Raw genomic sequence first — 42162 nt, forward strand, 5'->3', positions numbered from 1 at the left:
GAAAGGCCAACGCACGAAGGCGACCACCAAACCAAGCCCTGCGCTCAAATAACGGCTTCAATAACCATCGGCCCACGCCGCTTCATAGCGTCAGCAAACACCGCATCAAACGCAGCACCGGACTCCACGCGCACGCCTTCGACCCCCATCCCCCTCGCAAGCGCGACCCAATCCATCGACGGATTCCCCAAATCAAACATGGAAGCAGCATGCACGCCATCCGTCCTCGCGCCTACGCGCTTAAGCTCATTCGCAAGAATCCGATACCCACGATTAGCGTAAATAACGGTCACCACATCGATATTCTCCCGAGCCTGCGTCCAGAGAGCCTGAACCGTATACATGGCGCTGCCATCCCCCTGAAGATTAACGACTTTACGCTCAGGGCAAGCAATGCCCGCACCAATCGAGACGGGCATCAAGCACCCGATAGCACCGCCCGTGAGGGTCAGCAGATCGTGCGGCGCGGCCGACTCGCTCAGTCCGGAATACGCCATCGCGAGCGACGCCTCTTCGGTAATGATCGCATTCTCAGGCAAATGCCTGGCCACGCTTCGCATGATCGACTCGCCATCGAGCGCCCCATTCGGAGCAAGATCATCAACCACACGCGAGTTCAACGGCGCGACACACTGCTGCGCGCCAAGCGCATCAACTAGCGCACCGAGCGCCGCGGCACCGTCTTCATGCGGATGCGCAAGCACAGCAATACGGCATCCTCCCGGCGTGAGCCAGCTAGGCTTGTCCGGGTAGCCGAAGAAGCTGACCGGCGCTTGCGCGCCCACCAGCACGAGCAGCTCAGTACCGGCGAGAAACTCTACAACCTGTTCCGCGAAATACGGCAAGCGCTCAACCCGCACGCGCCCGGCGCCACGTTCGATGCGCGGTGCGAACGTGTCGCAAAGCAGCCGCGCGCCCGTCTTCGCGGCAATGCGTCCGGCCGCGCGCAGCCCCGCGCCTTGCAGCGCCTTGCCCCTCAGCAAAAACGCCGTCTTCACGCCGCTTTGCGCGAGCGCGGCGATATGTTCGATCGTCGCGTCGCTCACGCGTGCGGGCGCCGGAGCCGGCAGCGCTGATGCGACCGCATCGGCTTGCGACCAGGCCGTGTCGGCCGGCAGAATCAAGGTCGCGATCTGCCCGGCGCCCGTCATCGAGGCCTGCACCGCGCGGGCGGCGTCGGCGCCCACGGTCAGCGCGCTGCTCGACGAGTGAATCCAGTGCGACACGGGGCGCGCAAAGCCCTGAATATCGGAGGTGAGCGGCGCTTCATAGCGCGCGTGGCTCGACGAATGATCGCCAACGATATTGACGACCGGACTCGACGCCCGCCGCGCATTGTGCAAATTGGCAAGCCCGTTGGCGAGGCCCGGCCCGAGGTGCAGCAGCGTGGCCGCCGGCTTGCCCGCCATGCGCGCGTAGCCGTCGGCCGCGCCCGTCACCACGCCTTCGAACAGGCCAAGGATCGGCCGCATGCCCTCGACCGAATCGAGCGCCGCCACGAAATGCATCTCGGACGTGCCCGGGTTGCCAAAGCACACTTCCACACCGTTCGCGACCAGCGAACGCAACAGACTTTCAGCGCCGTTCATTGTTTGCTTACCTCGATATCGAACCCATCAATCAGCTGTGGCACCCAGGGTTTTTCGGGAGCCCGGACGTCGCGTATCGACATCTGCGACGATCCTAACTAGTCGGCTCCCGTGCAAAAATACAGTGGGATCCGAAAATTTATTACGTCATGCGCAAGAATCTCGATTACGGCTTGCTGCACGCGATGACCGCGTTCGTGCGGGTCGTCGACGCGGGAAGCTTCACGGCGGCATCGGTGCATATGGAGCTGACGACAGCGCAGGTTTCAAGGCTCGTTTCCGAGCTGGAGAACCGCCTGCAAACAAAGCTGCTGCAGCGCACGACGCGGCGTCTCGCGCTCACGAGCGCCGGCGAGCGCTATGCCAACCAGTGCCGGACCATCCTCGAGCTGGTCACGGAAGCGGAAAGCGAGGCGAGCGGCGCGCGCATTCAGCCCGCCGGGCGGCTGCGGCTGCTTTGCATGGCGAGCTTTGGCGATCGCTATGTGGTGCCGCTCGTGGCGAAGTTCTGCTCGCTGTATCCCGCCGTGACGGTGGAGTACAGCGCCTCGCAATATGTGCCGGATCTGCTGGCCGAGGGCGTGGATGTGAGCGTCTATCTCACGCCGCGCCTGCCGGATTCCAGTCTCGTCGCGCAGCGGCTTGGCGCGGTTCATGGCGTGCTGTGCGCGGCGCCCGCGTATCTCGCGCAGCATGGCGCGCCAAAGACCGCGCGGGATCTGGCCGGCCATGCGTGCCTGCGCCTCGTCAATCCCTCCACTACGCCGCATTGGGCACTCACCGATGGCAAAGCCACCCATTCGTTCGAGCCCGCGGGCCCGCTGATCGGCGATCATCCCGAGGCTGTCGTGCACGCGGCCTGCACCGGGCTCGGTATCGCCTTGCTGCCGGGCTTCGCCGTGCTGGACCAAATGGAGCGCGGCGAGCTCGTGCATGTCTTGCCGAGCTGGCGCTCGCTCGACGTGGGCGTCTACGTGCTGATGCCATCGAGAAAATTTCTCGAAGCCAAGACCCGCGCGTGGGTCGAGCTGTTGAAGGCGGAGTTGCCGGCCGCGCTCGAGCGCGACGACAACCGGCTCCATGCGCAGGCCACGTCCAAGCGGCGACGCTCGCGCGCGGCAACTTCGCCGCGCTAGTTTGTTCATGCTTCAAACGGCGCCCTAAAGTTCGTCCGATCCGTGCCGACAACCGCTGCATGGAAAATAGAAATCGCAATCCGCGCAAGGCGAAAGTGAATCTCGCATTCGATCGCGCCATGGTTCTGACCGTGTCGATCATCCGGCGCGCTCAGGGGAAAACGAATCCCGATGACTTCGCGTACGGATCGCCGGAGTTCGAGCGGGCCACGGACGACTATCTGGAGGATCTGACGCGCGCGTTCGATCGGCACAGCGCGGGCGTGGCGCGCGGCGAGGACGATCTGCGGTATACCCACTCTTGAGGCCAGTGCCGCCAATATCGCGTTGTGGTGCGCGCTGAAACCATGCCGAAGCAGACCGCTTCGGCATGGCGCGAGCGTTTAAAAGAAGTGTTGAATGCCGATTGCCACGCCCACTTGCGAGCTACCGGACGCCGGACCCGCGCCAAGCAGGGAAGCCACGGCATTCGCGCCCGATGCGTGCTGATACATCGCTTGCTGGTACAGCACGGTGCGCTTCGATAGCGAATAAAGATTCGACAAACTCAGCGTCACCCAATGGCCGCCGTCGAGATTCTCGATCGAGCCGCCAAACCCGATGGTATCGACTTTTCCGAGTGTGTAGCTCACGCCGGCGTCGACGGTGTTGGCATTGGCGCTTTCGCCTGGCATGTCGATGCGCGTTTGCGTGAACATCGCGTGCAGCAGCCAGTCGCCCAGCGCGTACGTGCCGCCTGCGCCCCAGTTCTGCACGCGATCGGCGACGATGCCTTGCGCGGGCAGCGGCGTGCCAAGAAATGATCTGAGCCCCACGAAGTCGACCAGTTCGAGAAAGCGGTCGCTTTCATTCGTGTACACCGCGCCCAGCTTCAACGGTCCATTTTTGTATTGAACGGTGAAGCCGTAATTGCGGCCTTCCGCGAAATTGCCGGGTTGATTGCCAAAGCCGAATTGGGCGCCAAACGAAAGGCCGTAATACGTCGGACTGACGTATTTGGCCGAATTGTCGAATTCGAACGTGTTGGCCAGCTCATCCAGATTGCCCTGGTGAAACGTGTTGAATCCGCCGCCAATCCATCCGGTGCTCATGGGTGACAGCACGTCGAACATGAAGCTCGGCTGATGACCGAGCTTCAAGGTGCCGAATTGATCAGACGAAAGTCCCACCGTGGCTTCGCGCTGAAAGATCTGGTTGGGCACCGTCAATTTGCCGCTGCTGGGCAGCCAGCCCGATTCGAGCCTGAAAATGGCCGAGAGTCCGCCGCCCAGATCTTCGGCGCCGGTGAGGCCGAAGAAGTCGGGAATGAAGTTGCCGTCTTCGGTCGTATAAAGCTGTTTGCCCCCGACGTTGTTGAAGAAGGCAACGCTGGTGTCCAGGTTGCCGTACAGCGTCACGCTGCTTTGCGCGTCGGCGAGCGTGGCCGAACAGAGTGCAATTGCGCCAACCGCCATCAAGCTCTTTTTCACGTGTGCTCCAGATTTGGGTTTTATTCGAATGGCGTCTACAGGAAGCTGCCTGGGGTCGTTGCCGCGCGCACGATGCCGACGATCGAATCGAGCCACGCATTGCCCGGCTCGCGAAAGATTTCGAGGATGTCGTAGTGATGGCGGCGCGGCACAGGCGGCAAAGCGTGCACGCCTTGCCACTGGCTGCTCAACAGCGTTCGTTGCTCGTGAAAGCCGCGCGTTTCGCCTTCTCCCACGAGCATGTGGATGGGCGCATCGCTGTGGCGCGCGATACGCGCGGGGCTCAGGCGCTTCGCGTTGGCCTCGTTCAGACCGAGCGCGCGGTTGATGCTCGTGTCGACGAGCGGCACGAGATCGAACAGGCCGGAGAGCGCGATCGCGCCTCGCACCGGCGCGGCCATGCCGTTTGCCGCGCCATGTGTCGTCAGCATCATTGCAGCGAGGTGGCCACCCGCCGAATGGCCCATGACGTAGATGCGGTTCGCGTCGATGCCGAAGCGCCCCGCGTGGCGATGCAGCCAATGGAGCGCGTTGAGCGTTTGCGCGACCATCGTGTCGAGCGATGCGCCCGGTGCGAGCGCGTAGTTGTTGATGGCCACGCAAATGCCGCTACGCACCAGCAAGGGCGCAACGAACGATACGTCGTGCTTGTCGCCCGCCTGCCAGTAGCCGCCGTGAATGAACATCACGGCGGGGGCATCGCGGCGCGCGGCGGGGAAAACGTCGATCAGCTCGTGGGCGCTCTCCCCGAAGCGCTCGTCCGCGTAGTGCTCGAGCGTCGCGCGTGCGCTCGCGGCGTGGCGCTGCCAGCCGGCCATCAGTTCGAGCGCATTGGGGTGGCGCGCGCGCAGGTTGTAGTTTGCTTCGCATTGCGCCGGTGAATAGCGCTCGGGCAGTGTCGGGCCTGGCATGCGCGTCTCCATGTCGATCCGCGTGAACGTGGGGGGCGGCGGGTCAGTGGGCGATGGCCGCGGCCGGCACGGCGGCGCGCTTTGCGGCGATCACGAGCAGCGCGACCAGGATCACGGCCTCGACCGCGACGAACGCCATGAACGCCGCCGTGAACGAATGCGCGATATCGATCACCCAGCCCATGAGCGTGGGGGCGATGAAGGTCGAGACGATGCCGCCCAGCTCCGCGTAGCCAATGGCGGTCGCGGCGAGCTTTTCGCCATAGTTCTCGCTCACGAGGCTGAAGATCGCGCCGCCCGAGAGCACGGCCACGCCGCTTGCGCCGGCAATGGCGAGCAACATGCCCCACGACATCGCATAGTGCGTGGCCGCAGCGAAGCTCAATGCCGAGAGGACCGAGAGCGCGGCGCCGAGCCGGATCATCGTGATGCGCGACATGCGGTCGGACAGCCAGCCGCCCACGAGCAGGAACGCCACCTGAGAGAGCCCCATCAACGTGCCGATCAGCGCGGCGCTCTGCACGGGCATGCCCTGTTGCTGGATGAACGCGGGCACGACCCACGTGGCGGTGGCGGCGAGCGCGAACGTATCGCCGAAGATGGCGAGCCAGCCGATATAGATCCAGCGCGCACGGAAGATCTGCGAGAGCGCCAGATTGCCGCCGTGGTGGGACGGCTCAGCGCCGGCCTGCCAGCGAAAGCCCGCGATGCCGATCTCTTGAGGCCCGCCCTTGATGGTCAAGAGGCCAAGCACGCCGACGAGCAGCGTGAGGCAGCCGAGCGAGACGAGGAATGCGCGCCAGCCGAGCGAGACGGCCATGGGAATACCCACCGCGAAGTCGAGCGTGATGGCGAGGCTGAACGCGGCGAGCAGCGTGCCCATGGTGGCGCCGTGGCGCTCGGTGGGAAACCATCCAACGATGAGCTTCATGGTGCCGACCCACACGGCCGCGTCGAAGAAGCCGATGAGCAGACGCGCGCCGACGAGTTGCGCGAAATCGCCCGCCGCGGCCTGTGCGAGCATGAACACGCCCGTGCCTAGCAGTCCGATCGCGAACAGCTTGCGCGCGGACCATTTGCGGGCGAACGGCGACCAGAACAGCATGCCGATGCAGTAGGTGATGGCGAAGGCGCCTTGCACAAAGCCGGCTTCGGTCGGGCTCAGATGCAGCGTTTGCGAAACGAAGGTCATCACGGCGGCAAAGCCGTACCAGTCGCCGGCGAGGAAAAGCTCGCCCAGAATGCCGATGGCGAGCGCATAGCATTGCCACTGGCGAATCGCGCGGCGCTGGGCCGGGCTGGTTTGCGTCCAAAGCATGTCGGGTCTCCTGGTCGTAGTAGTGGGGCGGGCGAATCGGTGTGGCGCACGGCATGCGCAGCGCCGTGCGGTGAACGCATTGTTGGGCAACGAAAGTGATGCCGCAGTCCGGAAAATGACGCGGACATCCGATTCCCGCATCGAATTGCAGCCACATGGTCACGGCGGTTTCGCGCGTCGATAAGATCGGCTTACGCCTGGCCGTTGCCCGCCTTGAGCTGGCCTTCGGCAGGCGCAGCACCCGACATTGCCGGTTCGCGCGCTTGTGGCTGCTTGTGGCCACTTGTGGCTGCCTGTGCCTGCTTGTGCCCGCATTCGCGCGCCCGGACCGACCATTTCCGCAGAAGGAGCGCAATTCATGACCTCAACGTTGTCCCCAGCTGTGTCGCCGGTCTCGCCTGTGGCGCCCGCTGCCGCGAACGGCCCTTACTTCGCGCCGCGGCGCCTGGGCCATGTCAACCTGTGGGTGGACGACCTCGGCCGATCCGAGGCCTTCTATCGCGACGTGTGCGGCCTGAACGTCGAGTTCTGGGAGCCGGATCTGCAGGCGACGTTTCTGGGCACCGGCCACACGCCGCACGATCTCGGCATGATGAAGACCACCGGCGGGGTGGACCGCTATGGGCGCAATGGATTGCTGCAACTGCCCGGCACGATCGGCCTCGCGCCCGGCCTCAATCATCTTGCGTGGGAGCTGGCGAACGAAGCGGAGCTGGTGGCAGCCTGGCGGCGGCTGAAGGCGGCAGGCGTGCCGCTCGACCTGACCGTCGATCATCAGGTCGCACACAGCGTCTACGTATTCGACCCCGACCGTAACTACAACGAGTTCTATTGCGACACCGTGAAGGATTGGCGCTCGGTGTTGAGCGGCGAGATGGAGTTGCTCACGAGCGTCTGGGACCCGGCCGCACAGGAGCCGTCGACAACCGGGCTTTACGACGATGCGCCCTTGCTGCGCCACGTCGAAGGCGCGGCCGTGCATCCGCGCCGGATCACGCATGCGGTGCTCGTCACCGCGAAGTTCGATGCGATGCTCGACTTCTACACGCGTATTGGCGGCCTGCAGGTGGTGCGCCGCGAGCCAGGCGCCGCGTGGCTTGGCGCGCGCCACGCGGACTATCCGTACAACCTCGTGTTGGTCGAAGGCGCGGTGGCCAGCTACCATCACGCGTCCTTCGAGCTTGCTGACGAGGCGAGCCTCGATGCTGCGCTCGACACGCTGCGCGCACGCGGCATCGCCCCGTTACGCGTCGTCGACCTGCCATGGAAGCGCGCGTTGTTCCTCGCGGACCCCGACGGCCAGCGCAGCGAATGGTACGTGCGCCGCGATGGCGTCGCCAGCGTGCCGCGCGCTGGGGCGGACACGCCCTGGCTGGTGTGAGCATCGACCTCGCAAGCGTGAATTCGAGCGCTCACGCATTCACGGTGATACGGAGCGCAAGCAGCACCAGAGACACAAGACACATACGGAGATCACAATCATGAGCAAGACACTGTCGGCCATTATCGCGGGCGGAGGTCTCGGCGGCCTCGCCACCGCGGCTGCGCTGGCGCAGCGCGGCTGCGACGTGACTGTCTACGAACGGCAGTCGGCGCTGCGCGCCTCGGGCTCGGGCATCTATATCTGGGAGAACGGCCTGCGCGTGCTCGACGCGCTCGGCGCTTACGACGACGCCGTGCGCGGCGCCTTCGAGGGCCGCGCGTTCGAGCAGCGCGACAAGCACGGTGGGGTGATCGATTCGGCGCCGGTCGGTGCCGGCAAGCGGCTCATCACGGTCAAGCGCAGTCAGTTGCTCGACGCCCTGCGCGATGCGGCGCTGCGCGCGGGCGTGAAGGTGGTCACGTCTTCGGAAGTGATTGGCGCCACGCCGCGCGGCGAATTGCGTTTCGCCAACGGGGACGTGGCGCGCGCGGATCTCGCGGTGGGCGTCGACGGTATCTGGTCGCGCGTGCGCGAGGCGCTCGGCCTCGAAACGTTTCACCAGCAGACCGCCGAGGGCGCGCTGCGCACCGTGATCGAGCGGCGGCCCGGCGACATTCCCGCCGGGGATGCGGGCAAGTACATCGAGAACTGGAATGCGGAGCGGCGTTTTCTCATCACGCCCATCAACGAGACGCAGATCTATCTCGCGCTGACCTGTCCCGAGCGCGATCGCGCGGCGCGCGACACGCACCTCGACAAGGCGCTATGGAGCGAGGCGTTCCCTCGCTGGGCGCACCTGATCGAGCGCATTGGCGCGGACGTGAGCTGGGGCGTGTACAGCATCATCCAGTGCAGCGCGTGGTCGGCGGGACGCACGGCGATTCTCGGCGATGCCGCGCATGCGCAGCCGCCCAATCTCGGCCAGGGCGGCGGCATGGCGATGCAGAACGGCCTCGCGCTCGCGTGCGCGCTCGAAGGCATCGAGTGCGCCGAGGCCATTCCCGCCGCGCTCGAAGCGTGGGAAGCGCGCGAGCGCCCGCTCGTCGATCATTGCCAGAAGTGGTCGACGCTCTATGGCGAAGTCGCGTGCCTGCCCGACGAAGTGCGGACCTCGACGATCCGCGCGGCCATGGCCCACCCGTGGGTGATCGAGCAAATCAATCGCGCGGCACACCACGTGCCCACCGGCACGGGCGAACGCGCGCGCAGCGTCAGTTTGCTTTGACGGCTCGACCGGGCGGCGCGCCGGTGTCGGCGCGGCCGCGTCGCAGCGTGTCCTGCGGGCGTTCGCCGAAGCGTTCGGTGTAATACCGCGCGAAGCGGCCGTAGTGGAAGAAGCCCCATTGCATGGCGAGCTGCGTGAGGTTCTCGGCGTGCGGTGCGCCTTCGAGCAGAGCTTCGCGCACACGCCGCAGGCGCAGCTCGCGCAGATAGCCCATCGGCGTTTGATCGTAAGTGCTCCGAAACGCATTGAAGAGCGCGCGTGCGCTCACCCCCACGGCTTCGGAGAGCGACTCGACAGTGACGGGTTCCGCCGCATGCGCCTCGAGGTAGTCCACGGCGCGCCGCACGTAAGCCGGCGCGATGGCGGGCAGCGCCTGCGTGAGCGCAAAACGGTGCGAAAGGTTGTGCGGATGTGCGTAGAGCAGCGCATCGATCAACATCTGCTCGATGTGCGCGCAGTAACCGGCATTCTCGAGCAGCTCGGGAAAGGTCTCGCTGCCTTCGATCACGTGGCGCAGCGTGCTCATCCACGCGCGGCCCGCGCGGCCGTTCAGATCGAGGCCCAGATCGAAGCTGACTGGCTCGCGCGCCTGGCAGCCGAGATGCGCCGCGCAGGTGCGGTCGATGAGCTGCTGATCCACTTTCACGATCAACTGCGAGAGCGATGGCGCGAGGTCCAGATGCACGGGCTTGCCAGGGGACATGACGACGGCGTGCGCAGTGTCGCCGTCGAGCGATTCGCGCCCGCATCGGTAGCGGCCGCCGCCACGCAATGGAATTTCCACGAGCACGAAGCCTTCGAAGCAGTCCGGCTCGACCTTCACCTCGGCACCATATTCGAGCATGTGCAGCGAGATTCGCCCGATTTGCTTCGAATAGAGGTGCGTATTGAGTGCGCGATCGGGATCGCGCAAGGTCATCGCGTGCGGCTTGAACGCACGTCCGACGACTTCGGTCACCTGGTCGAAATCCTGCGCGCCGCTCAATTCGCGGTGCCAGTTGCTCAGGTTGGGCCGCTCGGCACTCGATGCGAAATGAGGGGGAGAGCTGAGCATTGCAATGTCGGGAGGAGCGAAAATGCGAAGCCCGGGCCGGGCGGGTGCAGCGGGTGCTGTGCGAGGCGCCGCAAGAAATAGGCCAGTCTCTGAACTGGCCCGCATGTCTGCAATTATTGACAGTCTCGCTGTGCGAGATATTGGGGGAAGTCCTTAGCGGCGCTTGATATTCGGGCGCCAGCAATATCGCCCCTGCGTGACATATCTTGACATCCATTTCTAACGATTCAGTAAACCGCTCACGGGTGGCGGCCTTTACACTTGCACGCCATGCGAGTCTTGAATCGCTGCTTCGTTATTCATGGAGAGAAAATGAAACGCATTAGTCTGATGTTGGCCGCGGCGCTGATGGCTACTTCGATGGCGACTTCGGCTTTCGCGCAAGATGCCAGGATGCAACAACTGCAGTCGCGCTTCGAAGCGGCCGATACCAATCACGACGGCAAGCTCACCAAAGCCGAGGCGCAGGCCGGCATGCCGCTCGTCGCCAAGAATTTCGATCAGATCGACGCGGCCCACAAGGGTTATGTGACGCTCGACGACATCGCACAATACGCGGCAAAGCGGCATCAATAACTCCGCCTCGAATAACGTTCGTTCCAGGCCGGCTTTGCAGGGGCGCGCCGCTCGCCACACCGGTTGACATGCAAGCAACCGGCGAGGCGCAGCCCGCGCGCCGCCCACACGACGACGCATGCCGGCAGTGCTTGTCCTCGCCTGCCCGATCTCGATGTTCCTCCCCGTGTACACCCCCATTCGGCAATCCGCTTCCGCCATGGCGGATGGGCTTTTTTGCGCCCAGGGCCGCGTCGACACACGTCGACATAACTTTTGAATAGCCTGGAATATGCCGCCTCTCTAAGGTGTGACCACCGTCGCGCCCAAGGCTTGCGACCGTTGTCCATCCATTCAGGAGCTGCCATGAAGATCCGTTCTCTCGTCTCATTCGCCATTGGTCTCGTCGGTGCGTGCGTTGCTCGCTATGCGTCGGCAACCAGCGTTGCGGTGGGCATCAGTATTCCGATCGCGCCCGCGCCGGTCGTTGCCGTTCCCGCGCCGGCTTACGTGGCTGCTCCCGTGGCTGCGCCCGTTGTCGCCGTGCCCGCCACCATCGTTCCCGCGCCGGTCGTCGTCGCGGCGCCTGCGTTTGTGCCCGCGCCCGTCTACGTTGCGCGTCCGCCCGCCGTCGTGGTTCGCGGCGGATACGGCTACTGGGGACGTGGCGTCGTGGTCGTGCGATAGCGCGGCAGCATCGCAGATCAGCGCAAGGGTCAGGCTGTGTGCTTGCGCGTTGCGCCCATGAAGCCTGATCGAATCGATATTGCATTGGCGTGCACACACCTATGCGGTTTTGCCGGCCATGCACTGAAACGGAAATTGTCGTGCCATGAAATCATTCAAGCATCAGTCCGCGCTTGCCGCCGCTTTGGCGTTGGCATGTCTTGCCGGGTGCGCAGTCGTGCCGCCCAGCTATCCAACCGTGATGGCGCTGCCCGCGCAGGGCAAGACCATCGCCGCGTTCCAGCAAGACGATTACGCGTGCCGCACGTACGCGGCGCAGATCGTCAATCCGGTTGCCGCGTCGCCCGCTGTGGCGAATTCCGCGCTGGCCGCTCCAGCGCTAGGCGCCGCGGGCGGCGCGGCGGCCGGGGCGCTGATCGGCGCGGGGGCGGGCAATGCCGGCGCCGGCGCGGCAATCGGGGCGGGTGCCGGCCTGCTGCTCGGCAGCGCGGCGGGCCGCAACCAGTATGCCGGCAGCGAGGCGGCGCTGCAGCGTCAATACGACAACGCGTACGCGCAGTGCATTACCGCAAAGGGCAACACGATCGCGGCGCCCCAGGTGCCGCGTGCGGTCGTCGTGGCGCCCGCGCCGGCCGTGGTTTACGCGCCGGCCCAGTATTATTACGCTCCATATTGACCCGCCGACCGCGATGCTCACGGCACGCGCGCGCTTGCGGAGCGCTTGCGCGCCGTGCACCGGTTGGCATCGGGCTCTACACTCGTATCCACTCTTCTTGCCGCTAGCGCTCCGAACCGCCATGCCGCCACCCAAACCGGCCGACGAACAGACGATGAACCCGGCCCCCCAAGGCCGCATTCTCGTGCTCGACGACGACCTCGAGATTCGCAATATGCTGCAACGCTTTCTGAGCGCACAGGGTTTCGAGGTGCGCGCGGCGCGAGACAGCAACCAGCTCGATACGTTTCTCGAGCGGCATCCGTTCGACCTCCTGATTCTCGACATCATGATGCCTGGCGAAGACGGCCTGTCGATCTGCAGACGCCTGCGCAGCCAGGGGCAGATGATCCCCATCCTGATGCTGACCGCACGCGGCGATCCGATCGACCGCGTCGTTGGCCTCGAAATGGGCGCCGACGATTATCTCGGCAAGCCGTTCTTGCCGAGCGAACTGGTCGCACGCGTGCGCGCGATGCTGCGCCGCCAGCAACTCTTCGCGCGGCAGCACGGCGCGATGCCCAGCACGATGGGCGACGACGACGCGCTCACGCTGCGCATTGGCGAATATCTGCTCAAGCCGCATGCTCAGGAGCTGACGCTCGAAGGCGAGCCGATCGAAGTCGGCGCGGCGGAGATGCGGCTGCTGTGCGCGCTGGCCGAGACGCCGAACCGGCCGGTCAGCCGCGAGAACCTGATCGAGCGCGCGCATGGGCGCCTCTACGAAGCGAACACGCGCAGCATCGACGTCCAGGTGCTGCGCCTGCGCAAGATCATCGAGGCGGATGCCTCTTCGCCTCGCCATATCCGCACGGTTTGGGGCGTGGGCTATATGCTCGTCGCGAAGCTCGATGGCTGATTGTCCGAAGCGGAGCGAGGCGCGCTGTAACCGGATGACATGACTCGTTGCACGTTGTATTGGCGCTAGCGCTTATATTGCGTGCCTGTCCTGATCGAAGAGAAAGTGACCTCGTATGAAAAAACGCAATCTTGTTCGCGCGGGCGCGGCGGTTCTGGCGGCACTCGGCGCATCGGCGGTATTTGCACAGGCGGTGGTGGTGGCGCCCGTGCCGCCTCCGCCGGTTCGTTTCGAGCCGGTGCCGGTGGCGCGGCCCGGTTATGTCTGGGATGCCGGTCACTGGCTATGGCGCGCGGGCGCGTATGCCTGGGTGCCGGGCCACTGGCAAGTCGTGCGGCCCGGCTATCGCTGGATGCCGGGGCACTGGGTTGCGCGCGGCGCGACCTGGTGCTGGATGCCCGGACACTGGGCCTGAGCGGCATGCAATATTGCCTTGCCGCGTTCGTCGTATAAGCTCGGATGATTACGCGGCGCGATTGGCAACACAGTATCGGGCCACCGTTGACTAGCTGGCGTTAATCGGGGAGGGCCATGTTCGGCTGGTATCGCTCGTTACTGGTGCGCAACGCGCTGGCGCTGATCGTGCTGGTGCTGACCAGTCAGCTCTTTGCGGGCGCCGTTTATCTGTTCTTCGTCCAGCGCCCGCGAGCGGACGAGGCGGCGGCGCTCACCGCTTCGCAAATCCGCACGGCGAGCCGGCTGCTCGCCGCGCTGCCGCCGGCGGCGCGCGAGCAGCAGCTGCTGGCGATCAACGGCGTATCGCAAGGCGAGGTGCCGCCGGCGAGTGCCGCGCAGCCGCTGCCGATGGGCTTCGTCGCCCGCTATTTCGTCTCGCGGCTATCGAGCGAACTCGGCCCCGGCGGCCAGATTCGCTTCGAGCAAGGCAACGCGCATCGTGTCTGGGTCCGCCTGCGTGTGGACGACGCGTATTACTGGATGCTGCTCGCGGGCGCGCCGAATGCGATTCCGAGCCTGCCGTGGACGTTGATCAGCCTGCTGCTGTGCATCGCCACGGTTCCGGCGCTGGTGGCCTTCCTGATCCATAGGCCGGTCGAGCGGCTGCTGATGCGTCTTGCGCGCGCGGCGGACACGATCGAGCACGGGGCGTGGCCCGAGGCCGTGCCCGTGGAAGGCGCGCACGAGCTGGCGATGGTTGCGGACGCATTCAACCGGATGGCGGCGTCGCTCGAGGAACTGGATACGACCCGCGCGCAGATGCTGGCGGGTATCTCGCACGACATCCGCACGCCGCTCACCAAGCTGCGCATGGTGCTCGAGGCGCCGGAGTCCGTCGAAGCGCCGGTGGAGAGCGCGGAGCGCTTCGTCGAGGAAATCGACCTGATCGTGCAGCAGTTCATCGACTTCGCGCGCGGCTGGGGCAGCGAGCCCGCGAAGCGCGGCGACCTCAATGCACTGATCGAGCGTCTCGCGGCCGACTACGTCGGGCTCGAATATGTCTTCGACTTGTCGCTGGATGCGCTGCCCGAATTCGCTTTTCGGCCAACGGGGATGCAGCGGCTGTTGATGAACCTGATGCAGAACGCGGTCGTGTACGGCCGTGGCGGGCTGGCGGTCAGGACCCGGATGGCGGATGGCTACGTGACGATCGACGTCGAAGACCAGGGCCCAGGCGTGCCGGCTGAGCTGTTGCCGCTCATGAAGCAGCCGTTCAGGCGTGGCCCGCAGAGCGAGCAGCGCAGCGGCTCGGGGCTCGGCCTTGCCATTGCGGAGCGGATCGCGAAGCAGCATGACGGTACGCTCGATTTGCTCGCGAACCGGCCGTGCGGCCTCGTGGCCCGGGTGCGGCTGCCCGTTCGCTGAGCGCGCGATGCCGTGCCAACCTGCGGCGCAGCATCCGGATCGCCAGGGAGTGCATAGTATCAAGGTAAGCCTGCGAGCCGTCACTTCCTTAATTTGCTCGCCAGTCATGTCGTTTGGCCTGGCGCGAGCGTTACCTCTTGATCGTTGAAAGCAAAATTGAAGATGTCGTTTAAAACTGTACGCATGGCCGCAGTGCTTGCGGGCCTGCTCGTTGGTGGGTGTTCGAGTCTTGGGGCGGGGGCGGCACCGTCCGCTTCAACCAGTCAATCGTCTCACGCGCAACTCGAGCAGAATGCACGTGTAGCGCTGGCGCAGCTCTATTCGAGTGTGCCTCGCGCCAAGGAGTTGAGAAGCCATGCCGTTGCCATACTGGTCTTTCCGGACATCCTCAAAGCGGGACTGATGTTCGGCGGCTCGGGCGGCAACGGCGTGTTGTTCTCGCGTGATGGAAAGGTTCTGGGCTACTACAACGCGAGTGCCGTTTCGTACGGGCTCCAGGCCGGCGCACAGAGCTTTTCCGAGGCGATGTTCCTCACGAAGCCCGCCGCGGAGCGTTACCTCGATAGTAGCGATGGCTGGTCGATTGGCGCGGGTCCGAGCGTGGTCCTGGCGGACTCGGGCATGGGGCGGGACATGTCCAGCACGACCCTGCGCCCGGACGTCTATGCGTTTATATTCGGACAGGTTGGGCTGATGGCGGGCATGGGCGTGCAAGGCCAGAAGATCACCAGGCTCGGCGCGTGACACAGAACGAAGCATCACAGGAGCACGACCGGTGTCGATCTTCGGAACTCGATTGAGCCTTCTACCGGAAGCGCTGCCGCGGCAGCCCATTCCGGTTTCCCGCGGGACTGGCGACATCATGCATGCGCGCGCAGAAGCGGGTGCACAAGCGGGTGCCGATCGGCTCACGCATGAAGAATACAGGCTGGCCACCGCGTGGCTCGACCATCTCTGGAATCAGGCGCCGGGCGAGCAGAAGTCCCGGCTCATGGTGCGCCTGCTGGTTCTCGTCGACGAATTCGAAATGCGGCGTGGCGGTACGTGAAGCGGCGATGTCGCCGGGAGCGGCTCACACCGCCTCTTCTCTGCCTCGCGCGAGCGCTTCGGACTCCATGCGCTCCAGATAGCGCAGCAATTTCGTCACCATCACGACGACCGTGAGCGCGAGGATCACGAAGAACACCGCAAGCGGCGTGAGCACATGCACCGAGACGAACCCCGCGAGCCCCATCATCGCGGAAGACACGAGCAAGAGCGCACACCCGAGTATGGCGCTCGTCAGGCCCGCGATGTGCGGGAACAGCGAGTTGCCCTTGGCCATCAGCGTCGGATACATCGCGCCTGCGCACAGCCCCATTACGAGCACCGGCGTCGCCAGCGTCCAGACCTCGAGGCCCACGGTCAGCGCGAGCGCGAGCATCGCGATCGCGGCGCCCGCCATCACGCGCGCGCCGATCTGCAGCCGCCGCTCGGCGCTCGGCAGGCCCGGGCCATGCACCCGGTTCGACAGGCCGCCAAGGAAGTACATCATGCCGATGCCGAGCGCGAGATAGCCGAAATAGGTCGGCGGCTTGTGCAGCGTGTTCAGCACCATGAACGGCCCGACGATATTGAACACGAGCAGGATGCTGTAGCACAGCCCCTGGGCGAGAAAGCAGCTCTGGAACACCGGGCTCGCCAGCACCTTGCCCGCGTTCGTCATGAGTGTGCGCAGCTCCAGGTGCACGGGCTGCGGCAGCGTCTCGCGATAGCGCCAAAGCAGCGCCCACATCGCGAGCGAATAGAGCAGCAGGAACACGAGGCACGCCTGCCAGCCGAACCACGTCTGCAGGTGTGCGCCGATCACGGGCGCGACGATCGGCGCGAGCCCCCACGTGATCGACATATAGGTGAACGCATGCATGAGCGCCTTGCCGCGGAACGTATCGGTGATGATCGCCTTGGCGAGCAGGTTCGTCGTGGCGATGCCGATGCCCTGCAGGCAGCGCGCCAGCACGAACGTCTCCAGATTGGGCGCGCCAAGCGAGAGCACGCAGCCGATCGTGTAGACCACCAGCCCGAACGCGAGCACGCGCTTGCGCCCGTAAGCATCCGCGATCGGGCCGAAGATGAGCTGGCCGAGCGCGTACGCGGCCATATAGCCGGACACGCTCGACTGGATCGCCTGCGGCGAGGTCCCGAAGTAGCGAGCCATCGCGGGCAGCGCGGGGACGTAGATGTCGATCGCGAGCTGTCCCGCCGATGCGTACAGGCAAATCAGGGCCAGCAGGAAGCGCGGTGAATTGCTTGCACGCGCAGGCGTGGCCGCGCGAGGGGAGAACGGGTCGGTCATGACTGAAATAAAGGTCTACGCATAGAATCCGGTGTGCGGGCAGGCCCCGCATCTGGATTCCGGCACACCGCACGGTTCGCGCGTTGTTCGTAGCGTCTGGAAGATACCGCCATTTCCGGCGGTCGGGCGCGCAACGGGGCAAATGGGCCCTATACAGCGGGTCATATACTAACACTGCCTCTCGTGCGCGTTCGTCGAGCGCTCCGGCAGCGGCGCTGTCCGCAAGGAATTGCAGCGCAAGGTGCGGAGTTTCATGCGGCCATGGCGGCGCTAGACTGGACGGGTTCAAGCTCTCACCGGAAACAATTCATGGCCGATGTAAAGCAGGCTGCACACTGGGACGCGATCTGGGCGAACGCGGCCGCGTCGCTCGATCGCCATGGCAATGCGGTGCTGCCGTCCGTGCTCCATGCGGGGCAGTGCGAGCAGCTGGCCGCGCTTTATTCGCGCGACGACTGCTTTCGTTCGCGCATCGTGATGGCGCGCCACAACTTCGGGCGTGGCGAGTACAAGTATTTCGCCTATCCGCTGCCGCCGTTGCTCGAACGCTTGCGCCATGCGCTTTACCGCCGCCTCGCGCCCCTCGCCAACCGCTGGAACCGGCAAATGGGCCTCGACGTGCAGTACCCCGCCGAGCTCGATGCGTTTCTCGCGCGCTGCCACGCGGCAGGGCAGACGCGGCCCACGCCGCTCATGCTCCGCTACCGCGCGGGCGACTACAACTGCCTGCATCAGGACCTTTACGGCGACCATGTGTTTCCGCTTCAGGTGGCGATTCTGCTTTCGGCGCCGGGCGAGGATTTCACGGGCGGCGAATTCGTGATGACCGAAACGGCAAGCCGCGGCCAGCATGCCGATGTCGTTCCGTTGGAGCAGGGCGACGCGGTGGTGTTCGCCGTCAATCAGCGGCCGGGCATGGCGGGGCACGCGCGCGCGCGTGCGAGCGTATCCAGGGTGGCCATGCGTCATGGCGTGAGCGTGGTGCGCAGCGGCACGCGGCACACGCTTGGGCTGATCTTTCACGACGCGCGCGAGCCGTCGGCATCGGCATCGGCTGGGGAGGCGGCATGAATGCACACGCCATGATCGAGCGTTTCGATGCGAACGTCATCGGCGCGCAACTCGATGCCGAAGGCTACGCGGTGCTGCCCAATTGCTTCGATCCCCATGAGGCACGCGCGCTCGCACAGGGGCTCGATGAATGGCTCGGTGAAACGTGCGATGAGACGCGCGATGCCGGGCTCATGGCGGCTTCGTTCGCGCAGGTGGAACCGGGCGGCGGGGAGCTGCGCTATTTCGGCGAACGCCTGCCGCCGCTTTTGCACGCGTGGCGCGCAGCGCTCTATCGCTGGCTCGTGCCTGTGGCGAACCGCTGGCAAGCGCTTGCGGGCCTCGAAGCGCGCTTTCCCGCCGAGCTCGAGGCCTTTCTCGAAGCGAACCGTCGCGCCGGGCAGCATCGGCCGCAATCGCATCTGAGCCGGCTGCGCGAGGGCGATCGTCTCGCGCTGCATCGTCACGACGAGGGCGAGCAGGTGTTTCCGCTTCAGGTGGTCGCGCTGCTGAGCGCGCCGCAGCGGGACTTCTCTGGCGGCGAATTCGTCATGACCGAGCAGCGTCCGCGCATGCAGTCGCGGCCGATGGTCGTGCCGCTCGCGCTCGGCGACGCCGCCATCATCGCGAGCGCGCAGCGTCCCGTTGAAGGCGCGCACGGTCATTACCGCGTCAAGCTCAAGCACGCAGTCAGCCGCGTGCGCAGTGGCGAGCGCATCGGCCTGGAATTGATCTTTCACGACGCTCCCTGAAAAGGCCGCCGCTCGCGGCGGCACGCATGCCCGCTGTCTTTTGCCGAAAGCCCTCGAATAACGGATACTGTGGCCCAGCCGGTCAAATGCGATTCAAAAAGCCTTCATGGTGGTGCGCTTTCGAGCGTACGGCCATTTTGAATCCCATTGCTTCACACACCGATATTCGGAATTCGCCCAGAAGCCGCAAGCGGCGCCAGGCAAAGGAGAAGACAGGGTATGCAAGGCATTGACAAGCAAGGGATGTCGAGTGAGCGCCTCAAACGCATCGAGCGTTTCGTCGACGATACCTATATCGCCACCGGCAAGCTGGCCGGCGCCGTCACCCAGGTGTGGCGGCGCGGCGGGCTCGCGCTGAATTCGGTGCTCGGTTTCGCCGACCGCGAGCGCCAGGTGCCGATCGCCGAGGATTCGATCTTCCGGATCTACTCGATGACCAAGCCCATCACGTCGGTGGCGGTCATGATGCTGGTCGAGCAATGCAAGATCGCGCTGGACGACCCGGTCAGCAAATACATTCCGGCATGGGAGAAGCTCGGCGTTCACGCGGGCGGCTTCATGGACAGCTTCCAGACACGTCCGCCCGCACGTCCCATGCTCGTGGTCGACCTGCTGCGCCATACCTCCGGCCTGACCTACGGTTTTCAGCAGAACACCAATGTGGACGCGGCCTATCGCCGGCTGAAGGTGGGTGAGCTCGCAACCGATGGCACGCTCGACTCGATGATCGAGAAGCTTGCCACGTTGCCGCTGGAATTCTCGCCGGGCGAGGCGTGGAACTATTCCGTTGCCACCGACGTGCTCGGCTATATCGTCGGCAAGGTCAGCGGCATGCCGTTCGATGTCTTCCTGAAAGAGCGGATCTTCGATCCCCTGGGCATGGTCGACACCGCGTTTTACGTACCCGAGGAAAAGGTATCGCGCTTTTGCGCATGCTACGCCGTGGGGGCGCTCGGCTCGAAGGTGGTCTCCGCGCAAGGGCCGGAGCTGCAGGACGATCCGCGCACGAGCCCCTATCTCAAGCCGCCCACGTTCATCTCCGGTGGCGGCGGTCTCGTGTCCACCGCGGCCGACTATATGCGCTTCGCGCGCATGCTGCTCCAGGGCGGCGAGCTCGATGGCGTGCGGCTGCTAGGGCCGAAGACCCTCGCGCTGATGACGGCCAACCATCTGCCGGGCGGCCTCGACCTGCCGCGCCTGTCGCGCTCGATGTTCAGCGAGGCGACTTACGAAGGGGTTGGCTTCGGGCTCGGCTTCGCCACCACCATTACGCCTTCGGCCACGCTGATTCCTGGCAGCGCGGGTGACTTCTTCTGGGGCGGCGCGGCCAGCACCTTCTTCTGGGTCGATCCGCGCGAGGACCTGATCGTGGTGTTTCTCACCCAGCTCCTGCCGTCGAGCGCGTACCCGGCGCGCCGTCAACTGCGTACGCTGGTGTACAGCGCGATCACCGAAACCGGCGCTTGAGGCGCGCATCCGCCCCATTTTGTAGCGATTACGCGTAATCCTTGAAAAGTAACTTTCGAAGCCGCAAGGCGAGGCGGTGCTTCGTGCGCGAGCGCAACGGTCTGGTCTTGCGCGGGCGCGCCCGCGCCGGCGCAAGGCACGCAGGTTGCGTGTGCGTTGGCGTGACGACACGAAGCAGGGGCTCGCGTGCCCAGGCGCCCGATCTGGCCTGACCGACGCGCTGCGCCCCACGCTATCAAGGAGCCAGAAAATGCTTTATTACGCGGTCGTGTTTTTCGTGATAGCCATCGTTGCGGCTGTCCTGGGGTTTGGCGGCATTGCCGCTGGAGCGGCGAGCATCGCCAAGATTCTCTTCTTTATTTTCGTTATCCTGTTCGTTGTCAGTCTGCTGTTCGGCGCATTACGGCGCTGAGGGCACGCGTCGAGGCGGCAGGCCGGCCTGGCCACGGAGAATCGCATGAGTCAAATACGGCCCGCTTGGGAAAGCAACCGGGAAAACTGCTGGGAGCGGACCCTGATCGCGGGCGTTCGCGAGTATGCGATTTTCCGTTTGACGAAGACCGGCGAAGTGGCGAGCTGGAACGCGGGCGCCGAGCGTATCAAGGGATACCGTGCTGCCGAGATCATCGGGCAGCACTTTTCGGTTTTCTATCCGCCCGAGGACAGGGAGGCGGGCGCTCCCGCGGCAGCGCTGCACAAAGCCCTCGAGGACGGTCAGTTCGCGGTGGAGGCGTGGCGCGTGCGCAAGGACGGCACGCGCTTCTGGGCCAGCATTCTCATTACGCCGCTTCGCGCGCCGGACGGCGCGCTGGCGGGATTCGCCAAGATCGTTCGGGACGTGACCGACAAGCGGCGAGCCTACGACGCGCTGAGGGAAAGCGAGCGCAAGTTCCGGCTGCTCGTGCAGGGCGTCACGGATTACTCGATCTTCATGCTCTCGCCCGATGGCAAGGTGACGAACTGGAATATGGGCGCGGCACGCATCAAGGGCTATGAGGCGAGCGAAGTCATCGGCACGCATTTTCGGCGCTTCTACACGCCTGAAGACGTCGCGCGGGGCCTGCCCGAACGTGGCCTGCAGATCGCCGCGCAGGAGGGCCGCTTCGAGACCGAGGGCTGGCGCATTCGCAAGGACGCAAGCCGCTTCTGGGCGAACGTGGTGATCGACGCGATCCGCGACGAGGACGGCAAGCTCATTGGCTTCGCGAAGATCACGCGCGACGTCACCGAGCGCAAGGCCGCTCAGGAGCAGCTCGAAAGTGCGCGTGCCGCGTTGCTGCAGGCGCAGAAGATGGAAGCGATCGGCAAGCTGACCGGGGGCGTGGCCCACAATTTCAACAACGTCCTTCAGGTGCTGCGCGGCAATCTCGAACTGCTCGAACGGCGTCACGGGCACGATCCCGTGTCGCGCGAACGTCTGGACAAAGCCATTGGCGCCGTGGAGCATGGCGCGAAACTCGCCTCGCAACTGCTCGCGTTTGGCCGCCGCCAGGCGCTTCAGCCACGTGTGGTGAACCTCGCGGCCATGTTGGAGAATATGGACGACATGCTGCGGCGCGCGCTGGGGGAGTTGATCGAAGTGGAAACCGCCGTCGCCGACGGCCTCTGGAATACGCTCGTCGATCCCAATCAACTGGAGAGCGTCGTGCTCAATCTCGCCATCAATGGCCGCGATGCCATGCCCCGGGGCGGAAAGTTGACGCTGGAACTGTCGAACGCGACGCTCGACAGTCATGGCAGCACGCTTGCGGCCGGCGTTGAAGCGGGACCCTACGTGTTGCTCGCGGTCACCGATACCGGGACGGGCATGCCCCGCGAGGTGCTCGACCGCGCGCTCGAGCCGTACTTCAGCACCAAGCCCGAAGGAGAGGGCACGGGCCTCGGCTTGAGCATGGCGTATGGCTTCATCAAGCAAAGCGGCGGCGACATGCGCATCTACAGCGAGCCCGGCAACGGAACGACGGTCAAGGTCTGGCTGCCGAGGTCGATGGAGCGCGTTGCCGACATCGAGCCTTCATTGCCCGAGCGAATCGAAGGCGGTACGGAAACCATTCTGGTCGTCGAAGACGACCGATACGTTCAATCTGCGGTGGTCGAGACGCTCAGCGAGCTGGGCTATACCGTGCTCAAGGCGGACGATGCGCAAAGCGCCATGGTGATCGTGAAAAGCGGCGCGCGGATCGATCTGCTGTTTTCCGATATCGTGATGCCGGGCGCCTTGAGCAGCACCGCGATGGCCAGCATGGCAGCACGCGCGCTGCCTGGCCTCAAGGTGCTCTTTACGACCGGCTATGCGGAAAGCGCGATCGTTCACGGCGGCCGCCTCGACGAAGGGGTGCAACTTCTGAGCAAGCCGTATAGCCGCGCGCAGCTTGCAGCAAAAATACGGCACTTGCTGGGCAGGCCCGAGTCGATGCCGCCCGCGCTCGCGCAGCCGGATCACCCCGCGCGGGCGCACAAGCCGTTGTCCATACTCGTCGTCGACGACGAAATCTCATCGCGCGAAGCCGTAAGCGCGTTGCTCGCGGAAATGGGCTACTTGGTACGGCAGGCGTCGGACGAGCGCGAGGCGTTGCGCGCATTGGAGGAGCAGGCGGCCCAGATGCTGATTACCGACATAGCGTTGGCAGGCGGGTCGGGAATCGAGCTCGCGAGAGCCGCGTTGCGGCTGCGCCCGGGCCTGAACGTGATCTTCGTCTCGGGAAACGAGGCGCCGGCCGCCGAAGAAGCCGGATTCGCCTGCGCGTCGTTGCGCAAGCCGTTTGCCGTCGCGCAATTGAGCGCGCTCATCGAGAGCGTTTGCGCCTCCTTGCGCGACACCGGTTGACTGAAGCATTGGGGCCCGTCGGCGTGACTCGCAGCTTGAAACTCGCGTAGTCATGAAGCGGAGTGAATACGGCCCCCTGTGCGCAGAAGACGCTCAGTGCACGCGCATGACGCTCTGAAGCAGGAAGTCTCCATCGTCGGTCAGGCAGGGGCGATGCATGCCGGACGCGAGCTGTTCCATCGCGATCAGCTGGCGTTCGAGCAAGACATCCAGCTCCTCACGCGTGAGGTCGATCTGGTCGGGAGCATCCTTCACTAGCATCAGGGTGGCGAATTCGTGAGGGCTGAGCATGTCTGTCTCCGATGTTGGTGTATTCGGCAAGGGATGCCGCAAAGCAGCAACAGTCACGCTGCATGCTTGCGGAAAGCATCGCACGAGGGTCAACGGAAAGCCGTTGGCAAGAAACCTGAAACCTGGCTTGCAAGATCAATGCGGCAAACGACGAATGACGAAGAGGCTGGATGCAGCCTTTACATAGACGACGGAACTCACGAGACTGGCGCTACGGTGTCACGACGCACAGGCGTTTTTGTCTTTCGGCCCTTGAAGCGGGCGGCTTGAGGAGGGTTGCGAGCAACTGTCGCGGAGTCATTATGCAACACGCGTGGCGGGTGTGTATCGTCCGTATATTCCCCTGGAAAAATGCTCTCGACGATCCATCGGTTGTGCTGCACTTTTCGGGAAATAGATAGATATCCGAAATGATTGGCAAAAAACAATCGATTCACGGAAACATAATCGTCAGTCTTTTGCGCGGATTTTCGACGGGTGGCAGCGCTTTCAGTGCCGGTAAATGTCTGCCCAATCGTCCGGCATATTGGAGCGATTCGCTGAGGTGTATCGCAAATGGGCGAGTCGTTCGGTATGCCGGTGCCTGTGCCGCACCGCTCGCTTCGGCTCCGGCGGCGCCATGACGAATTCGCTGGCGTAGTGCGTCGTGCCGCTGAGCGCTGGCGCTGGCGCTTTGCCCGGGACCCATCCGCCCTTGATCATGGCCTGCGCGAGCAACGCTTTGGTCTCCGGCGTATTGCCGCGTTGCGCAATGACGCCGCTGGTCGCTTCGATCACGCAATCCCAATGGGCCGCAGCCGCGCATTCGCGTGCCTGGGCGAGCAGCGCATCGGGATCGTCTGCCGGCGCCGTGGCCGGCGGCGTGATTGCGGCCACGGGGACCGGCGCGGGCTCGCTCGCGAGTGCGGAACGCTCGGGTTCGGCAGGCTTGGCGCGAGGATGATGAGCGGAATCGAACTTCACGCTGATCGTAACCATGGTCACGAAGAACGCGAGACTCATTGCGAGGCTGAGCCAGGCGCCGCGGGTCAGGCGCCTGGGGTCGCTGATGCCTTCGGAGGCGTCTTGCCCGGGCTCCCACGTTTCATCCGACTCTCGTTCCGGCCGGTCCGGTGTCGTCATGGAACGAGCCTCCTCTTTCGTTGCGCCTCAAGCTGCAGTATGGCCCAGCACTGCCGCGTTGTGCGTGGCGTGCGAGCGCGCAGTGCCCGATACGGGTCCTGATCGCTCTACCACTTGATCTGGTTGTTCATGGTGCCGGTCTGAACAATCTCGAACTTCATTTCGCCGCGATAGGTGCCTTCGATCCGGTAGTCGGCTTCGGGTACCGCGAACAGACATTCGGGACCTTGAGCGACGAAATCCATCAGCACACGGCCGTGTCGCCTCAACCTGACGGCAACGTGCGAGAGCGGCGCGCCATTCGACGCGGAGACGAACGAAATGCCCAAATTGAACGGGTGTGCTTGATCCGGCGACTTCGCATGCGCATCGATTCCAGGCTTGCCGCAGACGTAATAGAGCATCGTTTGCGGCGCCGCCGGATTCGATGCGGGTGAGTTGGATGCGAGGGGGGCGCCGGGCGCGGCGGCCGGTCCTGCCGTTTGTGCGGACTCGGGCCGGGTGCAGGCACCAAGGAGGAGCACGGACATCACGAGCACGCTTCTTCTCTTGAAGGCCACCATGATCGACCTCTCTGGCAGATTCAAAAAGCATAGAAATCGGTGGAGCGGAACGCAACTCTTGTCGACAACGCAGGTGCGCACTGGTCCAGTTTTGCTTCGATTGGAGGCAAGCAACGGTGGCCCTGATTCGGGGTTCCCACGGCGCTCCGACGCCGTGCGCCCGGTGTCGATGCAATGAAGCAAGAATGGCGCCCGGCTGGGGGAGCGATGCGGCGATGCGGGAGGATGGCCCGCGCGCGTATGGCGCCTGCGTTCTGTCACCATGCCGTTCCGCTTCTATGGCATGGCATTTTGGTCACGTCTACTGAGAGGAACGGCTGCGCCGCGTCCCGTAGCGCAGCCGTTCCCCTTTAGAGGACGTCATGCGCAACGCTTCCGCTTCCCCACCCATAAAGTCGCGCGCGAGCGCGGCCGCACGGCTCGAACGCCTGCCGTTTTCCGGCTATCACAAGCTGATCTTTCTCATCATTGCGCTGGCGTTCTTCTTCGATTCGGTCGACCTCGGCACGATGACCTTCGTGCTCGGCTCGATCAAGAAGGAGTTCGGGTTGTCTAGCGCGCAGGCGGGGCTTGTTGCTAGTGCCAGTTTCTTTGGCATGACGCTGGGGGCCGCGGCGGCGGGGCTGCTTGCTGACCGCTTTGGCCGGCGCCCGGTGTTTCAGTGGAGCATGGTGCTTTGGGGGATCGCGTCGTATCTGTGCTCGACCGCGCATGACGTGAATTCGCTGATCGGCTATCGGGTCTTGCTTGGCTTCGGTATGGGCATGGAGTTTCCGATTGCGCAGGCGCTGCTCTCGGAGTTCGTGCCCTCCGCGCAGCGGGGGCGCATGGTCGCGTTGATGGATGGGTTCTGGCCGCTTGGGTTCATTACCGCAGGAATTGTTGCTTATTTTGTGCTGCCGGCGCTTGGGTGGCGCACCGTGTTCGCGTTGCTCGCGATTCCCGCCGTGTTTGTGCTCGTCGTGCGCCGGATCGTGCCGGAGTCGCCGCGATGGCTCGAGCATCGTGGGCGGCTGGCTGACGCGGACCGCGTGGTCTCGGATGTGGAGGCGCGCGTGATGCGCGCGGCAGGACTGGCGAGTTTGCCTGCGCCGGCGCCCGAGCCGCTGGCTCAGACCGCGCCCAAGCACAGGCGAAGTGCGTTGCGTGAAATCTGGAGTCCCGCTTATCGGCGTCGTACTACGATGGTCTGGTTGCTCTGGTTCTTTGCGTTGCTCGGTTTTTATGGGCTCACTTCGTGGCTCGGTGCGCTGCTGCAGCAGGCAGGGTTTGCTGTTACGCAATCGGTGCTTTATACGGTGTTGATCTCGCTTGGCGGGATTCCAGGTTTTCTGTGCGCTGCCTGGCTCGTTGAGCGGTGGGGGCGTAAGCCTACCTGTATCGCGTCGTTAGTGGGGGGTGGTGTGATGGCGTTTGTTTACGGGCAAACGGCGTTGCATGGGGCGAGCATCGTGTTGTTGATCGGCTCCGGGCTTGTGATGCAGTTTTTTCTGTTCGCGATGTGGGCCGCGCTTTATACCTATACGCCTGAGCTTTATGGCACCGGTGCGCGTGCTACAGGGTCAGGGTTTGCTTCGGCGATTGGGCGCGTTGGGTCGCTGATCGGTCCTTATGTCGTGGGCGTCGTGTTGCCGTTATCTGGGCAGGGTGGTGTGTTTACGCTCGGTGCGCTCTCGTTTGCGGTTGCGGCGCTCGCTGTTTGGGTGCTGGGGATCGAGACTAAGGATGCGTCGCTTGAAGCGCTTTCCTCGGTCGAAAGTGGAACCGGTGTTGCACCGGCTGACGGTGATAAGGCTTGGGGAAAGCAGTTGAATTAAGTGCGTCGTTGAGATTGAAATTCAGGGGCTTTGGCGCGGGTTATCTGCGCTTTGGCCTTTCCTTGTTTTCATGTCGGTATATTGGTGTTGCCCCTGTGCGGGGCGGCACCTACTTTTCTTTGCAGCCGCAAAGAAAAGTAGGCAAAAGAAAGCGGCTCAAACCGCCAGTGTGACGCAGTCCACCACTGCCCTGTAAATCGGAGCGGCTCCGGGGCGTCCGCCATCTCTCGACGTCACCCGGAGTGACAAAGGGCTCTTCCTTCCGGCGGCGCTTCGCGCGCCGTCGGGTGTATCCCAAAACAGTGGGGGGCGTGGTTTCGCGCCATCTATCTCCGACATCGTGCCGCTCGCCGAGCAGTTCCTCGCGCGCGCTCACGCGCAAGCGGCTTTCGGCCGACGCCGCGGCGCATCTGATCCGCTATGGCTGGCCCGGCAACGTGCGCGAGCTGAAGAACGCGATGGAGCGCGTCGCCGTGATGGTGCGCGGCGAGTACATTCATGCGATCGATCTCGCGTTTCTCCAGAGCGAGCGCTCCGGCGCGCAAGCGCTGCTCGACTGGCCCGACGAGGACCTGCCTTCCGCGCTCGCGCGTCTCGAGGAAATGCTGATTCGCCGCGCGCTCGTGCACAGCAACAACAATCGCACCGACGCCGCGCGGCGGCTGAACGTGAATCGCCAGTTGCTCTACGCCAAGCTCAAGCGCTATGGCATCGAGGGGTCGGACGAGAAAGGCGGCGAGGGCGAGGAGGGGGCGATGGCGTGCGCTAGCGGCGCGCGCGGACATAAAGGACGTTATTCATCCCCGGTCGCGCCAGATAGCCTATAAAACAAGAACAAATTCGTAGCGCCTGAGTTCGCCGCCCCGCTTGCACGTTCGCTCGCACGTTCGCTTGCCCGCACATTGCAAGCAAAACGAAATATTGAGCCCAGGGCGTCCCAGGCCGAAAGAAGCCAGGAGGCAGACATGGGAGACTCCTCACCCGCCACGCCGGCGGCCGCCCCCCCACACGGCGCCGAGCCGCATCGCGAGGCCCTGGGCGGGCTCGCACTGGCCGCCCTCGGCGTGGTCTACGGCGACATCGGCACGAGCCCGCTTTACACGCTCTCCACCGTGTTCGATCCGGGCAATGGGCTGGCGCTCAATGCTTTCAATATTGTCAGCATCGTCTCGCTGATCTTCTGGTCGCTGATGATCGTGGTCTCGCTCAAGTACGTCGCGTTGATTCTGCGGGCGAATAATCACGGCGAGGGCGGGATCATGGCGCTGCTTGCGCTCGCCGCCTCGTCGGTCGCGCATCGGCCCCGGCTGCGCCATGCGCTGCTCGTGGTGGGCGTGATGGGCGCGGCGTTGTTCTTCGGTGACAGCGTGATCACGCCGGCCATCTCGGTGCTCAGCGCCGTGGAGGGGCTGGAAGTGGCGGCGCCGCAGCTCAAGACCTTCGTGATTCCGGTGACGCTCGCCGCGTTGATCGTGCTTTTCGTCGCACAAAAGCGCGGCACGGGCGGCATCGGCACGGTGTTCGGGCCCGTGATGGTGCTCTGGTTCGTCGTGATCGGCGTGGCCGGTGTCGCCAATATCGCCACGGCGCCCGTCGTGCTGGTGGCGCTTAATCCGATGCGCGGGCTGGCCTTCTGCCTGCACCACCGGTGGCTGGCGTTCGTCGCGCTCGGCGCCGTCGTGCTCTCGCTCACGGGCGCCGAGGCGCTCTATGCCGATATGGGCCATTTCGGCAAGCGGCCGATCCGGCTCACCTGGTTTGGCATCGTGTTTCCGGCGCTCGCGCTCAATTACCTCGGGCAGGGCGCGCTGCTGCTGGCCAACCCCGGCGCCGTGCAGAACCCGTTCTACCGGCTCTTTCCGCAATGGGCGATCTTTCCGATGATCGTGCTCGCCACCATTGCCACGGTCATCGCCTCGCAGGCCGTGATCTCCGGCACGTACTCGATGGCGATGCAGGCCATGCAACTCTCATTTCTGCCGCGCATGAACATCGTGCATACGTCCGAGCGCGAGTTCGGCCAGATCTACGTCCCCGGCATCAACTGGATCCTGCTCATTGCTGTGATCGCGGCCGTGGTCGGGTTCGGTTCGTCCACGGCGCTGGGTTCCGCGTATGGCATCGCGGTCACCGGCACGATGCTCATCACGACGTGCCTCACGTTCTTCGTCGTGCGCTACGCGTGGCACTATAACTGGGCGCTGTGTGTGCTCGCCACCGCCTTCTTTCTCGTGATCGACGCGCTGTTCTTTTCGGCGAACCTGCTCAAGATCGTGCAGGGTGGCTGGTTCCCGCTGGCGATTGGCGCGCTCGTGTTCACGATCATGGCGACGTGGGGCCGTGGCTGGCAAATGATGATGGCCGAGGCGCGCGCACGCGCGGGCAAGAAGCCCCTCAAGCCCTGGCTCGCCTCGCTGCTCGCCAGCTCGCCCGTGCGCGTGGGCGGAACCGCGATATTCCTCACGCCCGACACCGAGTCCGTGCCTCATGCGCTCATCAACAATCTGCGCTATAACCGCGTGCTGCACGAGCGCGTCCTTTTCCTGACGGTCATGACGCAGAGTGTGCCGCACGTGGCCGAGAGCGAGCGGCTGAAGGTGGTGCAGCTGGAGCCGGGCTGTTATCAGGTGACGGTCGCCTATGGCTTCAAGGACGATGTGAACTTGCCGCAGACCCTCGCGTCCGCCAAGACGGCCGGGCTCGCGCTCGATCCCAAGGAGACCTCATGGTTCCTGAGCCGCGCGATGGTGGTGGCGGTGCCGGGCTGTGGCATGGGAATCTGGCGCGGGCGGCTGTTTGCGGTGATGCTCCATAACGTCGGCAATATTGCGGCGTTCTTCAAGCTGCCTGCCAATCAGGTCATCGAGCTGGGGGCGCGTGTGGAGATTTGATCGACCCGGAAATGCTCTGCGCCACAGCGCAAATACGGACTGCGTGAGAGGCTCAACGCGTTGCGCCGGATCGTGTCGTCAAGGCCGCCCGGCACTTCGGTCGCGACGCGGTTCATCGCGTGCTTCGGTTCTCGTGCAGCCATGCGATGAACACCGATGTTCGCAGTGGCAGTGCAGGCATCGGCGGATGCACCAGGTAGTAGCTGTACGGGCAACGCTGGGAAAAGGCGCCGAACGGCAAAACCAGTTCGCCCTGATCGATGCGTTTTTGCACCAGCTGCTGCCGCCCGATTGCAACGCCCACATGGCTCAAGGCGGCAACCACGCACAAATCCGATTGGTCGAACGTAAAGCTGCGTTCCGGTAATTCGATGTCCGGAATATTCTGACTCGCCCAGAGCGCCCACTCCGCATCGTGCGCCGCATGATGCCAGGCAAGGGAATCGTGCAGCAGCGTACAGCCGACGATGTTCTCCGGATGGTCATGGAGTCCATGACGCTTCGCATATTCCGGGCTGCATACGGGCGCCATGCGCTCATCCATGAGCTTGTGGCTCACGAGGCCCGGAAACTCGCCATTGGCGTAGTCGATTGCCAGGTCGATATGTTGCGTCCGAAAGTCGATATTGTCGTTGCCGACCCGAAGATCGACCGACAGCCCCGGATACTTCGTCGAGAATTCGGCCAGCTGTGGGACCAGCCAGCATTGCGCCACCGAGGGGCGTGCATACACGGTAATGCGCCCCTCCACGTTCTCTTCGGTTGTCGGCTCGAGCGCCTCGGCAAGTTCGCTCATCGTTCGCTGCAAAATGCCGAACAGGCGCTCGCCTTCGGGCGTCAGGCAAATTTGCCGGGTCAGGCGCTCGAACAAACGCATTTGCAGCGCGCCTTCGAGGCGCCTGATGCGGTGACTGACCGCGCTGGCGGTCAAGCATAGCTCTTCCGCCGCCCGCAGAAAGCTCATGTGGCGCGCAACAGCGAGAAACGTGTGCAGGTTGGCAAATTGGCTGCTGTCGAGCCGATGGGCGATCCGTGGCGGCAGGTTGTACATGTTCTCAGCTCCCATTGTGCGGTGGGTCGTGAGGTTGACGCATCGCCACAGCCTCGTCAATCAGCCTGGGCGCCAGCCCTGGGTTGACTGGCGCCCATGCCGCTCAAGCTTGCAAGGCTTGTATGCCCTTGGACAGGTACACGCTCATTTCCTCTTCCGGCACCATGCTGCCGCCGGTTGCCCACGCGAGATGCGTTGCATTGGCCAGCACAGAGGGGTCCATGTGCGCGCGCTGGCGGCAGGTTTCAAGGCTTCGCGCCAGAACCCGGGCCATGCCGGGCACGCCGGCAAGCGCCGAAGGTTCGAGACGAATGCCTTCTTCTCGTTCGAGCAATGCGAGCAACGCATGGAGCTCCTCGTCGCTAACGGTGTAGTAGCCGTCGATGAGCCGTTGCATTGCTCGGCCGACAAAACCGGACGGGCGTCCCACGGCGAGTCCATCCGCCGCCGTGACATTATCGATGCCGAAGTCCTGCACGGACACTTCGTCGTGCAGTCCCGTGTGGACGCCGAGCAGCATGCAAGGTGAATGCGTGGGCTCCGCGAAGAAGCAGTGTACTGCGTCACCGAATGCCAGCTTCAATCCGAACGCCACGCCGCCGGGGCCGCCGCCGACGCCACAGGGCAGATAGACGAACAACGGATGCTCGGCATCCACGACGACACCGGCAGCGGCAAGTTGCGGTTTGAGCCGTTCGGCGGCGACTGCGTACCCGAGGAACAGGCTCTTTGAATTTTCGTCGTCGATGAAGTGGCACGCGGGATCCTGTGCCGCCTGTCGTCGCCCCTCGGTCACGGCCGCGCTATAGTCCGATGCATATTCGACCACCGTCACGCCGTGTGAGCGCAACTTGTCCTTCTTCCATTGCCGTGCGTCCGACGACATGTGAACGCTCACCTGGAAGCCGAGTGTGGCGCCCATGATGCCGATCGACAGCCCCAGATTGCCGGTGGACCCGACGGCGATACGGTAATTGCGGAAAAAGGCGCGGGATGCTTCGCTGTCGAGCTTCGAATAGTCATCGTCCTTGTTGAGCAGCCCGTTGGCGAGCGCGAGATCTTCGGCGTGCTTGAGCACTTCGTAGATCCCGCCGCGCGCCTTGATCGACCCGGAAATCGGCAGGTCGCTGTCAAGCTTGAGCCATAGTTGCCCCGGCAACGCCATGCCGTAGCGCTTCGCGAGTGCTTCTTGCATGAGGGGCGCGGCCCGGACCGGGGACTCGATGATGCCGCCCGCCTGCGCAGTCTGCGGGAATACGCGGGCGATGTAGGGCGCAAACCGCGCGAGCCTTGCGCTGGCGTCGTCCACATCTTCTTTCGTCAAGCCGACGTCCGGCAGCGCTTGTGCGACGGGCCGCACGGCCGGGTTGAGCCAGGTCGTTTCCTTCAATGCAATCAGGTCTGCAATCAGGGGGTGGCTCTCCAGCCACTGCTCGACGGATTTTCCTGCAATCATGATTCTGCTTCCTTGTTTCAATCGGAATAACGGGTCAGTGCACCAGGTGCGACAACAACAGCGTGAGCCCCAGCGCAATCACGGACGCCAACGCCGTTCCGCCGCTGAACCGCTTGAGCGCCTCGGACAATGAAACACCAAGATATTCCTTGACTACCCAGAATGCCGAGTCGGTCACATGGGTCCCGCCGATGGCGCCGGCACCCACGGCGACGACCATGATTGCCGGGCTCAGCGTCGGATGGCTAGCGAGCAGAGGCATCACCATGCCGGCGGCGCTCATCATCGCGACCGTGGCCGACCCGACGGCAAAGTGCATCAACGCAGCAATCAGCCACGCAAGAATGATGGGGTTCAGGTTCGAGTGGGCGAGCCCGCTGGCGAGTGCGTCGCCGATTCCACTCGCGATCAGCATGCCGTTGAATGCCCCGCCGGCACCGATGATCAACAGAATGCTGGCCAGCGGCGGAAAGCTCTTCTGCGTGCTCTGCAGCAGCTCCGTCATGGTCGCGCCGCGGCGAATGCCCAGCGACCAGTACGCGAAGGCGACGGCGATCACGAGAGCCGTTAGCGGGTCGCCAAGGAAAGCGACGACATTGGCCGCGACGGATGCTTTGGGCAGGCCAGCCGAAAGGGTCTTCACCACCATCAACAACAGCGGCAGCGCAATGGTGAGCAACGTGATGCCGAATCCCGGCAGCGCATCGCGCTTGCCGCGCAGTTCGCCGTGCGCTTCGAGAAATGCGGCTTGCTCGGCCGGCGCCTCGCGCTTGCAGACCAGGCTGATCCAGACCGGGCCGGCAATCACGGCGGTCGGCACGCCGACGATCAGCCCATACAGAATGACTTTGCCGACATCGGCGCCAAGCATGCCCGTGACCGCCATGGCAGCCGGGTGCGGCGGCAACATGCAGTGCACCGTCATCAGCGATATCGCCAGCGGCACACCCAGATAAAGAAGGTTGATTCGTGTATCGCGCGCGACCACATACACCAGCGGAATCAACAGCACGAAGCCCACTTCGAAGAACACCGGGATGCCGGCAATGAAACCCACCAGCATCATGACCCAGGTGGCGCGGCTGGGACCCAGCCGGGCAAGCAGCGTTTGCGCAATGCGTTCCGCGCCGCCCGATTCCTCGAGCATCTTGCCGAGAATGCTCCCCAGTCCGATGATGGCTGCAAGAAAGCCCAGGGTGCCGCCGACACCCTTTTCAAACGAGGACACGATGCTCGATAGCGGCATGCCCGTGCCCAGCCCGACCACGAAGGAAGCGGCAAGCAAGGCCAGAAATGCATGGACTCGGACCTTGACGATCAGCACGACGATCAGCGCGATCGCCGCGAATAAAACCAACAACAACCCTGCACTTCCGCCCACGATGTCTCCTTTTATTCGATGGCAATGCGTCACGCCTGCGGCTCCGCGAAGGCGCACCGTCGAGATTTGACAAGCGAATCGCGGGCGTGACAAAAGATGAATCGTCAGCGGATGGATGATGTGAGATCAACCGTCAGCGGCGGACGGAATTCACCGCGCAGGCGAAAAAGGGCGGTTTCATGAGGCAGCGCTGATTCGTCGAGCCCGACGCGCTGGCGCAAGCGACCAGGGGAAGCCGCAGGCCTCTTCCTCGCGCCGGGAACGGGTTTTCATGCGGATGGCGTTTTGACCGCCGCGATAGGGATGGCTGATCGGGCCGGTAGGGGTTGAGCCCCGCACACCCCCCTAGAATCCTATCCAGCTCCCGCGCAGCGCCGCCCGCGCGGCGGGGCGGCCGGCCAGTCCGAACCCGGCACATACCCTGGCACATACGCATAACGAACCATGATCCAGATTCTCGATGAAATCACGCTCGCCCCTGAGCGCGTTCCGGAGGTGCTCGCATTGCTGCGGCAACACTATCTGCCTGGCCACGCGTCACGCGGGCTGAGCCTGGCCGGACAGTGGGTGTCGCCGCCGGTTGCGATTCCCGGACAGTCCAACCTGCTGTGGCTGTTGTGGCAGGTCGCCGATGCACCGGCCTACTACCGCATGCGTGCGATGACCGATGCCGCGGTTGTCGGCTTCTGGGCGAACGTCGATGCCATCTGCGAGAGCCGGCGGCGCCATGTGATGGTCGACGCGCAGACGCCGCTGCCCGCTCCGCTGGAGGCGCATCATGCGGCATGAGACTGCCCAGGTCTTCATCGTCGCGGGCGCCGACACGAACGCGATCGAACGCGCTGTAGAGGCGCGCGTCGCCGGACTGCCCGGTCTCCGCCGTGTCGGCTTCGCACGCAATCTCGAAGGGAGCTGGGGCGCCGGCGACTACACGCTCGACCTCGTGCCTGGCGACGACGCACCGGCATGCGATGCCGTATTCGCCGACCTCGCCGCGATAGCTGGCGTCGCCCGTATCGATCACGTCGGATGCCTGAGCATAGGTGGCGGACTGCGCGATGCGGGCTTGCGCGAGGGCATCTGGCGCACGCTGATGCTGCGGGTCCGCGCTGGGGCCAGTGACAGTCAGGTCGCGGCGCTCGAGCGCGACTTGCTGCAAATGCCCGCGTTCATGTCCGGCATCCGCAACTGGCGGTTGAGCCGCGTCGCCACGCCCGGCACGTGGACGCACGTCTGGCAGCAGGAATTCGCGCGGGCCGATGACCTGCTCGGCGAATACCTGTTGCATCCGTTCCACTGGGGCTGGGTCGACCGATGGTTCGATGCTGAACATCCCCAATGGACTGTCGAAGCGATCTCGCACGCGTTCTGTCCGCTTGCGTCGAGTCTGCTGACGGCCACCGCTTCGTAGTGCCCCTCGCGGTACATCTCGCAGTACATCTCGCAGTGCGCCGAATACGGCGAATCGAATAAATAAAGGAGACACCCCTGTGCGAGCTATCCAGATCGACCGCACCGGTCCTTCGGATCTGATGACCCTGGCGGACCTGCCCACACCCGAGCCCGGCCCCGGCGAGGTGCTGATCCGCGTCGCCTGCGCCGGCGTCAACCCCGCCGACTGGAAGTGCCGTGAGGGCTATCTTGGCGCGTTCATCGAATACACGTTCCCGTTCGTGATCGGCTTCGACGCGGCCGGTGTCGTCGTCGCGCTGGGGGAGGGCGTCGACGGGCCGCCGCCCGGCACGCGCGTCTTCGCGCAAACGGACGTGGGCGCCGGCAAGTGGGGCTCGTATGCCGAGTTTGTGTCGGTGCGTCACGACTCGGTCGTTCGCATTCCTGATGACATGAGCTTCGCGCAGGCCGCCGCGACGCCGACGCCGGCACTGGCCGCCTGGGCAGGCGTCTTCGACGACGGTGGCTTGCGCGCCGGACAAAAGATCCTGATTCATGGCGGCGCCGGCGCCGTCGGCACGTTTGCGATCCAGTTCGCCAGGCAGGCGGGCGCCGAAGTCGCGGTCACTAGCGCAGCACACAACCGGTCCTATGTGGAGGCGCTCGGCAGCAACCTCGTTATCGACTACCAGTCCGAGGATATCGGGGCCGCCGTGAAGGCGTGGGCGCCGCAGGGCGTCGATGTCGTGCTCGACGCCGTTGGCGCAGGCACTTTGCCCGCCGCGCTGGACCTGCTGGCAACGGGCGGGGTGCTCGTCAACATCATGACGCTCACCGCCGAAGACGCCGAGCGATTGCCGGCGCTTGCCGCCGAGGCAGGCAAGCGCGGTCTGCGTACCGCGATGACCTTCAGCCGCATGCCGAGCGGCGAGCGTCTCAGCCGTATCGCCGCGCTCGTCGAGCAGGCCGGCCTGCGAACACCGCGCATCGAAACCCTGCCGCTCGAACAGGCCGCGCGCGCGCTGGACCTCGTTCAGTTGGGCAAAGCCAAAGCGAAACTGGTCCTCGACGTGGCCGATCTGGCCGGCTGACATCAACTCAATATCGCTAATCACTAAGGAAAGCTGATGAATGACATCGGAACGCAGAAACTCGCGGGCAAGTGCGCGCTCGTGACTGGCGCGAGCCGCGGCATCGGCCGCGCGATCGCGCAGCGGCTCGCCGCCGAAGGCGCCACCGTGGTGGTGACCGCGCGCAGCCTGGGGAGCACAGGGGACGTTGCCGGCACGCTGGCGGAGACGGTCGCGCTGATCGAGAGCGCGGGCGGCCGCGCGATTGCGCTTGCCGCCGATCTGACCGATGCCGTCGGGCGCGATGCGCTCGTCGAGCGTGCGGCGCAGGCCGCTGGCGGGCTCGACATCCTGATCAACAACGCGGGCGTTGCCGATTACGAGTGCGTCGATCAGATGCCCATGGAGATGTTCGAGCGCACCTTCGACCACTATCTGCGCATTCCGTTCGCTCTCGCGCAGGCGGCGATTCCGCTGATGCGCTCGCGCGGCGCGGGCTGGATCGTGAATGTCGGCTCGGTGACAGCGCTGCCGCCGCTGCGGCCCTACGACGATTTCGCGCGTGCGGGGGGCGCCACCGTGTACGCAGCGGTGAAGGCCGCGCTGTCGCGCTTCACGCAGGGACTCGCGGCCGAACTCGAGGCCGATGGGATTGCCGTCAATCTGGTGGCGCCGAGCACCGCGATCCGCACGCCCGGCGCGGCCCGCTACATCCCGGAGGGCTACCCGACCGAGGACGTCGCTTATCTGGCCGAGACGGCGCTCGCGTTCTGCCTGCTGCCGGCGCGCGAGCGCACGGGCGTCATCGCGCACAGCCTGCATTTTCCGCTCGCGAACGCGTTGCAGGTGCGCTCGCTCGATGGGCGCACCGTGCTGCCGCCGCCGACGGTGCCGGCCTACGCGCATCCGCACATCAACCCTAAGGGAGCTTGAACATGACGACATCGATTCGCTTCGACGGCGGGACGGCCGTCATCACGGGCGCGGCCAGCGGCATTGGCAGCGGACTTGCGCGGCACGCGGCCGGGCTTGGCATGCGCCTCGTGCTCGCCGATCTCGATGCGGCACGGCTCGACGCGTTCGCCGCGACACTCGACACTGAAGTGCTGTGCGTGCCGACCGACGTCAGCCGGCCGGAAGCCGTCGAGGCGCTGGCGCAAGCCGCATGGCAACGCTTCGACGGTGTCGATCTGCTGTTCAACAATGCCGGCGTTATGGCAACCGGCTTCAGTTGGGAAATTTCGCCTGAACGCTTCGAGCGCAGCTTTGCCGTGAACGTGCACGGCGTGCTCAACGGCATGCGCAGCTTTGTGCCGCGCATGCTCGAACGCAACGTGCCTGCACGCATCGTGAATACTGCTTCGATTGGCGGGTTCTTGCCGAGTCCGCTGATGGCGCCTTATTCGGCGACGAAGTTCGCGGTGGTGGCGCTGACCGAATCGCTGCATGGCGAGCTGAAGATGCTCGGCGCGCCGATCGGCGTCTCGTTGCTTGCACCGGGGCCGGTGCAAAGCTCGATCTTCGATGATCCGTTCGGTGGCGCACATGATCGCGCTGAGGTGCGCGGGTTCGTTGACACGATGCGCAAGATGCTGAGCGCCAATGGCATTACGCCGGATCAGTTCGCCGAACGCGTGTTCGAAGGGATTCGGGAGGGGTGTTATTGGCTGCTCCCGCAGCCGGAGATGATCGATCAAGCATTGCAATTTCGGACTCGGGAAATTCTGGCTAGACGTGATCCGGAGTTGCCCGCGTATTAATGACTTGTTTGAGTGTTGATTGGTGGTGTTGGTGTTGGTGTTGGTGTTGGCCTTTCCTTGTTTTCATGTCGGTATATTAGTGTTGCCCCTGTGCGGGGCGGCACCTACTTTTCTTTGCAGCGGCAAAGAAAAGTAGGCAAAAGAAAGCCGCTCAAACCGCCAGTGTGACGCAGTCCACCACTCGACCTATATCGGAGCGGCTCCGGGGCGTCTGTCGCCACGCGTCGTCACCCGGAGTGACTAAGGGCTCATCCATCCGGCGGCGCTGCGCGCGCCTTGGGGCATAACTCAAACCAGTGGGATGCACGTGTATTTATAGGACTCCAACGTATTCATCAGGCGGCACACCCGCTCATTCGCTGGGCAGCACGCTCGGTTTTCCTTGCAGACCCTTCCGCCCGCGCGTAGCGCGTGGCGGGAAGGATGAGTCCTTTGTCACTGAGGTGGAGTGTGCGAGGTGACGGATGCCCCGGAGCCGCTCCGATTAGAGGGCAGTGGTGGACGGCGTCACACTGGCGGTTTGAGCCGCTTTCTTTTGCCTACTTTTCTTTGCGGCTGCAAAGAAAAGTAGGTGCCGCCCCGCACAGGGGCAACACTAATATACCGACATGAAAACAAGGAAAGGCCAAAGCCACTAAAAACCACACCAAAACCAAAAAATCACAATTTCAAACCGCTCACTGAGAGCGTTGCACCCGCAGCTCACTCGGGCGACGCTATCGCCTGTACCCGTCCTTAACCTTAAATCATAAGGAATACAAATGAATAAAACCATTCACCTAACCATACCCATCTGCGCACTCGCGGCGGGCCTCACGCTAGCGACGGCGTCGTTCTCAAAAACCACCCCCGAAGACATAGCAAAGCTCGACGGCCCGCTCACGCCGATGGGCGCCGAGCGCGCCGGCAACGCGGACGGCACCATCCCCGCGTGGACTGGCAAGTGGCTCGGCGCGCCGCCGGACATCAACTACAAGCAGGGCGAGCGCTTTCCCGACCCGTACGCGAGCGACAAGCCGCTCTTCACGATCACCGCGCAGAACATGCAGCAGTACGCGGCGCGTCTCACCGACGGCGAGAAGGCGCTTCTCAAGAAGTATCCGGATACCTTCAAGATCACTGTGTATCCGAGCCATCGCGACTTCCGCTATTCAGACGACGTCTACAAGGCGATCCGCACCTACGCACCGCAGACGACCATGACGCCGGACCAGAACGGCTTGAAGGATTTTCCGCCGGTCGCGCCGTTCCCGGTGCCCAAGGACGGGGTGGAAGCCATGTGGAACCTGCGCTTTGCCTCGCTGATCGAGTGCGAGAGCGCCACCTACGACCAGGCGGTCGTCTATCCGGACGGCAACATCGCCCGGGGCAAGGTGAACTACTTCATCTACGGGCCGCGCGGCGCCATTCCGTTCCAGCCCTCCAATAACCCGCTCGTGAACAAGACGTTCGCGCGCGTGCAAACCCAGTTGCCGTTGTCCGACCGCGGCTCGCTCATCGTGAGCTACGACATGTGGAACGAGGAAGGCTCGGATACGCGCCGCGCGTGGCAATACAACCCCGGCACACGCCGGGTGCGCCAGATGCCCGAGTACGGCTTCGACCAGCCGATCGGTCCGGGCGGGTTCCGCACGGTGGACGACGACCGTCTCTTCAACGGCTCGGGTGAACGCTACGACTGGAAGATCCTCGGCAAGCGCGAGATCTACATCCCGTACGACAACTACAAGCTGATGGACCCGTCGATCAAGTACAGCGACCTGCTGACGAAGGGCCACGAAAACATGCAGTACATGCGCTTCGAACTGCATCGCGTGTGGGTGCTGCAGGCGACGCTGAAGCCGGGCTTCCGCCACCAGTACGCCAAGCGCGTGCTGTATCTCGACGAGGACAGCTGGAACGCAGTCGCCGCCGACAACTACGACGCGCGCGGCACGCTGTGGCGCATGAATCTCGCGCCGACGCTCTATGCCTACGACGCCAGATCGTTCTATTCGACCTCGGTGTTCTATCACGACCTGATCTCAGGCGCGTACTATGCGGACCGTCTGTCGAATCAGGAGGAGATGCCGATTCTCACGCATACGTCGAACATGACCGAGGCGTTTTTCTCCCCCGACTCGATCCGGGGCGACGGCAACTGATGTCCGCCGTGGCGCGCCCCGCAGCTCCTGCGGGCGCGCGCCGGGCACAGGTATCGGCAAGCATTTCCACGTGGTGGAAGGCGCGAATCACAGGTCGCTCTACGACGTGCTGAACGATGTCGATGAAGCGGTCTCGGTGCTCGCGCCGTTCTTCCTGCGTACGCTGAAGCAAGCAGTTCACGCCTCGCGGTACGTACCCTTTGCCTTGGCCGCGTGCGTGGCCAGGAAGTCCATCAGCGCGGGGCTCAGGCAATCAAAGGGTTCCAGGCCCTTGTCGCGCAGGGTTTGCCGCACTTGCGCCATTTGCGAAGGCGGCGTTCCGCTCTCGATGATCGACGAGACGAACGCCGCGAAACCGGGGCCGTCCCAACCGGCATCGCCGGACAGCTCGGTGTGGATGAAATCGAGCCCGAAGAACGGATGGTCCTTGTTCTCGATGCGGCCATACAGATGCGTGCCGCAGGCGGTGCAGGCATGGCGCTGGATAGTCGCCTTATCGTCGACGACCTTCAGCTTTTCGCCGTGTGCCACCACGGACAACTTCTCGCGCGGCACGACGCCCACGACAGAGAACACGGCGCCTGCGGGTTTCCAGCATTTGGTGCAACCGCATGCGTGGTTGAACAGCACCTGCGAAGCGACCTGCACTTCAACCGGGTCGCTGCTGCATTTGCAGCGCAGCGTGCCGCCTGCGAAGTTCTCAATACCTTTCTTGATGCCCTGATCGACAGTCGGGTGAAGTGCAATGGCCATGATGTGTCTCCTTGAAGGCGCGTGAGCGGTGAACGGTCGTTCGGATCGACTCGCCCATTGGGGCGGGCGAGGGCGGATGAGCGTGATACTGGGTATGAGTATAGGCCAATACTGAGGGGGAGTATACGGGGCGCGTGACGCGCCGTTGCGTACCGCAGGGCACGTTTTAGAAAAACTTAAGCATCGTGCATCGGCACACCTCTATTATTCGATTTTTTGAGTCCATATCCTTGGGCCAACGTTGTTCGCGCTATCCCGAAGGCTGTTCTGCTCTCGTTAACCCTCGCTTTTCGCGGTCAGGTCTCTAGCCTGCACCGCAAGCGACCTTTTCGAACAGGAATTCCATGTTTGCCATGAAGAAGACGCTGGTGTGTCTCACGCTGTCCCTTGCGGCGCTCTCCGCTCACGCAAAGGCATTGACCGAGTTGAGGTTCGGCGTCGATCCGACCTATGCCCCGTTTGAATCCAAAGCGCCGGACGGCAAGCTCGTGGGCTTCGAAATCGATCTCGGCAACGAGATTTGCCGGCGGCTTCATGCGAAGTGTGTGTGGGTGGAAACGGCGTTTGATGGGATCATTCCTGCTTTGCAGGGGCGCAAGTTCGATGCGATTCTTTCCGCAATGTCGGTTACGCCCAAGCGGGAAGCGCAGGTGGCGTTCTCGAGTATGTTGTTCAATACGCCGAGCAGTTTGATTGGGCCTCGGGGCTCTACGTTGCAGCCTACGGCTGCTTCGTTGAAGGGGAAGAATGTGGGGGTTGCGCAAGGGTCTACGCAGGAAGCCTATGCGAAGGCTTATTGGGCGCCGGCCGGTATTAATGTGGTTTCCTATGCGAATCAGGAGCTGGTTTATACGGATCTGCGGTCGGGGCGGCTTGATGCGACGCTCACTGATATGATTTCCGGTAGCAACGGGTTTTTGAAAACGCCGCAAGGGCGTGATTATGGTTTTCTTGGTGCGCCGGTTAATGATCCGAAGACATTAGGGGTGGGCGCCGCCATTGGGTTGCGAAAGGGTGATATGGAGCTGCGCGCGATGATCGATCAGGCGATTGCCGATATGATTAAGGATGGCACTTATCAGAAGATCGAGCGGCGGTATTTTGATTTTGATGTGTTGGGAGGGTGATTTTTTTTGGTTTTTTTGCGGTTCTTGGAGGGTATCTTTGGCCTTTCCTTGTTTTCATGTAGGTATATATGTGTTGCCCCTGTGCGGGGCGGCACCTGGGGGTGTCAGAATTTCCGTGTTTAAGGCGAGTTGAGAATTACACGGATGATCT

General features: G+C 64.0%; 40 protein-coding genes. 27 read left to right on the plus strand and 13 right to left on the minus strand.

Annotation, left to right across the window (positions count from 1 at the left end):
• Window positions 1–44 precede the first annotated feature (44 nt).
• Window positions 45–1589, minus strand: coding sequence for an acetolactate synthase large subunit (locus tag EYW47_RS28190; RefSeq protein ID WP_133198126.1), 1545 nt, complete (start codon window positions 1587–1589; stop codon window positions 45–47).
• A gap of 149 nt (window positions 1590–1738) precedes the next feature.
• On the opposite strand from EYW47_RS28190, the gene EYW47_RS28195 reads away from it, so the two are divergent.
• Both EYW47_RS28195 and EYW47_RS28200 read left to right on the plus strand, forming a co-directional pair.
• Window positions 1739–2725, plus strand: coding sequence for a LysR family transcriptional regulator (locus tag EYW47_RS28195; RefSeq protein ID WP_133198127.1), 987 nt, complete (start codon window positions 1739–1741; stop codon window positions 2723–2725).
• A gap of 95 nt (window positions 2726–2820) precedes the next feature.
• On the plus strand, window positions 2821–3030 hold the full coding sequence (locus tag EYW47_RS28200; RefSeq protein ID WP_205710171.1) for a hypothetical protein: 210 nt from the start codon (window positions 2821–2823) through the stop codon (window positions 3028–3030).
• Between the two features lie 78 nt (window positions 3031–3108).
• On the opposite strand, the gene EYW47_RS28205 is transcribed toward EYW47_RS28200, so the two are convergent.
• Genes EYW47_RS28205 through EYW47_RS28215 form a run of 3 tightly spaced genes read right to left on the minus strand, consistent with a single transcriptional unit; the run spans window position 3109 to window position 6423 of the window.
• A complete protein-coding gene (locus EYW47_RS28205) occupies window positions 3109–4194 on the minus strand; it encodes a porin (protein ID WP_133198128.1) in 1086 nt (361 codons plus the stop codon).
• 35 nt (window positions 4195–4229) lie between these two features.
• On the minus strand, window positions 4230–5105 hold the full coding sequence (locus EYW47_RS28210; RefSeq protein WP_165976695.1) for an alpha/beta hydrolase: 876 nt from the start codon (window positions 5103–5105) through the stop codon (window positions 4230–4232).
• A 43-nt stretch (window positions 5106–5148) separates the two neighbouring features.
• Window positions 5149–6423: an MFS transporter gene (locus EYW47_RS28215; RefSeq protein WP_133198130.1), complete on the minus strand. Its 1275-nt coding sequence runs from the start codon at window positions 6421–6423 to the stop codon at window positions 5149–5151.
• A gap of 358 nt (window positions 6424–6781) precedes the next feature.
• Here EYW47_RS28215 and EYW47_RS28220 point away from each other — a divergent pair, with 358 nt between their 5' ends.
• The gene (locus tag EYW47_RS28220; protein WP_133198131.1) at window positions 6782–7804 is read left to right on the plus strand and encodes a VOC family protein; all 1023 of its coding nucleotides are present in this window, start codon (window positions 6782–6784) and stop codon (window positions 7802–7804) included.
• Window positions 7805–7904: 100 nt separating this feature from the next.
• Entirely contained in the window at window positions 7905–9071 is a 1167-nt protein-coding gene (locus EYW47_RS28225; RefSeq protein ID WP_133198132.1) for an FAD-dependent oxidoreductase, read from the plus strand.
• Here EYW47_RS28225 and EYW47_RS28230 read toward each other — a convergent pair.
• The gene (locus EYW47_RS28230) at window positions 9058–10125 is read right to left on the minus strand and encodes an AraC family transcriptional regulator (RefSeq protein ID WP_165976696.1); all 1068 of its coding nucleotides are present in this window, start codon (window positions 10123–10125) and stop codon (window positions 9058–9060) included. The two genes, EYW47_RS28225 and EYW47_RS28230, sit on opposite strands and share 14 nt — an antisense overlap.
• A 312-nt stretch (window positions 10126–10437) precedes the next feature.
• On the opposite strand from EYW47_RS28230, the gene EYW47_RS28235 reads away from it, so the two are divergent.
• From EYW47_RS28235 to EYW47_RS28270, 8 genes are all read left to right on the plus strand, one after another.
• Complete coding sequence (locus EYW47_RS28235; protein WP_133198134.1) at window positions 10438–10701, plus strand: EF-hand domain-containing protein; 264 nt, start codon at window positions 10438–10440, stop codon at window positions 10699–10701.
• A gap of 345 nt (window positions 10702–11046) precedes the next feature.
• Window positions 11047–11367: a hypothetical protein gene (locus EYW47_RS28240; protein ID WP_133198135.1), complete on the plus strand. Its 321-nt coding sequence runs from the start codon at window positions 11047–11049 to the stop codon at window positions 11365–11367.
• A gap of 145 nt (window positions 11368–11512) precedes the next feature.
• A complete protein-coding gene (locus EYW47_RS41040) occupies window positions 11513–12043 on the plus strand; it encodes a glycine zipper family protein (RefSeq protein ID WP_165976697.1) in 531 nt (176 codons plus the stop codon).
• Between the two features lie 121 nt (window positions 12044–12164).
• Window positions 12165–12941 carry a response regulator gene (locus tag EYW47_RS28250; protein ID WP_240763955.1) on the plus strand — a complete coding sequence of 259 codons (777 nt, stop codon included), beginning with the start codon at window positions 12165–12167 and terminating at the stop codon, window positions 12939–12941.
• Between the two features lie 115 nt (window positions 12942–13056).
• Window positions 13057–13356, plus strand: coding sequence for a YXWGXW repeat-containing protein (locus EYW47_RS28255; RefSeq protein ID WP_133198137.1), 300 nt, complete (start codon window positions 13057–13059; stop codon window positions 13354–13356).
• A 116-nt stretch (window positions 13357–13472) separates the two neighbouring features.
• The gene (locus tag EYW47_RS28260) at window positions 13473–14762 is read left to right on the plus strand and encodes an ATP-binding protein (protein ID WP_133198138.1); all 1290 of its coding nucleotides are present in this window, start codon (window positions 13473–13475) and stop codon (window positions 14760–14762) included.
• Window positions 14763–14924: 162 nt separating this feature from the next.
• Window positions 14925–15506 (plus strand): lipid-binding SYLF domain-containing protein, encoded by a 582-nt coding sequence (locus EYW47_RS28265; protein WP_133198139.1) that lies wholly within the window; start codon window positions 14925–14927, stop codon window positions 15504–15506.
• 52 nt (window positions 15507–15558) lie between these two features.
• A complete protein-coding gene (locus EYW47_RS28270; protein ID WP_133198140.1) occupies window positions 15559–15810 on the plus strand; it encodes a hypothetical protein in 252 nt (83 codons plus the stop codon).
• Window positions 15811–15834: 24 nt separating this feature from the next.
• On the opposite strand, the gene EYW47_RS28275 is transcribed toward EYW47_RS28270, so the two are convergent.
• Window positions 15835–17097 (minus strand): multidrug effflux MFS transporter, encoded by a 1263-nt coding sequence (locus EYW47_RS28275; protein WP_133198141.1) that lies wholly within the window; start codon window positions 17095–17097, stop codon window positions 15835–15837.
• 309 nt (window positions 17098–17406) lie between these two features.
• Between EYW47_RS28275 and EYW47_RS28280 the strand changes: the two genes are divergently transcribed.
• The 5 genes from EYW47_RS28280 (at window position 17407) to EYW47_RS28300 (ending at window position 23193) form a co-directional block, all read left to right on the plus strand.
• Complete coding sequence (locus EYW47_RS28280; protein ID WP_133198142.1) at window positions 17407–18168, plus strand: 2OG-Fe(II) oxygenase; 762 nt, start codon at window positions 17407–17409, stop codon at window positions 18166–18168.
• Window positions 18165–18899, plus strand: coding sequence for a 2OG-Fe(II) oxygenase (locus tag EYW47_RS28285; RefSeq protein ID WP_133198143.1), 735 nt, complete (start codon window positions 18165–18167; stop codon window positions 18897–18899). The genes EYW47_RS28280 and EYW47_RS28285 overlap by 4 nt, the downstream gene beginning before the upstream one ends.
• Window positions 18900–19118: 219 nt before the next feature.
• On the plus strand, window positions 19119–20366 hold the full coding sequence (locus tag EYW47_RS28290) for a serine hydrolase domain-containing protein (RefSeq protein WP_133198144.1): 1248 nt from the start codon (window positions 19119–19121) through the stop codon (window positions 20364–20366).
• A gap of 250 nt (window positions 20367–20616) precedes the next feature.
• Window positions 20617–20778, plus strand: a complete 162-nt coding sequence (locus EYW47_RS28295) for a DUF1328 domain-containing protein (protein WP_133198145.1) — start codon at window positions 20617–20619, stop codon at window positions 20776–20778.
• A 45-nt stretch (window positions 20779–20823) separates the two neighbouring features.
• Entirely contained in the window at window positions 20824–23193 is a 2370-nt protein-coding gene (locus tag EYW47_RS28300; RefSeq protein WP_133198146.1) for a PAS domain S-box protein, read from the plus strand.
• Window positions 23194–23286: 93 nt separating this feature from the next.
• Here the strand turns inward: EYW47_RS28300 and EYW47_RS28305 are convergent, their stop codons facing one another.
• The 3 genes from EYW47_RS28305 to EYW47_RS28315 form a co-directional block, all read right to left on the minus strand.
• Complete coding sequence (locus EYW47_RS28305) at window positions 23287–23484, minus strand: hypothetical protein (RefSeq protein WP_133198147.1); 198 nt, start codon at window positions 23482–23484, stop codon at window positions 23287–23289.
• A 489-nt stretch (window positions 23485–23973) separates the two neighbouring features.
• On the minus strand, window positions 23974–24606 hold the full coding sequence (locus EYW47_RS28310; RefSeq protein WP_133198148.1) for a hypothetical protein: 633 nt from the start codon (window positions 24604–24606) through the stop codon (window positions 23974–23976).
• 107 nt (window positions 24607–24713) lie between these two features.
• Window positions 24714–25136 (minus strand): hypothetical protein, encoded by a 423-nt coding sequence (locus tag EYW47_RS28315; protein ID WP_240763956.1) that lies wholly within the window; start codon window positions 25134–25136, stop codon window positions 24714–24716.
• A gap of 395 nt (window positions 25137–25531) precedes the next feature.
• Between EYW47_RS28315 and EYW47_RS28320 the strand changes: the two genes are divergently transcribed.
• The 3 genes from EYW47_RS28320 to EYW47_RS28330 all read left to right on the plus strand — a co-directional run bounded on the left by EYW47_RS28320 (window position 25532) and on the right by EYW47_RS28330 (window position 29877).
• Window positions 25532–26986 (plus strand): MFS transporter, encoded by a 1455-nt coding sequence (locus tag EYW47_RS28320; protein ID WP_133198149.1) that lies wholly within the window; start codon window positions 25532–25534, stop codon window positions 26984–26986.
• A 311-nt stretch (window positions 26987–27297) separates the two neighbouring features.
• A complete protein-coding gene (locus EYW47_RS28325) occupies window positions 27298–27813 on the plus strand; it encodes an AAA-type ATPase lid domain-containing protein (RefSeq protein ID WP_205710172.1) in 516 nt (171 codons plus the stop codon).
• Window positions 27814–27951: 138 nt separating this feature from the next.
• Entirely contained in the window at window positions 27952–29877 is a 1926-nt protein-coding gene (locus EYW47_RS28330) for a potassium transporter Kup (RefSeq protein ID WP_133198150.1), read from the plus strand.
• 112 nt (window positions 29878–29989) lie between these two features.
• Here the strand turns inward: EYW47_RS28330 and dsdC are convergent, their stop codons facing one another.
• The 3 genes from dsdC to EYW47_RS28345 all read right to left on the minus strand — a co-directional run bounded on the left by dsdC (window position 29990) and on the right by EYW47_RS28345 (window position 33765).
• Entirely contained in the window at window positions 29990–30928 is a 939-nt protein-coding gene (gene dsdC, locus EYW47_RS28335; RefSeq protein WP_133198151.1) for a DNA-binding transcriptional regulator DsdC, read from the minus strand.
• Window positions 30929–31031: 103 nt separating this feature from the next.
• Window positions 31032–32384, minus strand: coding sequence for a D-serine ammonia-lyase (dsdA, locus tag EYW47_RS28340; RefSeq protein ID WP_133198173.1), 1353 nt, complete (start codon window positions 32382–32384; stop codon window positions 31032–31034).
• A 34-nt stretch (window positions 32385–32418) separates the two neighbouring features.
• On the minus strand, window positions 32419–33765 hold the full coding sequence (locus tag EYW47_RS28345; protein ID WP_133198152.1) for a GntT/GntP/DsdX family permease: 1347 nt from the start codon (window positions 33763–33765) through the stop codon (window positions 32419–32421).
• A 444-nt stretch (window positions 33766–34209) separates the two neighbouring features.
• On the opposite strand from EYW47_RS28345, the gene EYW47_RS28350 reads away from it, so the two are divergent.
• The 6 genes from EYW47_RS28350 (at window position 34210) to EYW47_RS28375 (ending at window position 40131) form a co-directional block, all read left to right on the plus strand.
• Window positions 34210–34554 (plus strand): hypothetical protein, encoded by a 345-nt coding sequence (locus EYW47_RS28350; RefSeq protein ID WP_133198153.1) that lies wholly within the window; start codon window positions 34210–34212, stop codon window positions 34552–34554.
• The gene (locus EYW47_RS28355; RefSeq protein ID WP_133198154.1) at window positions 34544–35176 is read left to right on the plus strand and encodes a Dabb family protein; all 633 of its coding nucleotides are present in this window, start codon (window positions 34544–34546) and stop codon (window positions 35174–35176) included. Before EYW47_RS28350 ends, EYW47_RS28355 begins: the two co-directional genes overlap by 11 nt.
• Before the next feature lie 79 nt (window positions 35177–35255).
• Window positions 35256–36248, plus strand: coding sequence for a quinone oxidoreductase family protein (locus tag EYW47_RS28360; RefSeq protein ID WP_133198155.1), 993 nt, complete (start codon window positions 35256–35258; stop codon window positions 36246–36248).
• Window positions 36249–36284: 36 nt separating this feature from the next.
• Window positions 36285–37160 (plus strand): SDR family NAD(P)-dependent oxidoreductase, encoded by an 876-nt coding sequence (locus tag EYW47_RS28365; RefSeq protein WP_133198156.1) that lies wholly within the window; start codon window positions 36285–36287, stop codon window positions 37158–37160.
• Between the two features lie 2 nt (window positions 37161–37162).
• Window positions 37163–37987, plus strand: coding sequence for an SDR family NAD(P)-dependent oxidoreductase (locus tag EYW47_RS28370; protein ID WP_133198157.1), 825 nt, complete (start codon window positions 37163–37165; stop codon window positions 37985–37987).
• Between the two features lie 761 nt (window positions 37988–38748).
• On the plus strand, window positions 38749–40131 hold the full coding sequence (locus EYW47_RS28375; protein ID WP_133198158.1) for a DUF1329 domain-containing protein: 1383 nt from the start codon (window positions 38749–38751) through the stop codon (window positions 40129–40131).
• Window positions 40132–40308: 177 nt separating this feature from the next.
• Here the strand turns inward: EYW47_RS28375 and gfa are convergent, their stop codons facing one another.
• Complete coding sequence (gfa, locus tag EYW47_RS28380) at window positions 40309–40884, minus strand: S-(hydroxymethyl)glutathione synthase (RefSeq protein WP_133198159.1); 576 nt, start codon at window positions 40882–40884, stop codon at window positions 40309–40311.
• A gap of 353 nt (window positions 40885–41237) precedes the next feature.
• Between gfa and EYW47_RS28385 the strand changes: the two genes are divergently transcribed.
• Window positions 41238–42011 (plus strand): ABC transporter substrate-binding protein, encoded by a 774-nt coding sequence (locus tag EYW47_RS28385; protein WP_133198160.1) that lies wholly within the window; start codon window positions 41238–41240, stop codon window positions 42009–42011.
• The last annotated feature ends 151 nt before the right edge of the window (window positions 42012–42162 follow it).

It is taken from the genome of Paraburkholderia silviterrae, from assembly GCF_004353915.1.
GTDB classification, from domain to species: Bacteria; Pseudomonadota; Gammaproteobacteria; order Burkholderiales; family Burkholderiaceae; genus Paraburkholderia; species Paraburkholderia silviterrae.

What these genes read in the sequence shown, in the direction of transcription:
- EYW47_RS28190 (WP_133198126.1), bottom strand. Translation starts at nt 1,589, where the DNA reads ATGAACGGCGCTGAAAGTCTGTTGCGTTCGCTGGTCGCGAACGGTGTG.
- EYW47_RS28195 (WP_133198127.1), top strand. Translation starts at nt 1,739, where the DNA reads ATGCGCAAGAATCTCGATTACGGCTTGCTGCACGCGATGACCGCGTTC.
- EYW47_RS28210 (WP_165976695.1), bottom strand. Translation starts at nt 5,105, where the DNA reads ATGCCAGGCCCGACACTGCCCGAGCGCTATTCACCGGCGCAATGCGAA.
- EYW47_RS28215 (WP_133198130.1), bottom strand. Translation starts at nt 6,423, where the DNA reads ATGCTTTGGACGCAAACCAGCCCGGCCCAGCGCCGCGCGATTCGCCAG.
- EYW47_RS28220 (WP_133198131.1), top strand. Translation starts at nt 6,782, where the DNA reads ATGACCTCAACGTTGTCCCCAGCTGTGTCGCCGGTCTCGCCTGTGGCG.
- EYW47_RS28225 (WP_133198132.1), top strand. Translation starts at nt 7,905, where the DNA reads ATGAGCAAGACACTGTCGGCCATTATCGCGGGCGGAGGTCTCGGCGGC.
- EYW47_RS28230 (WP_165976696.1), bottom strand. Translation starts at nt 10,125, where the DNA reads ATGCTCAGCTCTCCCCCTCATTTCGCATCGAGTGCCGAGCGGCCCAAC.
- EYW47_RS28235 (WP_133198134.1), top strand. Translation starts at nt 10,438, where the DNA reads ATGAAACGCATTAGTCTGATGTTGGCCGCGGCGCTGATGGCTACTTCG.
- EYW47_RS28240 (WP_133198135.1), top strand. Translation starts at nt 11,047, where the DNA reads ATGAAGATCCGTTCTCTCGTCTCATTCGCCATTGGTCTCGTCGGTGCG.
- EYW47_RS41040 (WP_165976697.1), top strand. Translation starts at nt 11,513, where the DNA reads ATGAAATCATTCAAGCATCAGTCCGCGCTTGCCGCCGCTTTGGCGTTG.
- EYW47_RS28250 (WP_240763955.1), top strand. Translation starts at nt 12,165, where the DNA reads ATGCCGCCACCCAAACCGGCCGACGAACAGACGATGAACCCGGCCCCC.
- EYW47_RS28255 (WP_133198137.1), top strand. Translation starts at nt 13,057, where the DNA reads ATGAAAAAACGCAATCTTGTTCGCGCGGGCGCGGCGGTTCTGGCGGCA.
- EYW47_RS28260 (WP_133198138.1), top strand. Translation starts at nt 13,473, where the DNA reads ATGTTCGGCTGGTATCGCTCGTTACTGGTGCGCAACGCGCTGGCGCTG.
- EYW47_RS28265 (WP_133198139.1), top strand. Translation starts at nt 14,925, where the DNA reads ATGTCGTTTAAAACTGTACGCATGGCCGCAGTGCTTGCGGGCCTGCTC.
- EYW47_RS28275 (WP_133198141.1), bottom strand. Translation starts at nt 17,097, where the DNA reads ATGACCGACCCGTTCTCCCCTCGCGCGGCCACGCCTGCGCGTGCAAGC.
- EYW47_RS28280 (WP_133198142.1), top strand. Translation starts at nt 17,407, where the DNA reads ATGGCCGATGTAAAGCAGGCTGCACACTGGGACGCGATCTGGGCGAAC.
- EYW47_RS28285 (WP_133198143.1), top strand. Translation starts at nt 18,165, where the DNA reads ATGAATGCACACGCCATGATCGAGCGTTTCGATGCGAACGTCATCGGC.
- EYW47_RS28290 (WP_133198144.1), top strand. Translation starts at nt 19,119, where the DNA reads ATGCAAGGCATTGACAAGCAAGGGATGTCGAGTGAGCGCCTCAAACGC.
- EYW47_RS28295 (WP_133198145.1), top strand. Translation starts at nt 20,617, where the DNA reads ATGCTTTATTACGCGGTCGTGTTTTTCGTGATAGCCATCGTTGCGGCT.
- EYW47_RS28300 (WP_133198146.1), top strand. Translation starts at nt 20,824, where the DNA reads ATGAGTCAAATACGGCCCGCTTGGGAAAGCAACCGGGAAAACTGCTGG.
- EYW47_RS28305 (WP_133198147.1), bottom strand. Translation starts at nt 23,484, where the DNA reads ATGCTCAGCCCTCACGAATTCGCCACCCTGATGCTAGTGAAGGATGCT.
- EYW47_RS28310 (WP_133198148.1), bottom strand. Translation starts at nt 24,606, where the DNA reads ATGACGACACCGGACCGGCCGGAACGAGAGTCGGATGAAACGTGGGAG.
- EYW47_RS28315 (WP_240763956.1), bottom strand. Translation starts at nt 25,136, where the DNA reads ATGTCCGTGCTCCTCCTTGGTGCCTGCACCCGGCCCGAGTCCGCACAA.
- EYW47_RS28320 (WP_133198149.1), top strand. Translation starts at nt 25,532, where the DNA reads ATGCGCAACGCTTCCGCTTCCCCACCCATAAAGTCGCGCGCGAGCGCG.
- EYW47_RS28330 (WP_133198150.1), top strand. Translation starts at nt 27,952, where the DNA reads ATGGGAGACTCCTCACCCGCCACGCCGGCGGCCGCCCCCCCACACGGC.
- dsdC (WP_133198151.1), bottom strand. Translation starts at nt 30,928, where the DNA reads ATGTACAACCTGCCGCCACGGATCGCCCATCGGCTCGACAGCAGCCAA.
- dsdA (WP_133198173.1), bottom strand. Translation starts at nt 32,384, where the DNA reads ATGATTGCAGGAAAATCCGTCGAGCAGTGGCTGGAGAGCCACCCCCTG.
- EYW47_RS28350 (WP_133198153.1), top strand. Translation starts at nt 34,210, where the DNA reads ATGATCCAGATTCTCGATGAAATCACGCTCGCCCCTGAGCGCGTTCCG.
- EYW47_RS28355 (WP_133198154.1), top strand. Translation starts at nt 34,544, where the DNA reads ATGCGGCATGAGACTGCCCAGGTCTTCATCGTCGCGGGCGCCGACACG.
- EYW47_RS28365 (WP_133198156.1), top strand. Translation starts at nt 36,285, where the DNA reads ATGAATGACATCGGAACGCAGAAACTCGCGGGCAAGTGCGCGCTCGTG.
- EYW47_RS28370 (WP_133198157.1), top strand. Translation starts at nt 37,163, where the DNA reads ATGACGACATCGATTCGCTTCGACGGCGGGACGGCCGTCATCACGGGC.
- EYW47_RS28375 (WP_133198158.1), top strand. Translation starts at nt 38,749, where the DNA reads ATGAATAAAACCATTCACCTAACCATACCCATCTGCGCACTCGCGGCG.
- gfa (WP_133198159.1), bottom strand. Translation starts at nt 40,884, where the DNA reads ATGGCCATTGCACTTCACCCGACTGTCGATCAGGGCATCAAGAAAGGT.
- EYW47_RS28385 (WP_133198160.1), top strand. Translation starts at nt 41,238, where the DNA reads ATGAAGAAGACGCTGGTGTGTCTCACGCTGTCCCTTGCGGCGCTCTCC.